This is a genomic window from Methyloglobulus morosus KoM1, assembly GCF_000496735.2.
Taxonomy (GTDB): Bacteria; Pseudomonadota; Gammaproteobacteria; order Methylococcales; family Methylomonadaceae; genus Methyloglobulus; species Methyloglobulus morosus.
The window spans coordinates 1-48,191 of record NZ_AYLO01000055.1; the positions used below are offsets into that span (position 1 = coordinate 1).

At 45.0% G+C, this 48,191-nt stretch carries 41 protein-coding genes and 2 pseudogenes; 29 read left to right on the forward strand and 14 right to left on the reverse strand.

Translation table 11 applies throughout. The annotated features are described in order from the left end of the window. The 5 genes from MGMO_RS07890 to MGMO_RS07905 all read right to left on the reverse strand — a co-directional run. Positions 1–528 (reverse strand): hypothetical protein (locus tag MGMO_RS07890; RefSeq protein ID WP_036307286.1); only part of this gene is annotated, 528 nt, incomplete at its 3' end. Between the two features lie 110 nt (positions 529–638). After that, positions 639–1,889: a diaminopimelate decarboxylase gene (lysA, locus tag MGMO_RS07895; RefSeq protein ID WP_023494521.1), complete on the reverse strand. Its 1,251-nt coding sequence runs from the start codon at positions 1,887–1,889 to the stop codon at positions 639–641. Continuing rightward, positions 1,889–2,098, reverse strand: coding sequence for an LPS translocon maturation chaperone LptM (lptM, locus tag MGMO_RS07900; protein WP_023494522.1), 210 nt, complete (start codon positions 2,096–2,098; stop codon positions 1,889–1,891). Before lptM ends, lysA begins: the two co-directional genes overlap by 1 nt. Before the next feature lie 22 nt (positions 2,099–2,120). Beyond that, positions 2,121–2,267 (reverse strand): hypothetical protein, encoded by a 147-nt coding sequence (locus MGMO_RS19940; RefSeq protein ID WP_161808475.1) that lies wholly within the window; start codon positions 2,265–2,267, stop codon positions 2,121–2,123. Further along, complete coding sequence (locus MGMO_RS07905) at positions 2,264–3,181, reverse strand: CysB family HTH-type transcriptional regulator (RefSeq protein ID WP_023494523.1); 918 nt, start codon at positions 3,179–3,181, stop codon at positions 2,264–2,266. Before MGMO_RS07905 ends, MGMO_RS19940 begins: the two co-directional genes overlap by 4 nt. Before the next feature lie 286 nt (positions 3,182–3,467). Here MGMO_RS07905 and MGMO_RS07910 point away from each other — a divergent pair, with 286 nt between their 5' ends. Continuing rightward, positions 3,468–4,280, forward strand: coding sequence for a sulfite exporter TauE/SafE family protein (locus MGMO_RS07910; protein WP_023494524.1), 813 nt, complete (start codon positions 3,468–3,470; stop codon positions 4,278–4,280). A gap of 69 nt (positions 4,281–4,349) precedes the next feature. Here MGMO_RS07910 and MGMO_RS07915 read toward each other — a convergent pair whose 3' ends face one another. Continuing rightward, positions 4,350–5,822: a RimK family protein gene (locus MGMO_RS07915; RefSeq protein ID WP_023494525.1), complete on the reverse strand. Its 1,473-nt coding sequence runs from the start codon at positions 5,820–5,822 to the stop codon at positions 4,350–4,352. Between the two features lie 284 nt (positions 5,823–6,106). Between MGMO_RS07915 and MGMO_RS07920 the strand changes: the two genes are divergently transcribed. Next, entirely contained in the window at positions 6,107–7,207 is a 1,101-nt protein-coding gene (locus tag MGMO_RS07920; protein WP_023494526.1) for a DUF2817 domain-containing protein, read from the forward strand. Next, the gene (locus tag MGMO_RS07925; RefSeq protein ID WP_023494527.1) at positions 7,207–8,325 is read left to right on the forward strand and encodes a GNAT family N-acetyltransferase/peptidase C39 family protein; all 1,119 of its coding nucleotides are present in this window, start codon (positions 7,207–7,209) and stop codon (positions 8,323–8,325) included. Before MGMO_RS07920 ends, MGMO_RS07925 begins: the two co-directional genes overlap by 1 nt. A 376-nt stretch (positions 8,326–8,701) precedes the next feature. Here the strand turns inward: MGMO_RS07925 and MGMO_RS07930 are convergent, their stop codons facing one another. After that, a complete protein-coding gene (locus MGMO_RS07930; RefSeq protein ID WP_023494528.1) occupies positions 8,702–8,935 on the reverse strand; it encodes a hypothetical protein in 234 nt (77 codons plus the stop codon). 427 nt (positions 8,936–9,362) lie between these two features. Between MGMO_RS07930 and MGMO_RS07935 the strand changes: the two genes are divergently transcribed. The 3 genes from MGMO_RS07935 (at position 9,363) to MGMO_RS07945 (ending at position 13,323) form a co-directional block, all read left to right on the forward strand. Then, entirely contained in the window at positions 9,363–10,382 is a 1,020-nt protein-coding gene (locus tag MGMO_RS07935) for a M14 family zinc carboxypeptidase (RefSeq protein ID WP_023494529.1), read from the forward strand. Beyond that, a complete protein-coding gene (locus tag MGMO_RS07940; protein WP_023494530.1) occupies positions 10,375–11,148 on the forward strand; it encodes an alpha/beta fold hydrolase in 774 nt (257 codons plus the stop codon). Before MGMO_RS07935 ends, MGMO_RS07940 begins: the two co-directional genes overlap by 8 nt. Before the next feature lie 450 nt (positions 11,149–11,598). Further along, positions 11,599–13,323: a PQQ-binding-like beta-propeller repeat protein gene (locus MGMO_RS07945; RefSeq protein ID WP_023494531.1), complete on the forward strand. Its 1,725-nt coding sequence runs from the start codon at positions 11,599–11,601 to the stop codon at positions 13,321–13,323. Between the two features lie 297 nt (positions 13,324–13,620). Here MGMO_RS07945 and MGMO_RS07950 read toward each other — a convergent pair whose 3' ends face one another. Next, positions 13,621–14,412 carry a lysophospholipid acyltransferase family protein gene (locus MGMO_RS07950; protein ID WP_023494532.1) on the reverse strand — a complete coding sequence of 264 codons (792 nt, stop codon included), beginning with the start codon at positions 14,410–14,412 and terminating at the stop codon, positions 13,621–13,623. After that, positions 14,384–15,172 (reverse strand): GNAT family N-acetyltransferase, encoded by a 789-nt coding sequence (locus MGMO_RS07955; protein WP_036307290.1) that lies wholly within the window; start codon positions 15,170–15,172, stop codon positions 14,384–14,386. The genes MGMO_RS07950 and MGMO_RS07955 overlap by 29 nt, the downstream gene beginning before the upstream one ends. A 204-nt stretch (positions 15,173–15,376) precedes the next feature. Here MGMO_RS07955 and MGMO_RS07960 point away from each other — a divergent pair, with 204 nt between their 5' ends. From MGMO_RS07960 to MGMO_RS07970, 3 genes are all read left to right on the forward strand, one after another. Further along, on the forward strand, positions 15,377–16,168 hold the full coding sequence (locus MGMO_RS07960; protein ID WP_023494534.1) for a UDP-2,3-diacylglucosamine diphosphatase: 792 nt from the start codon (positions 15,377–15,379) through the stop codon (positions 16,166–16,168). A gap of 16 nt (positions 16,169–16,184) precedes the next feature. Continuing rightward, entirely contained in the window at positions 16,185–17,444 is a 1,260-nt protein-coding gene (gene lplT, locus MGMO_RS07965; RefSeq protein WP_023494535.1) for a lysophospholipid transporter LplT, read from the forward strand. 70 nt (positions 17,445–17,514) lie between these two features. After that, positions 17,515–17,967, forward strand: coding sequence for an NUDIX domain-containing protein (locus tag MGMO_RS07970; RefSeq protein ID WP_023494536.1), 453 nt, complete (start codon positions 17,515–17,517; stop codon positions 17,965–17,967). A 345-nt stretch (positions 17,968–18,312) separates the two neighbouring features. Here MGMO_RS07970 and MGMO_RS20535 read toward each other — a convergent pair whose 3' ends face one another. After that, positions 18,313–19,230, reverse strand: coding sequence for a LamG-like jellyroll fold domain-containing protein (locus MGMO_RS20535; protein WP_407656506.1), 918 nt, complete (start codon positions 19,228–19,230; stop codon positions 18,313–18,315). Between MGMO_RS20535 and MGMO_RS20540 the strand changes: the two genes are divergently transcribed. Beyond that, positions 19,151–19,324, forward strand: coding sequence for a hypothetical protein (locus MGMO_RS20540; RefSeq protein ID WP_235557251.1), 174 nt, complete (start codon positions 19,151–19,153; stop codon positions 19,322–19,324). The two genes, MGMO_RS20535 and MGMO_RS20540, sit on opposite strands and share 80 nt — an antisense overlap. A 29-nt stretch (positions 19,325–19,353) precedes the next feature. Here the strand turns inward: MGMO_RS20540 and MGMO_RS20545 are convergent. Together MGMO_RS20545 and MGMO_RS20965 are read right to left on the reverse strand one after the other, a co-directional pair. Beyond that, positions 19,354–19,626, reverse strand: a pseudogene (locus MGMO_RS20545) (fibronectin type III domain-containing protein); the annotation flags it as partial. A 535-nt stretch (positions 19,627–20,161) separates the two neighbouring features. Then, on the reverse strand, positions 20,162–22,141 hold the full coding sequence (locus tag MGMO_RS20965) for a LamG-like jellyroll fold domain-containing protein (RefSeq protein ID WP_023494538.1): 1,980 nt from the start codon (positions 22,139–22,141) through the stop codon (positions 20,162–20,164). A gap of 1,673 nt (positions 22,142–23,814) precedes the next feature. On the opposite strand from MGMO_RS20965, the gene MGMO_RS07985 reads away from it, so the two are divergent. From MGMO_RS07985 to MGMO_RS21085, 15 genes are all read left to right on the forward strand, one after another. Continuing rightward, a complete protein-coding gene (locus MGMO_RS07985) occupies positions 23,815–24,876 on the forward strand; it encodes an IS701 family transposase (RefSeq protein ID WP_023494541.1) in 1,062 nt (353 codons plus the stop codon). Between the two features lie 491 nt (positions 24,877–25,367). Further along, entirely contained in the window at positions 25,368–26,495 is a 1,128-nt protein-coding gene (locus MGMO_RS07990) for a sugar transferase (protein ID WP_082458320.1), read from the forward strand. Positions 26,496–26,804: 309 nt separating this feature from the next. After that, positions 26,805–27,281 carry an acyltransferase gene (locus MGMO_RS07995; protein WP_023494543.1) on the forward strand — a complete coding sequence of 159 codons (477 nt, stop codon included), beginning with the start codon at positions 26,805–26,807 and terminating at the stop codon, positions 27,279–27,281. Between the two features lie 117 nt (positions 27,282–27,398). Further along, complete coding sequence (locus tag MGMO_RS08000) at positions 27,399–28,442, forward strand: Gfo/Idh/MocA family protein (protein WP_023494544.1); 1,044 nt, start codon at positions 27,399–27,401, stop codon at positions 28,440–28,442. After that, positions 28,439–29,539 (forward strand): DegT/DnrJ/EryC1/StrS family aminotransferase, encoded by a 1,101-nt coding sequence (locus MGMO_RS08005; RefSeq protein WP_023494545.1) that lies wholly within the window; start codon positions 28,439–28,441, stop codon positions 29,537–29,539. Before MGMO_RS08000 ends, MGMO_RS08005 begins: the two co-directional genes overlap by 4 nt. Positions 29,540–30,018: 479 nt before the next feature. Further along, positions 30,019–31,737, forward strand: a complete 1,719-nt coding sequence (locus tag MGMO_RS08010; protein ID WP_023494546.1) for a GumC family protein — start codon at positions 30,019–30,021, stop codon at positions 31,735–31,737. Between the two features lie 65 nt (positions 31,738–31,802). Further along, a complete protein-coding gene (locus MGMO_RS08015; RefSeq protein WP_023494547.1) occupies positions 31,803–32,573 on the forward strand; it encodes a CpsD/CapB family tyrosine-protein kinase in 771 nt (256 codons plus the stop codon). 141 nt (positions 32,574–32,714) lie between these two features. After that, positions 32,715–34,004 (forward strand): polysaccharide pyruvyl transferase family protein, encoded by a 1,290-nt coding sequence (locus MGMO_RS08020; RefSeq protein ID WP_023494548.1) that lies wholly within the window; start codon positions 32,715–32,717, stop codon positions 34,002–34,004. A 21-nt stretch (positions 34,005–34,025) separates the two neighbouring features. Then, positions 34,026–35,270 carry a Coenzyme F420 hydrogenase/dehydrogenase, beta subunit C-terminal domain gene (locus MGMO_RS08025; protein ID WP_023494549.1) on the forward strand — a complete coding sequence of 415 codons (1,245 nt, stop codon included), beginning with the start codon at positions 34,026–34,028 and terminating at the stop codon, positions 35,268–35,270. A gap of 41 nt (positions 35,271–35,311) precedes the next feature. Further along, entirely contained in the window at positions 35,312–36,523 is a 1,212-nt protein-coding gene (locus MGMO_RS08030) for a glycosyltransferase family 4 protein (protein ID WP_023494550.1), read from the forward strand. A gap of 182 nt (positions 36,524–36,705) precedes the next feature. Next, the gene (locus tag MGMO_RS08035; protein WP_161808476.1) at positions 36,706–37,437 is read left to right on the forward strand and encodes a polysaccharide deacetylase family protein; all 732 of its coding nucleotides are present in this window, start codon (positions 36,706–36,708) and stop codon (positions 37,435–37,437) included. Positions 37,438–37,463: 26 nt separating this feature from the next. Then, on the forward strand, positions 37,464–39,341 hold the full coding sequence (asnB, locus tag MGMO_RS08040; RefSeq protein ID WP_023494552.1) for an asparagine synthase (glutamine-hydrolyzing): 1,878 nt from the start codon (positions 37,464–37,466) through the stop codon (positions 39,339–39,341). A 32-nt stretch (positions 39,342–39,373) separates the two neighbouring features. Then, the gene (locus tag MGMO_RS08045; RefSeq protein WP_023494553.1) at positions 39,374–40,315 is read left to right on the forward strand and encodes a glycosyltransferase family 2 protein; all 942 of its coding nucleotides are present in this window, start codon (positions 39,374–39,376) and stop codon (positions 40,313–40,315) included. 81 nt (positions 40,316–40,396) lie between these two features. Continuing rightward, entirely contained in the window at positions 40,397–41,293 is an 897-nt protein-coding gene (locus MGMO_RS08050) for a glycosyltransferase (protein ID WP_036307287.1), read from the forward strand. Positions 41,294–41,488: 195 nt separating this feature from the next. Continuing rightward, positions 41,489–41,557 carry a hypothetical protein gene (locus tag MGMO_RS21085; protein ID WP_407656507.1) on the forward strand — a complete coding sequence of 23 codons (69 nt, stop codon included), beginning with the start codon at positions 41,489–41,491 and terminating at the stop codon, positions 41,555–41,557. 778 nt (positions 41,558–42,335) lie between these two features. Here the strand turns inward: MGMO_RS21085 and MGMO_RS21090 are convergent. Then, positions 42,336–42,467, reverse strand: a complete 132-nt coding sequence (locus MGMO_RS21090) for a hypothetical protein (RefSeq protein ID WP_407656505.1) — start codon at positions 42,465–42,467, stop codon at positions 42,336–42,338. A gap of 703 nt (positions 42,468–43,170) precedes the next feature. On the opposite strand from MGMO_RS21090, the pseudogene MGMO_RS21255 reads away from it, so the two are divergent. The 4 genes and pseudogenes from MGMO_RS21255 to MGMO_RS08070 all read left to right on the forward strand — a co-directional run. Continuing rightward, positions 43,171–43,284 (forward strand): annotated as a pseudogene (locus MGMO_RS21255) (IS701 family transposase); the annotation flags it as partial. A gap of 280 nt (positions 43,285–43,564) precedes the next feature. Further along, entirely contained in the window at positions 43,565–44,365 is an 801-nt protein-coding gene (locus MGMO_RS08060; RefSeq protein WP_161808477.1) for a class I SAM-dependent methyltransferase, read from the forward strand. A gap of 39 nt (positions 44,366–44,404) precedes the next feature. Then, entirely contained in the window at positions 44,405–45,736 is a 1,332-nt protein-coding gene (locus tag MGMO_RS08065; protein ID WP_152976320.1) for a hypothetical protein, read from the forward strand. A gap of 12 nt (positions 45,737–45,748) precedes the next feature. Beyond that, positions 45,749–46,570, forward strand: coding sequence for a glycosyltransferase (locus MGMO_RS08070; protein WP_023494558.1), 822 nt, complete (start codon positions 45,749–45,751; stop codon positions 46,568–46,570). 195 nt (positions 46,571–46,765) lie between these two features. Here MGMO_RS08070 and MGMO_RS08075 read toward each other — a convergent pair. Then, a protein-coding gene (locus tag MGMO_RS08075) for an IS3 family transposase (RefSeq protein ID WP_152976321.1) occupies positions 46,766–47,928 on the reverse strand; the annotation gives its coding sequence in 2 pieces (ribosomal slippage) (positions 46,766–47,664 and positions 47,664–47,928; 1,164 coding nt in all). Positions 47,929–48,191: the final 263 nt, after the last annotated feature.

A 48,191-nucleotide genomic window follows, 5' to 3' on the forward strand; every position in this document is an offset into this window, starting at 1 on the left:
TCCAGGCACTGGCAATGTAGGGTCTGTATTTATTAGAGGAATCCCGTGTTTGGCTGCATACAAGAGTGCATTGCATTGGTAAAAATAATTACCTGGATAGTCTATGTACGCGTCATTATTAAGTCCTTTATGGTAACCAGGAGTATACATGGGGGAAAATCCAGGTTTGGGCGAGCCATGTATCAGTTGTTCTAGTGCCGCTACTAAATCTTTTACTTTATCAATTTCCTCGCCCCCAAATATTTGCCCACGTTCTCCCGTAAAGTGACAAAATTCGCGAAGTTCAGGGTTAAGGGCATACTTCATCAGATTTATGAGTAGCCAAGTTTCGTAATCTCTCAGTCCAAAATTCTCGATACGCTTTATTTCATTAATTACTTCATCTCGATCAAATCCATCTATTGGCAAATAAACATTTGGAAAATGAACGCGATCAAAAACAAAACCAATAAAAGTAAGGATACCCAAATTATGTGGAATTGGGCTTGTGTAAAACACAGCTTCTAATTTTTCGACATCCTTAATCATGCTTTTATTTGCTGGAATTCATGTGTATGTCTTTGTAGTTCAGTCGAGGGTGTATTTCATGCACCAGTTTTGGTGAGTAAAACGCACCCTACAGAGTCGGATATTAATTTTCACAACGCCAACAAATGCTCACCCGCCCAAAGGTGCGAAATCCGTTCCCTATCACGGATTACCCTAACTTTTGTCCCATCGACCATAATTTCGGCACAGCGCGGCCTGGAATTGTAGTTGGAACTCATGCTGAAACCGTACGCACCAGAGGAGCGGATGGCCAGCAAATCGCCTTGCCCGATCTTTAATGGCCGGTCTTTGCCCAAGAAATCGCCTGTCTCGCAAACGGGGCCGACGATATCCCAGTGCTTTTCGTCTACGCCGCCTCGTTTGGTCACCGGAATAATTTCCTGCCATGCACCATATAAGGATGGCCGGATCAAGTCATTCATCGCCGCATCGACGATGGCAAAGTTTTTGTACGGGGTGGTTTTTAGGTATTCGACTTGGGTTACTAATATGCCCGCATTCCCGGCAATAGCGCGACCAGGCTCAAGCAGGATTTCATACTTTTGATGGCTTAACCTCGCCAGAATTGCCTTTATGTATTCGGCGGGTTCTGGCGGGTGTTCATCTTTATAACAAATGCCTAAGCCTCCGCCTAAATCAATATGATGGAGCGCAATCCCTTCATTCTCAAGGGCGTTGACCAGTGCCAACACCCTATCGAGCGCGTCCAAAAATGGCCTGGATTCGGTCAATTGCGAGCCGATGTGGCAATCTATGCCCACAACTTGGACATTGGGCATCGCCGCCGCACGGCGGTATTCAGACAAAGCCTGGTCGAAATCAATTCCGAACTTGTTTTCTTTTAATCCGGTGGCGATATAAGGATGGGTAAGGGCATCCACATCCGGGTTTACCCGAAATGAGACGGGGGCAATCACGCCCAACTGCTCGGCAAGAATATCTATCCGGTCGAGTTCACCGCTAACTTCAATATTGAAACAGCGTATGCCCATTTTTAAAGCCGCTAGGATTTCGTCTTCGCGCTTGCCGACCCCGGAGAAAACGATTTTCTTCGGATCGCCGCCCGCCGCAACGACCCGCTCCAATTCACCCAAGGAGACAATATCGAAACCCGAACCCAATCGCGCCAGCAAGTTTAAGATGGCGATATTGGAATTGGCCTTTACCGCGTAACAAATAAGGTGCGGCTGTTCGCCGAAAGCATCATCGAAAGCCTTCCAGTGCCGTTCCAATGTCGCCCGCGAATAGATGTAGCAAGGGCTGCCGTGTTGATAGACGATGTCCTGCACGGAGACGTCTTCAACGTATAATTCATCTGCTTGGTAATTAAAATAATCCATTATTGTGGGTCTATAATATTAGGTTGCTGGATTTCCGGTTGCGGTGGTGATTCGGTTTTGTCTGGTGTCTTTTTTTCTGCGTCTGCTTCCGACACTCCAGGCTTGGCCTGGATCGGCGGCTTATCGGTAGGCAAATACAAAGGGCCAGGCTGGCCGCATCCGGTTAATATTAAACCCATCAACAAAAATGTAAGAGGATTGTCTTTCATGACATTGATTAATCATTTAGCCTTAAATGGCGGCATGATAAGCTGAAATGCAAGAAAAGGCATCAGAAAACAGCAACACCTGTCGAGAAAAATCGCAGCAAAACGGTATTTCTTTCAATCTTTTCTCCATTTGGTCGAGCGAAATATTCAGGGAGGTAGCCCTGCTCATTTTAGTGCTTGCATGACTACTTTGCGGTTGAGTGATGGCACCAGGATATGGATAAAATCGTACACATAATCCCTTAAATAAGCATCACGGCGCAATCCGAGGTAGGTGGTGCTGGCGGGAAAGAGATGGCTGGCATCCAGTAGCCGTAAATTGGAGTCGCGCTCTGGATCGTATGCCATGGTTGCCAATAGTCCGATACCCAATCCGAGGTTCACGTAGGTCTTGATGACGTCGGCATCAATGGCGGTCAGCACCACATTAGGCTCGAGTCCGGCTTGGTTGAATATGTGCTTGACCAGCGAGCCGCCAGTAACGGTGAAGTCGTAGGTAATCAATGGGTATTGGACGATTTTTTCCAGGGTGAGCGGCAAATCATCCAGCAATGGGTGGCCTTCCGGTGCGACAATACAGCGGTTCCATTGGTAGCATGGCAGGCACGACAACTTTTCGTAGGTGTTGATGGCTTCTGTGGCGATGCCCAAATCAGCCTCGCCGTCAGCCACCTGTTCCGCCACCTGGGTGGGATTGCCCTGGTGGATGGTTAAGGTGACGCCTGGGTAATCGTGCATAAATTGCTTGACGGCCACGGGCAAGAAATAACGTGCCTGAGTGTGGGTTGCCGCTATCGTTAGCGTCCCCTTATCCTTCTGGGTAAATTCCTTACTAACTTTTTTGATGTTTTCCAGTTCACGCAATACCCGTTCAGCCAGGTTGACGATAATCTTCCCCGGTTCGGTAATGCCGATTAGCCGCTTGCCGTTGCGCTGAAAAACCAGTAGATTAAGTTCTTCCTCAAACAATTGAACTTGCCTGCTTACCCCGGATTGCGAGGTATGTAAGGCTTCGGAAGTATTTGAAATACTCAGGTTTTGTCGGACTATCTCACGGATGTAACGTAATTGGATCAGGTTCATGGGTTATCTAATGAAAAGCCGGTAGGATTGGAATGCGGATTTAGGCAGATAACCCCTGATTTGTAGGGATAAATAATGGTGAGGACTAAAATTTCTTTTGGATGGCATAACAAAACAGCAGTTAACAAGAAAATAAAATCCGTTTACATCCGTGTTCCATTGCAGTAGCCCAGAATTCTTTATGACTAAATAGCATAAAATTAGCATAACATATTATTAAAAGATGCAATAGATTGCTGGTATAGTGCACCAATTTCAACAATCCTATCCAAACGCAAGATAAATAATGAACATAATGTACTCGGTTTCCGGTTTTGCCGTGGGCCTATTGGTCGGCATTACGGGTGTAGGCGGCGGCTCGCTGATGACCCCTTTGCTGGTTTTTCTGTTCGGTTTTAAAGCCTCTGTTGCAGTAGGGACCGACCTTTTATATGCTGCCATCACCAAAACGGGCGGGGTATTTGTACACCATGGCAAGCATCGCTCAGTAGACTGGCCGATTGTCGCTTGGTTGGCTTTAGGTAGCTTGCCATTTGCCGTTTTAACCTTGTTTGCCATTAAGCATTATATGGAGATTGGCAAAGAAACGACGGGGCTGATTACTTATTCCCTTGGAATTGCGCTCATCTTGACGGCCTGTGCCTTGCTGGTTCGTGCCGTCATCTTACGTAAATCCAAAGCGTTGGGGCAACTCGATGATGATTACAGCAATATGATGAATGCCGGACGCTTCTCGCCGCGCTGGCAGATACCTGCAACGATACTTACCGGCGCCGTCTTGGGCGTATTGGTCACTTTATCGTCCGTGGGTGCCGGTGCACTGGGAACGGTCGCCTTGCTGTTCCTTTTCCCGCGCGAGAGTACCTTGAAGATTGTCGGTACCGACCTCGCCCACGCTATTCCGCTCACCGCCGTAGCAGGCTTGGGACATTTAAGCCTGGGTAATGTTGACCTGATGTTGTTGGGCAGTTTGCTGATTGGTTCGTTGCCCGGAATCTGGATCGGCAGCCACTTAAGTGCAAAAATTCCAGAACATTACCTGCGGCCCGTGTTGGCTTCGGTCTTGTTTTTGATTGGGCTTAAGTTTGTCATGCAATAATGCGGCCCCAGGCGATGCGCTTCGTCCTCCAGCGCATCGCCTGGGTATTATTTCCGAAACAACGAATCCTCATACCCCCTTGCTGCTATTCTCCATCCGCCGCAAAAATTCCGCCATAATCTGACGATACAACTCATCGCCCAAATATTTATCCTCAATGCCGCGGTCGATATTCGGGTTGTCATTGACCTCTATCACATAGCCCTTGCCATCTTTTTCCTTGACATCCACGCCGTAAAGGCCATTTCCTATGGCTTGAGTGGCTTTTAAGGCGGCATCCAGCACAGATTTGGGTGCTTCAAACGTCGGCATGGTTTCAAAATGGCCGCTGTCGGTGCGCTTTTCGCCATGTCTATAAATTTGCCAATGGTTTTTGACCATGTAATAGCGGCAAGCATATAAGGCCTTGTTATTGAACACGCCTATCCGCCAGTCGAAATCGGTATATAGGAACTCTTGCGCCAATAACAAGGCAGATTTCTGGAACAATTCGGCGACTTTCTCATCGAGCTCTTGCCGGTTATTGACTTTGACAATGCCTTTGGAAAAGGAGCCGTCTGGAATCTTGATAACCACCGGAAATCCCGCCTTGCTTTCTAGTTGATCGAGATGTCTGCTATTGCCTTTGTGCAATATCCAGGTTTTGGGTGATGGCACTTTATGGGTACGGAATAAATCGGCCAAATAAACCTTATTGGTACAGCGCAGGATGGAAGTCGGGTCATCTATGACCACCAGCCCTTCCGCTTCGGCCTTTTTGGCAAAGCGGTACGTATAATTGTCAATAGCGGTTGTTTCACGGATAAATAAAGCATCAAATTCCGGCAAGCGTCCGTAATGTTGCTGGGTAATCAGCTCAATTTCGATACCCAATTCCCTGCCTATGCCGATAAACTTTTTTAACGCTCCGCGATTGCTGGGCGGCAATGTTTCCGATGGGTTGACTAGGATGGCAAGATCATAGCGGGCGGCCTTACGTGCGCGACCTTTACGCCAGACCTTTTTGCTGAATTTATCCAGTGCCGTGGCAAACAAGGTTTCATTCGCATCATCAAGGGCACGGTGCGATATGGCTTTTAAGTCGGTAATTTCCCACTGTTGCGCATAACCCAAGGTGACTTCCATAATAGGGCAGGAAAACCGTTCAAACAACAATCTCGCCAGATCCTGGAACGCAGGGTCTTCCGTCATGCCGAAAAAACTCAGCACCTTGATTTCATCCCGTTTGTCTCGACCTTTAAAGACCCGTTCCAAGGTTTGCGACAAATCTTCCAGTTGGAGCTGGTAAAGTGCTTTCTTTTCTATGTCATTTAAAGCCTTAACAGAAGGGATGACGTGATGCCCACGGGCTTCCGCCAACAAGGAACAATAGTAACCGTCGGACAAATAGGAATAACTGCTGCAAAGGTTGATAATACGCACCCGGTGTTCGGAGTCTTCCTTTTCCGTGGCAAGGTAGTCCTCAAACGTGATGACTTGATCGCTGGGGTAATAAGGATTCCAGTCGGATAATGAATCGACAACCAAAAGGGTTCGCGCCATGGGTTAAGTTTTGCTCCTTAGTGTGAGAAAGTGCGTAGTTAGCGAATGTTCCGATTATTGTAGCTCTGCCGTTCGTCGAATGGGCCGGACATTGTTCGCATCGTGATTTGTTTTTTGTGCTTGGCTTGGTTAAGGTAAGATAGCCACATTGTCCTGAATGGATTGTGAATGGCGAGTTAAAGGTTCCCTTTTCGATTATTTTGTAACTAGACTTGTTTTTTTACAAAGAGTTTCTGCAACAGTTTATTTATACTGCGGACTAACAGTAAGCAATTTAATACCTGATGTCATCCTATTTAACTTTTACGCCGATAAGTATCGAAATTTTTTCAGACTATTACGTTGCCGCAAGGGAACGCTTGCTGACGCTGGTAGGATTGTCCACTTTCGCGCAAATCCTGCATAAGACTTATCCGTGTCCAGGCAAAACACCCGACGGAGCGCCGCTTTATACCGACACTTTGTGGTTGGGCGATGAAAATGCCGGCAAGGTGTTGGCTTTGCTGGCCGGAACCCACGGCGTTGAGGGCTTCGTCGGCAGCGCGATTGAGCTTGACCACCTCAGCTTGATTGCCAGCGGACAGCTTTCTATCCCAACCGATACCGCCGTATTGGTCGTCCATGCCTTGACTCCCTGGGGCTACGCCTGGCTACGCCGGTGCGATGAGGACGGTGTAGACCTAAACCGTAATGCGGTGGATTTTGCTAAACCCTTACCCGAAAACCCAGGCTACCAATCGTTGAGGAATGCCCTATTCTCAGCCAACCAAACACAGAGAAAAGCGGCTTTTGCCGAGTATGAAAACCAACAAGGGCGAAATGCGCTGGAAATGGCGATCAGCGGTGGTCAGTATAGCGACCCAGCAGGGCCTTTCTTTGGGGGTAAGAAACCGGCACATGGTAGGCTGGTGACCGAAGATCTGATGCGGCAATACAGCCTGCATGAACGTGATTTGGCTGTTATCGACCTGCATAGCGGTCTTGGGCCTTATGGCTATGGGGAAATTATATGCGACCATCACCCAACAAGTCGCGGCGCAAGGGTTGCTCAACATTGGTATGGCGATTCCGTGACACTGCCTGCATTGGGCACATCAAGTTCCGTCCCTAAAATGGGCTTAATGGATTATGCCTGGCATGACATCATGAACGGGCGCAGTTGCCATGTCACGTTGGAATTTGGCACTTACCCCACCGACCAACTGTTTGAAGTGTTATTACGAGACCATCAATTATGGGCACAATCGGATAATGCCGCAGAACGCTTGGAACACAGTAAACACATGCGGCAACATTTTTGTCCAGATGATGATGCCTGGAAAGCGATGGTTTTGTTCCGTGCCCGTCAGGTCATTGCCCAAGCCTTACAGGGGTTGTCCGGTTAATGCCTACAGAAGGGAACATCCCCATTCGCCCCGCCCAACTAAGCGACTTGGAAGATTTGGTCACGTTGGAAAATGCCAGCTTTGACACTGACAAATTAAGTCGCCGCAGTTTCCGGCATTGGATCAGCACCGAAAACCGTTCATTGCTGGTTGCAGACTCTGCTAATGCAGTCGTCGCGTACATTCTTATTATTTACCATCCGGGGACGCGGTTGGCGCGCATCTATTCACTGGCCGTTGCCCAGCAACACCGAGGTACTGGCATAGCCAAGCAGCTTATCATGGCAGGCGAGCAAGCCGCGCATGATGACGGCAGGTTGTATCTGCGGCTTGAAGTCAGCGTCGATAACACGCCAGCAATCAAGCTATATGAATCGCTTGGCTACCAAAAATTCGGTATCTACCGTGATTATTACCAAGACCATAAGGATGCACTCCGTTACCAGAAACGCATCCGCCACTACAGTGACACCTTGCAACATCGTTCTGTTCATTGGTTAAAGCAAACCACCCACTTTACCTGTGGCCCCGCCGCACTGATGATGGCAATGCACGGGCTTAACCGCGCTTACCAGCCTTCACAGGAAGAAGAAATCAATATCTGGCGGGAAGCCACGACCATCTTCATGACTTCGGGACACGGGGGTTGCCATCCGTTAGGCTTGGCGTTGGCGGCAAAACGGCGCAACTTCGGCGTGGAAGTCTGGATCAGCCAAATCGGCACCTTATTCATAGACGGCGTACGCAATGAAGACAAAAAGCAGATTGTTGAGTTGGTGGATAACGGCTTCAAGCGTCAGGCAACCGAGCAAGCTATCCAGATTCACACTGCCAACATCACCCAAGATGAACTTATCAGTGCATTCAAGGCCGGTGCCATACCCCTAATTTTGATCAGCACCTTCCTCATGGATCGGAAAAAAGCCCCGCACTGGGTCGTGATGAGCGGTTTTGACGACGATTGCCTCTACATGCACGATTCCGACCCCGACGAACGCCGCCAAAGCGAACTCGATTGCCAGTTTATTCCCATTGCGAGAGAGGATTTTGACCGGATGTCTTGCTTTGGCAAAAACCGGTTACGTACAGCCGTGATTATTTGGCCGGGTTCGACATAAACCGCATTTCTAGCCAGCCCGAATATATGAAAGGTCACCTGCTTTTCAAATGTATTATTTCGCAGGCAGTTGAAAAAACTTTAATAGGAAAAGAACAAATGACAATCAACCTTACTATTCAACAAGTCCCGCTTCCCGCCCCCTAATGCGTGGCAAGCTGTTCCTGATTGCTAAAACAATGGTTCGATGTGTTGGAGGTTTGGGGATATATCTACAAAGGGCAGTATCGGATGCGATTTATCTAAGCTCGACTACCGAATGAATGCGTACTGATGGGTCAAGAAATTTTGGAATATGCCAGCTTGTGAATAAAAATTAGCCTCCTAAGCAATAGAAGGCATCATTTAAAATATTCCTTTTGCAAAAAATACCTGCCTTATCGTCTGGGATAGTCTTTTGTCTTCGTTTCGCTAGTGACGAAGAGAGAGTGTTTCATGCGGTCGAAAAAATAGCCGACAAAACCGATCATGACCACAGCGAAAAGCACCCTGCTAATAACCAAGACATCGGCTAACGGCAGTTCGGCACTATCTCCAGTGGCTACTTTAAAGGAATCTACAACGCGGCTAAAGCCGGTTATGTTATACAAGCTAATCAAAGGGTTGTTCATTTTGGCAATCCTCAATATGAATCAACAAAAAATTTTCCACCTCCCTAACTAAAAAAATGTGCATCCTTGCACTTCACAATTCCATTTTCTAGGAGGTTCACGCACAATGTAGAAGAGTTGGTTAATTTATACTGTGAACCAGTCGCGATTTCTATGAAGTATTACCTGTTAGTACGGTAAAAGCCCACTTTTTAGGTTTTTAAAGAGGAGTTGTCACATTTTTTAGGGTAGCGTAGGTGATAAAGGGTCATTGTCTTATCTAAACCGACAGGGTTTTTCAACATCCTGCAATATAATGGCTTTAAGATATTCTTGAATCGCTTTATTTGAAAAAACAAGACCGTATAAAGAGAATTATAGCCACAACACGTTCACGGAAACGAAGTAATAGTTGTGTTATCTAGGCCATACCAGTAAAAGTGGAGCTATGACTGACTTTAAATTTCCAGAGCTCCTGCAACTTGAACGCCTCATAGAGCGGTTTGGGGATCGGGCGCAATCTCAGGTTGTAGAACGAATCCAATATAAGGGCCACGAATTCCCGATCCATTGCATTACGTTGGGCTCCACTGAACCGAATGTCCCCGTGCTGGCTTTTATTGGCGGCGTACATGGATTGGAGAAAATCGGTTCGGAAGTGATTTTGTCCTATATGCAAACCCTTTGCGAATTGTTGGACTGGGACACAGAGTTTTTGGCCAGATTAGAAAAATCCAGGCTGGTTTTTGTGCCCATCGTCAATCCGGTAGGCGTTTATCTAGGCAGGCGTTCCAATGGTAACAGTGTCGACCTGATGCGTAACTCCCCGGTGGAAGGCATCGGTGCGACTAAGCTTTACGGTGGTCACCGTATCTCGCCCCTCCTGCCGTGGTATCGCGGTGATGCGTTGAATATGGAAAAAGAATCCCTTGCCTTATGCAAGGTGGTCAGGCAGCAGGTGTTCAATTCGCCTTTGTCGATTGTCCTGGATTTGCATTCGGGCTTTGGCATAAAGGATCGCCTGTGGTTCTCATACGCTTCGCGCAAAACGCCTTATCCATTTATTGCCGAAACTTTAGCCTTAAAAGAATTATTGGACCGCTGTTATCGTTATCATGTCTATAAAATAGAGCCCATGTGCCAAGAGTACATCATCAATGGTGATTTGTGGGATTACCTGCTGGAAGATTTTGTCCAGCGGTATGCGGACGAAGAACGCTTATTCCTGCCGCTTACCCTGGAAATGGGTTCTTGGCTTTGGCTACGTAAAAACCCACGACACTTGTTTTCACGGCATGGCTTGTTCCATCCGCTATTGCCGCATCGGTTGCAACGGGTGTTCCGCCGGCATTTTATGTTGTTTGATTTCCTGCACCGATCCCTGTTATCTCCAGACAAGTGGACTAAGCTGGACAACAACCAGAAATCTTATTTTGAAAAAAAGGCATTGGGGTTATGGTATGAATAAGGGACTCGGGGAAAACTGGATATTGCTTCGGGGATTAGCGCGGGAATCGGCGCATTGGGGTGATTTTGTGCCACTGCTGCAGGCGACTTTTCCTGATGCAAAAATGACGACATTGGATTTACCGGGTGCAGGCCGTTTTTATCAAGACGAAAGCCCCAAAACTATCACGGCAATCGCGGACAATGTCCGAAACCATGCCCTTGAACTGGGCTTGCTCCAACAACCCGTTACACTTCTGGCCCTTTCTTTGGGCGGCATGGTGGCCTGGGAGTGGCTGCATAACTATCCCGATGATATCTGTGGCGCAAGCTTAATCAGCACCAGCTTTGCGGGCTTGAATCCGTTTTATGAACGCTTGCGTTGGCAAATTTACGGTAAGTTTTTTGGGCTGCTGATGCAGCAAGGCACTTATAAAAGGGAACTGGCAATTATCCAATTGGTTAACAATAACCGGGAGCGAGATGGGCAAATAGCTAAAGATTGGGAGCAAATACAAAAATTACGCCCAGTCAGCCCTAAAAATATGTACCGCCAGATGTTAGCGGCTGCAACTTATCAACCTAGCCCCGAAAAACCGACGCAGCCTGTCTTGCTGTTGAATGCAAAGGGCGACCGTTTAGTGTCTCCAAGCTGTTCAGAGGCCATACAAAATAAATGGCATCTTGAGCTTCGCACCCATCCTTGGGCGGGCCATGATATGACGGTTGATGATGGCGACTGGGTAGCTACACGGTTAAAGGACTGGATAGCGTCCAGTCGAATGTAACTTCGAAATGTGTCGCTTCAGTTAGGCTATGGATAGTTTGGTATATTTTTGCCATTTCCAAGCCTCATGCTCCCCATCGCTTGATGACAAAGAAATGATGCTTTTTGAAGCGTTTAGCTACTTTCGATTGACCGTCACAAAATCTTCACGAAACTGTCACTAGGTTTTAATAAGCAAGCACTAAAGTGCCGAGCGTGAGACAGGGATCTTGCAATGGGGTTGCCAATCTACGCCAGCCATTGTGACGTACTGTGAAACCTAGAAAATCTTACCAGTCCCTCAAGGCATTACTCAAGGCCGCCAGTTTATAGCGTTGATGGCGGCCTTTTTTTTGCCCTTAGTTTCGGGATTACATGAAAACGGCACGTTTCCCGTCGAAGGTTATAAATCTGCATCAGTCCAGTTATAATACCCAGCCCACTTGGAATTGAGTACTTGGACGTAACCCTCATGAAAACTTCAGAAAGCCATTTCCCTCTCGGTTTCGTTAAGGTGGGAATCCTTGTATGTGCAAGTTTTTTCATTGTCGCTTGCCAAGTCCAGCCCGTAAAAACGGAGCACTTCAGGCTAACAAAGCTTTTTCCCACCACTGCCAGTTCTGGCGTTACCTTTGATGAGAACATAATCGCGTCACCGCTGATTGACTTGTCACAGGGGCATCCATTAGTGATTGCACCAAGTTCTAACGGTGTGATTGCGGCTTTGGATAGCGAAACAGGGAAACTGGCATGGGAGGTTAAAGCGCCCGTCCCGGACGGACAGGTAGCCCAGCTAATAGCCACTCCCTTTATTTTTGGCGACAGGCTTTTTTTCCTTTTTCAGTGTAGCGAAAAAGGGGTGCGCACCAGCCATCGATTGGCGGTGGTCGACTTAACCAACAAAAAGTTGGACGAAACTTTTCCTGTTTTGGTGTTGTCTGCGGAAAAACCTGCAGTTGATGGCGTATCAACCGTCAAATTTAACCCGCCCACCGCTTATTCCCATTCTGCCCTCAAACATGCGGCGAAGCCGGGGTCAAAATGGGGCAGGCTCTATGCGTCTTTTGGCAACGCCGGCGACACCCAGCCTTTTCATGGTTGGATGTTTGAAATTGATATGGATGCTTGGCAAAAACTCGGCACAAAACAAGCCGTCAGCAGTATTCTTTTGACTACCCCCGAAGCCAAATGCCCTGTCGCTATGGAATATGGCACCCAAGAATTGATTTGCGGAGGCGGAATATGGACGCCCGGCGGGGCATTGCTTAATCCGGTTGAACAGGGCTTTGAATTGCTGATACCTACCGGAAACGGGCAAATCGATATTCCTCGGCATGACTATGCCAATACCATCATGCGTGTGCAGCCGGACTTGAAATTTGACGATGGTTGCGATAAGGCATTATGCAAGAATTTTGATCCCAAACAACCCGACAGGGCTTGTTTAGCTTCCTGCAAAAACCTGTTCGTTCCACGCCCGCCCGAAAACGACCTTAACTTAAAGCCGTCCAACCGCGAATGCGAGGACAAGACTTTTGGAGAATGCCTTGCCTGGATGGATTATGATTTAGGTGCGAACTCCCCGGTCATCGCCACCCTAAAGGACGGATCTTCATTGGTGATCCAGCCGGGTAAGGAAGGTGCTGTCTATTTGATCGATGCCAATCATTTAGGCACTCAGTATGATCGGCTCCAAATTGTCGAAATTTGCGGAGCGCCGACTGATATGTGTAAAGGCAGTTGGATGGGCATGATCGTTACCCAGCCTGTCGTCGCTTATATCGACGATGATCCCGTGGTCGTTATACCCACGTTTATGCCGGACAATACCCATCCAGCGGGAATGGTTGCGCTAAAGATTATAAGGGAAGCGGGCAAGCCTAAATTGCAGAAATTTTGGCAATTTCCAAATCCCAAGAGCGCTAAGGCATTGGAGAAATTCCGTAGTCACCCTTCACTACCGGTCATTTCCATGGTGGCTGATGAGACGATTGTCTGGACAGTTGACATCGGCAACCCAGGCGTCTTATATGGCATCCGAGTGAAAGACGGGACTGTGGCGTTTGAACAACCTTTATTGGGTACCGGACGGCAGCTTGCTGCTCCCTTGCTGTATGAAAACACCCTGTACATGGCATCCAAGCTACTCAGTACCGGTAAGGTTATTATCGAAGCCTATCGGATCGAAGCGCAATAATCTTGCGTTACCTACCAGTGCTTGTGTTTCCAGCTTAGTAAGTGATGTTACGCACCGTCCACGAGAAGTATTAAAAACCGTAACTATTCAGCAAGAGACGCGTTAAGCCCTCTCCAAAGGGAGAGGGTTGGGTGAGGGGAATAAAACAAGGCATCTCTCCTTATTTAAATTCTCCTCACCCTGGCCCTCTCCATCAGGAGAGGGGATGGAACGCCCTAAGCTTGCGATAAACTTAGCCTTTGCAATACGCTGGATAGTTACGAAATGTTTTTTAAAACAGTTACTCGTTTTTACTTATTACAGTTGCCGCCGTACTGTTGATATGCTGGCAGTGGCTTTTTCATCTGTCATGCTATCCATAATCAGCGCCCTTGCTTCGCCGCTAACCGATTGGCGGGTTTTTCCTGCCGTGTTAATCATGGGGTGAAATACGACACGCACTTCAACTTTATCTAGCGACAGTATCCTAAGTAGGTGTGGGACAAATGCGTCGTCGCCAACAAATGGCGCTTGCTCTTTAGATTCACCCAAATACTCAAGGGCAATCGGCTGGACATTGGCCTTGACCAACAAGGCAGGCTGAAATAAGGAGGCATGAAAAGGTAAAACCACATCGCCTTTAGTCGTCGTGCCTTCGGGAAAAGCGATAACCGTGCTGTTTTGCTTCAACAGCCATAGCATTTCCTCGGCAATCGCTTTGGCTTGTTGCTTTTCGCCGCGACGGACAAAGACGGTACCACCTTGTTTCGCTAGATAACCAATGATGGGCCAGGACAATATGTCGCTTTTGGCCACAAAATGGGCAGGGGAAACTCCCCCTAGGACGATAATGTCCAACCAGGAAATATGGTTGCTGACAATAAGGCAAGGCTTATTGGGGGCTTCCCCCTCAAAACTGATGGACAAACCAACTATGGCGCCAAACCAATGTAACCAAGCCAGTTTCAGGGCATCGCGGTTACGTTTGGCATTAGCGGGTTTGCATAAAACAGCGAGTGCCGGAAAAATTAGGGCGGCTATCGCCAAACCGCTGACAAAAAGCAGGCTTATAAGGAAAGCTTTATAGTACAACCGAGGTTTCAACTTCATTACCCTGACGCCCTCTCATATAGTGTTTGCTGTAGCGTTCTTGTATTTGGTCTAGGGGCAGCAGGATGAACAAATCCATGCAGTTGAAGTCTTCATCCCAATAAGGTTCGCCACAAACGAGCGCACCAAACCGGAGGTAGGCCTTGAGTAACGGGGGAATGCCCGACTCGTCACGCTGGCACCGTAACGCCTGGGGCACTGGGATCAAGGGCTTTACTTGTAATTCGGGTGCTGCAATATTTTTGGCGTCGATATTTCGGTAAACCGCATCGACGGCATAGCCGCTAACGCCTGGGGTAATACTGGCGCAACCGAGCAGATAATTGAACTGGCCTTCCAAGGCATATTGCACCAATGCTGACCAAAGTGTAGTCAACACCGCGCCGCCGCGACAGTCGGGGTCGACACAAGTCCTGCCCACTTCGAGAAACCGTCCTGGCAATGCCAATATTCGGTCCAGATTGAATTCGCTTTGGGAATAAAACCGTCCCAACCGTTTAGCTTGGTCTTGGTTGAGCAACCGTGTATAACCCACGATTTTAGCGCTGTCATTGTCATAGACAATCAAATGGTCACAGTACGAATCTACCTCGTCACAATCCAACCCTTCCGACCCAGATTTAAGCGTGGCCCCCATTTCTTGGGCAAACACGCGATAACGCAAGGTTTGTGCCTCCCTTATCAAAGCCTCAGTATCGGCGATAAGGCACGTTAATTTTTTTTCTGTTTTGGCTGATTGCTCGGTGTTTAGTATTTTCATGGACATTTTGATACCAAATTTTGATAAGCGATCAGTCTAATAAATTAAAATGTCAGTTTTATGTCGAAATTGTGAAATTCTTGTTACAAGAAAGTGAGTTATTGAGAGTTTTTCTGGATTGTCATATAACTTTCATGCACGATGTCTACAATCCGTCGTATACAAGGATCATGGCGCTAATCAGTCATTCAAAAGTGGGAGTACATGAATATCAATTCTTATCGGACCATTTGGATTTCCGACCTGCACCTGGGCTCAACCCAATGTCAGGCCGATGTTTTGCTCGATTTTCTTAAATTTAACGACAGCGACAAGCTTTACTTGGTCGGCGATATTATCGATTTCTGGGCACTCTCCAAAAAAATGTATTGGCCGCGAGACCATAATACGGTCATTCAGAAATTACTTCGTAAAGCGAGGCATGACACCCAGATTATTTACATACCCGGCAATCATGACGAAAACGTAAGGGACTATGACAGTTATGTCTTTGGCGATATTACCGTCAAAAACTCCGATATTCATACGACTGCCTCCGGCAAGCGATTCTTGATCGTCCACGGTGATGAATATGACACGATAGCCAAGTATCATCGTTGGATTGCTAAATTGGGCAGTGAAGGTTACGATTTGTTGCTTGAGTTCAACCGTTATCTGCGGATGATCCGCCGCTTGTTGGGCATACAATCGCAATTTTCATTAGCGGCATTTGTCAAATTCAAAGTTAAAAATGCCGTGCAGTTTATTTCCGATTATGAAGAAAGTATCGTCAACACGCTAAGAGATGAAGGTGTAGACGGGGTCATCTGTGGGCACATCCATCACGCAGAAATGAAGGACATCGGCGGCTTTCAGTACATCAACACAGGCGATTTCGTGGAAAGTTGCACGGCAATCGTTGAACACCATAATGGCTCATTGGAACTGGTTAACTGGCATAAAACGGAGACCGCTTTGGACTATGAGCCGTTGAAGGTTAATCTGCATAATCCTTAAAAATAATATAATCCTCATGACTCCTTCCTCATTCAATCCAGTCATAACACGGCCTGAAAGTGATTTGAACCGTGGTTTTTACATTATCCTGGCGGCTCAATTTTTTTCGGCATTGGGGGATAATTCCCTGCTGTTTGCTGCAATCGAACTGCTCAAGGACCGTGCGGCACCGACATGGGAAATCCCCGTATTGCAACAGTTTTTTGTGTTGTCTTTTATCCTGCTGGCGCCTTTTGTTGGTCCCTATGCCGACTCGCTCCCCAAGGGCAAAATCATGTTTATCAGTAATGCCGTTAAGATAGTCGGGTGTTTTGCCTTGTCTATGGGTGTCCATCCTTTGTTCGCTTATGGTTTTGTGGGTACCGGATCGGCGTTATATTCACCCGCTAAATATGGCATTTTGACCGAATACCTGCCCGCCAACCGGTTAGTGTGGGCAAACGGTTGGATGGAAGGATTGACCGTTGCGGCGATCATATTGGGCGCTATCATTGGCGGAATATTGATTGGTCACAGCTTTGAATCCGTGGTTGCCAGGAATGCTTGGTTAGGCATCGACACCGCGCCTGAATTTGCGATACTCGTGGTATTAGGTTTTTATCTTCTTGCCGCCTTGTTTAACTTATACATCCCCAAACTCCCCATAGAGCATGAACTTCGCACTATCGACATAAGGTTCTTATGGAATGATTTTTGGCGGAACTTTTTTTTGTTATGGCGTGACCCGTTGGGACAGGTATCGCTCGCAGTAACCTCATTATTTTGGGGCGCGGGTACGACATTGCGGTTCATCATCCTCATTTGGGCCACTTCGTTGCTGGATTTGGATTTGCCACAAGCCACTCAATTGACGGCGGTCGTTGCTGTTGGGCTGGCTATCGGCTCTGTCATTGCGGCCAAGCTAGTGCCACTGGAGCATGCAGTCAATGTATTGCCGCTGGGTATTGCGATGGGTGGCGTTATTGTCATCATGGCATGGATTTCGGATTGGCGATTGGCAATCCTGATGCTGATAATTGTCGGCACTTTAGCCGGTAGTTTTTTAATTCCAATGAATGCCTTGCTCCAGCACAGGGGGCATAAACTGATGGGGTCCGGGCATTCGATCGCCCTACAAAACTTCAACGAGAACGGTAGTATCTTGTTGATGTTAGGGGCCTACGCGCTCATGATCCAGGCCGAATTGCCGGTAAAAACCATCGTTATCATTTTCGGGCTGTTCATAGCGCTTACGATGGGGTGGTTAACCCATAAACACAGGCATTCCCAGGATTAGCTTGCGTTACACTGAACGCTTTTTCCCTGTATGATAGTGTTATAATCCCGTCTATCGTTCGGAGACTGCTATGCCCAGACCTGTTACCCCAGCGCTCGCCGCTGACACCATTATCGAGCTCATTGATTATCCCGGTCGTCCAATAGTACTGATTGAACGGGCTAATCCGCCCTATGGCTGGGCGATTCCCGGCGGCTTTGTCGATGTCGGTGAGCGGGTTGAATACGCTGCCATAAGGGAAGCCCAGGAGGAAGTCGGACTGGATGTGCAGTTGATCGCCTTGCTTGGTATCTATTCTGATCCCAATCGCGACCACCGTGGACATACGGTCACTGCCTGTTATGTTGCTGAAGCGACAGGTACCCCGATAGCCGCCGATGACGCTAAAAATTGCCAGCTATTCAAGCTGGATGAATTGCCTGAACCCTTAGCTTTCGACCACGCCGAAGTGCTTGCCCATTATAAGCTGTTTAGGGAAAACGGACAGGTTGCGCCCTTGCCGGATAAGCTTGATAATCGTTAATGGGGGCATTGACTTTACTCAATATTTGTTGAGACCATTTAGTCTGAGTTCTACGAGATGAGCGCAAGAAAGCCTTACCGATGTCAACATGCCTTTAGGCAAGGCTAAGTCGAAATCAATTGGGAACTGTCGAGGTCAATAGCCATGATCTTGGCATACCCATCTAGAATCCACTTGGCTGAGGTTCCGCAGCTTCATTAGCGATTGCTGAACGTTTTATTGACAATCTATCGATTTAAGCTGCCAACCTTGTGTTGGTCGATTTATGCCCAAACCCAATGACATCCGGTTTAAATGGGGTCATGGTAACTGCCGAGCATTAGACAGTTTAAGAACCTTGTCTAATTAATGTGGACTGACTTTTGTTTGTAAGTCTTTTAGGATTTCGTCATTGGACAGGGAGCGATTATAAATCCTTACTTCGTCAATATAACCGCGGAAATAATCGCCCCAAACGCTATTGCCCCCGATCCGCAATACGTCGTAGGACTGTTTGACCAAGCCAGACTGTACTTGGATTGAACCCACTTCAACGCCGTTTATATACAACTTTTGGGTGACCCCATCAAAGGTTGATGCCAAGTGTACCCATTGTCTTACTGGCAACTGTTGAAGGCCTGAAACCGTATTATAGCCTTGGCCATCATTGAACGATGAAATGGGTAAATCGCGGTCTTCATAGGAATAGAGGTCATAAACCGTTCCGTTAGGTTCTTGCTTCACGATAATACTGCCTCTACGGATAGATATAGGTTTAATCCATGCCTCAAGCGTGAATGCGCTTGTAATCCCCAATGATTCGCTATTTTTGACAGTAACCCAATCATTTACGCCATCAAATTTCAATGCTTTTCCAAATCGCCCCTTGGTCCTGACGGCTTCTTTAATTTTTCCGTGGTTACCATTGCCTGAAGCATCTAATACTCTTGTCCCTTGCGCTTCTTCAAAGCCATAGGCGGCCATTAAGCCAAAATTGCCAGCAGTTGGAGAGCTGGTAACAGCTGAGCGAATGGCCGCAGGGGGTGGTGTTGCCACTGGTTGTTGGGTAGCTACCGCTGGAGTTGCGATTACGGTTATCTGCTTAACAACGTTGACGCTTCCTTTAGCTCCTGTTGCTGTCAGAGCCACATTATATGTTCCGGGATTCGAATAAGTGACTGTAGGGACGGTTGGGGTTGTGTTTATGACGACCGGGGTAAATGAACCTGGGAAATCCCATCTCCAAGTCGTTATTGACCCTGTAGTGTTGGGCGTAAACCTTATGGTCAAAGGAGCGGTGCCAGAAGTCGTGCTCGGCGTGAAGTCCGCTGTCAAAGCGGTAGTGGCGGAGATTGTCGCGCTGGCTTCATTTGAGTAGCTGCTTTCGATGCTTCGCGCTATGTTATATGCTTTTAATGCAAAAAAATAGGTACTGCCAGTTGTTAAACCCGTCAACTGGTAGGTTGTCGTATTGCCTACATCAACGCTTGATGTGTAGCTTTTGCTGGCTTGGCCATAGTAAAGCTTATAGCCACCAACACCAGATGACGTACTGGCATCCCAGGCGAGGTTTAAACTTCCAGCAAATACAACGTCGCTGAATAGGAGAAACAGAAAAACAAACGTAGCAAGGATTTTGAGTCCATGATTTTTATTTGTTTTTAAAACGACGGTGCTCATACATTTAGCGTCTAAATTCTATAATTCGTATAAGAAAAAATGCATATGCTTGCGGTAATAACTCAAAAATAGTGATCAATTCAAGTATATAAAATCCAGAACCCAGTTCCTGCTAAAAAGCAAAAATTTTATGTCGGACAATAGCATGCAATTATTACAACCTGTTTAAAGTAGAAATATTTTCGTTAATGATGGCGAGTCCCTAAATGAAAAGGCCATTTGCACGGTCACCACTTTTCTTAAATTTTGGGCAATTGTTCTCAGTATAAATAACCAAGCATTCCTTATATTATTTCAATGGGCAAAATTTAACGTGGCTATATACTTTACACAGGTTGGTCGCTATCGGGTTCTGTAATTTCAATGGGTTAACCAAAACAACTACCTTTTAACCTGCGGTTTGTTAATAGCCATGAAATTTAATTTTCTCACATGATGCGCTTAGTCTGTCAGCCAACATCTATAAATTGGCAACTGGTACAAATTTATGTAGCCAGTTGCCAAGATTAGCGGATTATTCCATCAAAATGTCAATTCAATTACCCATCCCATAGATTGACATTGTTGCATTGGTTATATAGCCAGATGTAGAACCTGTCCAGGTAGTGGGCAAATTGGTCAGCCTGTTAGATGAACTCTTTTCGAGCAAACCAGTGCCTGAGACCGAGTTATAACGGTATCCGAATTGCCCTGCAGTTGTCAGGATCGCAAGCCAATAGGGTTTGCCGGCGGTAACGGTAAAAGGGGTGGACAATGGGGAGATTGGGACTGAATTCCATCCAGCCTTAAGCGTTCCTAATGTCCCTTGAGCAAGAAGGGTCCCAGCATGATGAATATTGGACGAATCGACCCTATCTGTATAAACCCCCACTTTGATGCTCGTAGCGGTGGTTAAGCTGGAATCCAAATAAACCGACACTTGGGTTGGACTCCCTGAAATTGTTGGCACCACTTGGTGAGCCAATGCCACACCTTGAGTTTTGTAATTAGCAAAGGATTCTACTTTCGTATCGCCCATGAGAACCTTTGAAGTAACTGCACCGATTGCTCTATCTTTGTCGGCCGCAATCTCAGTCTGTGCCAAGGCACGATTATAGACCCTTACCTCATCGATATAGCCATTGAAATACTGCCCATAGATACTATCTCCGCCGATCTGCAATGGGCCTGTAGAGGTCGCAATATTGCCAGTCCGTGCAATGCTAGATACCTGCGCGCCATTTACGAATAGCCGTTGAGTTACTCCGTCATAAGTCACCGCCAAGTGGGTCCAGGTGTTTACTGGCAGAGCTGATGTGCCGTTAATTTCTCCAAACGTACCTCCACCCACAGGTACACTACTCCGGTTTGATGTTGCCATCAGGAAGTAGTTGTCATCCCCCTTTTCAATCACATCCTTCCATAAGTTGTTTATAGCGGAAGGCATTACCCATGCTTCGAGGGTCATACCGGTTGTAAGCTTCAGTGAAGCACTGTCATTGATCTTTACTAAGGCATTCGTTCCATTAAACTGTAATGCATTTCCAAATTTGCCGGGGGCAACCCTGACTGCATTCGTCATCACGCCATTGTTACCGTTGCCCGAGGCATCTACGACAGTAGTTCCACTAGCTTCCTCAAAGCCATAGGCTGCCACCAAGCCAGTATTGGTATTCGTCACAGACGGGGTTGCGGATACAGTTATAGCGCTTGTTTTGGTATTGCTACCGCCTGAGCCTGTAGCCGTTAAGCTGACTGTATACGTCCCAACTGCACTATAGGCGTGTGTCGGATTTTGGAGCGAACTTGTTGTCCCGTCACCAAAATTCCACGATCTGCTTGTGATGCTACCAGTTGAAGTGTCAGCAAAACTTACGGAGACACCAACTGTTGTAGAAGTGGGGCTAGCCGAAAAATTCGCGACCGGTGGTGCTGCAGCCAATGTCACCGTAATCGCCTTAGATTTGGCAGCACTGGTTGTGCCTGCTGTAACATTTAAATTTACAGTATAAGTTCCAGCGGCTGCATAAGTTTTAGTCGGATTTGAAGCTGTACTTGTTGTGTTATCTCCAAAGTTCCAGGCGTAGCTGGGGACTGTTCCGGACGGTATTCCTGTTACGGTGGAAGTAAAACTCTCTATTGTTGAGCTAGTGCTGCTTTGGCTTGCTGTAAAGTCCGCAGTCAGTGTCGTAGTAGCCGAAATGGTCGCGCTGGCCTCATTTGAAAAGCTGCTTTCGATGCTTTTAGCCGCATTATAAGCTTTCAATGCAAAAAAATATGTGCTACCCGCTGTTAACCCTGTCATCTGGTAACTTGTCGTATTGCCTACATCAACACTGGATGTGTAATTTTTGCTGGCTTGGCCGTAGTACAGCTTATACCCCGCAACACCCGTTGAAGTGCTGGGGTCCCAAGCGAGATTTAAAGCTCCAGCAAAAACATAGCTACTGACTAAAAAAAGGAAAAGTCCTAGCAGTATTGATTGATTCAGCCCCCTAAAATGGGGATTAGGTTTATCTAAAAAAACAGTATTCATGTGCGTTCCCGTTATAAAATGTACCGTGTTACAATGGTAAAAATTTAGGCAAAAGCCTCCCCGTCCACCTCGATACTAGGGCTTTAATCCTGAAGTAGGGTGGTTAAATAATGCGCGTGGTCTTTATTGAGAAATTTGGTTTGCTATATCTTCAATTAACTAGGGGGATCGCAAGATGATTCTTGAAATGCCAAGCTAAAAAAAACCTGAAATATTTCAATGTACACAAATCTACCCCCACTTTTTTTACATCTGACAGTTCTGTCAAAAATATCCATCGTCTTTGGCATTGAACGCATGCACCGTTCTTAGCTGGTTTAAGTAAAGTTGATAAATAGAGTATTTTCTGTGAGGCAATTCACGCTTTATTAAATGAAAGAATTTTTTTAAAAAAATTATAAGTGAAATCCTTATTTAAGAAATATTTTGGAATAAACCTACTTAATTTAAGTTTTTATCTTTATTGTTATTATATTTCATAAGGTTATGTTGAATTTACAGGCCGAACGAAAAACATTCAATGCCAATTAAGGAGCTAACCTTAGGTCGATGCTAACGATAAATCCTTAATGCTTACTTAAATTTAAGTTAAATTTTGGCCACATTAATGTATCTTGATCAGCTTGATACCTCACCTATATGCTCGTGAAAGCCGTAAATTTAATACTAAATTCAATCAGTTGAGGGGCTTGTCATGTCAATAAATCGTATTCAGTTTCAACCGGTGTTCTTGTCGATGCCTAGTTTTCTTAAACAGTTTGGTATCGAAGCACGATATGAGACCGTGTTAAAACAAGCACGATGGGCTTAAGGTTTTTCTGTCCTTGTTTAGCCGCACGGATTACGGTTTTTTAAAAGTGGGATTGCATCCAAAGTTTCAATGCCAAGGGTGTTACCATCAAATGTCGATCGTCGTCGGTACACTCTTTCAAATCAGCCAGTCCAAACCGAATTGTCTGCTCAGGCATTCAAACAGTTCCTGTGCGGTCAGTTATTCCACAACATAACTGGTTCGGCACAAGCTAATGCAGGGCAAAGTAGCGTGCGAAGCACATTATGCGCTGTCAGGCCATGCCAAAGTCGATGACGCATATTGGGTGGTGAAATAAGCGGCGGTAAATCTGAGGTGGTTCTGAAAACAGAGGGCCTTTATAGCGGCATTGTCGTTTGATGATGAAGGGCATCCTTTGCGGATAAGTTAACCGCCGTATCGGCATTTGCCAATAGATCTATTCCCGATTGGGCTAAAACCAATCAGGTTTCCGGATAGTTCGTGATTTCTGATGGTATAGCGTTTTTCGCTTCAGTGACTGAGTCAAGTTGTCAACACCAAGCGGACATCGTTCGTGGCCGCAAACCAAAAGACCTGCCGTAATTCTTTCGAGTTAATGCCGTCCTGGGTATTCACTAAACCAGTCTGGGCGGTACTTATCATGCTTTAGGTTTCTCAAAATATGTTTCGTGCTATCTGTCGGTATTCGCCCATCACTTAAATCGACGATCCCAGTTCACAACTTCCCGATGTGTCTTCATGTTCCCGCAGCCGCCATCGGCTCGATTTTGACTGTCAACTCAGCTTATGAAATCGCTGATTAAACTGTACTGGCTTTAAAATTTGGTGATATGAATGATTAACTCATGTTACGCACTTATAGTTGAAGTAAACTATAAGGATGAATGCAGAACTATTAGAAATATATAGCGATTACTTGTTAAGTTCCTTTGGTCAAACGACGGCGACGGGGTTATCCAACCTGCTGGACGGAGAGTTAAGCCACGACCAAGTGACACGTTTTTTAAACCGGGACGACTATGATTCAAAAACCTTATGGCAGCACGTCAAAAAGGCGGTGCGGGAAGTTGAGCGGGAGGATGGAGTGTTGGTCTTTGACGACACCATCCAGGAAAAGCCGTATACCGACGAGAACGAGTTAGTGTGCTGGCATTTTGATCACAGCCAGGGGCGGTCGGTGAAAGGCATCAATATCCTCAATTGCCTTTACCATGCGGGCGGCGTGTCGTTGCCGGTCACGTTTGAACTGGTGCGTAAACCCCATCTTTATAGCGATTTGGCGACCCGGAAGGTTAAACGCAAAAGCGACGGGACCAAGAACGACATGCTGCGGCAGATGCTCAAGGCCTGCCGCCAGAACCAGTTGAAATACCGCTATGTGCTGGCGGACAGTTGGTTTTCCGCACAGGAGAACTTGACTTTTGTGCGCCAAGAACTCGGCAAGCACTTCGTCGTCGCCCTGAAATGCAACCGGACGCTGGCGTTGACCTTGGCAGACAAAAAGCAAGGCCGCTTTGTGCGGATCGACCAGCTTTCCTGGACAGGACAAGCACCCATCAAGGCTTGGCTCAAGGGGCTGGACTTCCCCGTGCAGCTAAGCCGCCAAGTCTTTACGAACAAGGACGGCAGCACTGGGGTCTTGTATTTGGCCTGCAGCGACCTCGACTGCGACCAAGCGGCGATTGAGACAATCTACCAAAAACGGTGGAAAGTGGAAGTCTTCCATAAGACGCTCAAATCCAATGCGGCTTTGGCAAAGTCGCCGACCCGACGGGTCAGGGCGCAAGGAAACCATGTCTTCCTGTCGATCTATGCCGCCTTCCGCCTGGAATGCCTTTCAATCAAGCACAAACTCAACCATTTCGCGCTCAGGGCCAAGTTGTACCTGAAAGCCGTCCGACTGGCTTTCGATGAGCTTCAGATGCTTAAGTGCGTAAGGTGAGTGATTAATTATGAAACAGATAAGCTTGGTTTCGTTAGCGCATGACAACATAAAGAAACGCACCAAACGCGAGAAATTCCTGAACGAAATGGAATAGGTGGCAGCGTGGGATCGTATGTTAAAATTAGTCGATCCGCGTTCCCCGAAAGATGGGGGAGGCCGCCAACCGACAGGGCTGCAGGGTAACTGCTCTAGAAACCAGGGTTAAGCCAAGCCAACCGTGTTTAACTAAAATAATGATGCAAGATACGAGGAATAGCGGCTGCAGGKATTCAAATGCTAAATGCTGACGGAGGATTCAGGGTTTCCTTAGAAAATTAAGCGACGATTAAATAATGGTGTAATAATACGCATAAATAATACCTTACACCATAAGGAATAGGTATTTTTACTTATAGACGCAACCAAGATAAAGGATTATTTTTGTTGTCCAAAACAATATCGGCGCAGAGGTGAAAATCATGAGGTCTAAAATAAAGGAGGCCGACGAAATGTTAGTTAATGCCCCCGTGAAATTAAAGGTGGTTGATAATACTTTAAACCGCAGGCAGACTGGTCGTAGGAAGGCTGATGTCGAAAAAGTTTTTGACACGCCTCATTTTATCAAGCAGTTGAATTTTGAACAACGTCGGGCACAAAGGTCTGGAGTCCCTTTGTCAATTATGTTGTTAACACATGACCTAGCTAATGCAGAAAACTCAAATGTTCGTACGCTGTTAAAAAAAGTCCAGGCAAAAATACGCGAAACTGACATTCTTGGTTATGTAGACCAACATACCTTGGGCGTACTCCTTCCTTATACTTCTGAGGAAGGGGCAAGAAAATCCCTAAAAAAAATAATGGATGCTTTTGAGGAAACACCGTTACGCATTGCAGTTGCAACTTACCCAGATCACATATTTGAAAGCCTGGCAAAAAACGGTAGTGTTCCGCCTGAACTATTTGAGATCCTACTTGATGATTCAATCGATTATTCCGAAATTAGATTTAAGGTAAAAAGGGCAATAGATGTAATAGGCTCAATTGTGCTAATGCTGGCTTTGTCGCCAGTCATGATTGTGACTGCAATGCTTGTCAAATATAGCTCGCCAGGGCCAGTGATCTTTACCCAAACCCGCTTGGGCAGGAAAGGTGCCCCGATTACGTTCTATAAATTTCGATCCATGCGTATGGATACCAATGACCAAATTCATAGGGACTATGTCCAAGAATTGATCAAGGGCAATCATTCCGCAATTAATAATGGGGATGCAGTAAAACCAATCTATAAAATTAAGTCTGATCCTAGGATTACAAAAGTAGGAAAAGTTATCCGAAAAACCAGTATTGATGAACTGCCGCAACTTTTTAATGTCTTGAAAGGAGACATGAGTTTAGTCGGGCCGCGTCCGCCGCTTGCTTATGAAGCTGAGAAGTATCAACCCTGGCATCTAAGGAGAATATTGGAGATGAAACCCGGGATTACGGGGCTTTGGCAGGTAGAAGGAAGAAGTAGGACTGGATTTGATGACGCAGTTAGGCTGGATCTTAAGTATATCCAGACTTGGTCGCTTGCCCTCGACCTAAAAATTTTGTTAAAAACAGTAAAAGAAGTGCTACATAGTAGCGGTGCATTTTAATGGCAATTTTGCCTTTATGATTGGCGGATAGGAATGCTTTAGTTAAGCCTTTCGATTAAGATCGAGAATTACGTTAATATAATGCAAAGGGTGTTAAAAAAACCAACAGTTGAACCAACCGGTTCAAAGATCCCGAAATTATGCAAATATATTTAGTGCTGTGTGGTATTTTTATCATATCCCAATTTTCTCCCATTTTTTGGTCGCAATAGGATTAAGAGAGTTGTATTGCTTTTTGGCTGAAATTTGCATTTAGGGGTGATAGGATATGCTCACTATTTAGAATAATGTTTAAAAGGCGCTTAATAAATGATCAAAAGTGATGTTCAGTTAGGGGAAGGCGTAGCGATCTACCATCCCGATCTCGTAAATTTGTATGGCTGCAAAATTGGAGCTAACACAAAGATTGGGACATTTGTTGAGATTCAGAAAGGGGCATCTATTGGAGCTAGATGCAAAATTTCTAGCCATACATTTATCTGCGAAGGCGTTGATATTGAAGACGGTGTGTTCATAGGCCATGGTGTCATGTTTACAAACGACATTTATCCAAAGGCAGTGGATGCGGAAGGTAACTTGCAAACAGAGGCAGATTGGGAAGTGGTTCGCACTTTGGTTAAAACTCGTGCCTCAATCGGGAGCAATGCTGCTATTCTATGCGGCATCACGATTGGAGAGGGCGCATTAGTGGGCGCTGGGGCGGTAGTTACCAAGGATGTTCCTGATTATGCAATCGTTTCAGGGGTGCCGGCGCGCATTACGGGAGATGTGCGCGCAAAAGCGTAAGCACACTGCTCTGGTTAGGGTGCAAAACTTAAAATTAAAAATTAATTGTATGGTCAAGATTGTTGACGGAACACAATATGAACAAAGTAAGTCATTTTACCAAAAATAAGGCTCACCATGATTAAGATAGGCGTTATCGGATATGGATACTGGGGGCCTAACCTAGTAAGGAATTTTGCAGAAATCCCTGGCCTTATGGTTGCCTGCGTGGCGGATTTAGATACCAAAAAGCTTGAGATTGTCCAAAAACGTTACCCTGGGGTAAAAACGACGACACGTTTTGAAGATATGATCAATGATCCGACCATTGATGCCATTGCCATAGCAACTCCAGTCAGCACTCATTTCGATCTTGGTATGGCGGCGCTCAAGGCAGATAAACATTTATGGCTTGAAAAGCCCATAACTCAAACGGTGGCGCAGGCGCGTCAGTTAGTAGACGAAGCTGAGAAGCGTAAACGGGTGTTGCTCGTTGACCATACCTTCATTTATACGGGCGCAGTCCGCAAAATGAGGGAATTGATTAAATCAGAAGATCTCGGAAGCATTTATTACTATGATTCAATACGGGTCAATCTAGGTTTGTTTCAACACGATGTCAGTGTCATTTCGGATCTGGCCGTGCATGATTTCTCTATTCTTGACTATCTATTGGAAGAGCAGCCTATAGCCGTGTCTGCTGTCGGTATCAATCACTTTCCTGGTACCCCAGAAAACTTGGCGTTCATTACACTGTTTTACGATTCTGGAATCATTGCCCATGTCAACGTAAATTGGTTAGCGCCCGTAAAGGTACGGCAAATTCTTATCGGGGGCAGCAAAAAAATGATTACCTACAATGACCTGGAACCCAGCGAGAAAATTAAGGTTTACGACAAAGGCATTAGTTTTACTGATGATCCCCGAAAAATTTACGAAATGAGAGTAGGTTATCGTACAGGGGATATGTGGGCACCCCAAATAGATGGCAGTGAAGCGTTAAAAATTGAAGGCGGACACTTTGTAGATTGCATTGTGAACGGCAAAGTTCCGATTACTGATGGTTTGCTTGGGATGCGTGTTGTTCAGTTAATCGAAGCGGCAACTCGTTCAATGAACGAGCATGGGCGGTCAGTTAAACTCAAAGGGATGCCAATGCGTCATGGGAGTGTTATAGAATGATTCCGTTTGTCGACCTAAAGGCCCAATACAAGGGCATTAAAGATGAAGTTAACGCAGCAATCCAAAATGTTCTGGAGACTTGTCAATTTACTTTGGGCAGCGAGGTTGCGGCATTTGAGCAAGAGTTTTCTGCTTACTGTAATGCTCAACATGGAATTGGCGTAAATACGGGTACAAGTGCATTGCACCTTGCATTGCTTGCAGCCGGAATCGGTCCTGGTGATGAAGTCATTACGGTGCCTTTCACTTTTGTTGCGACAGTGGCGTCTATTTATTATACCGGTGCCAAAACTGTGTTTGTTGATATAGACCCACAAACTTTTACAATGGATGTTAAGGCGATAGAAGGTGTTATTACGGAACGCACAAAAGCCATTATTCCGGTACACCTATATGGTCAATCGGCAGATATGGATCCGATTCTTGAAATCGCCAAACGCCATAACTTGGTTGTTATTGAAGATGCCTGTCAAGCCCACGGCGCAGAGTACAAAGGAAAGCGGGTCGGTAGCCTGGGCGATATGGGCTGCTTTAGTTTTTATCCCGGCAAAAACTTAGGGGCTTATGGCGAAGGTGGGATGGTAACAACCAACAACCCTGAATACACGCGCACTATTCGAATGCTGCGTGATTGGGGCGCAGAAAAGAAATATCACCACGTACTCAAAGGTTATAATTTCCGCTTGGAAGGGATTCAGGGCGCGGTGCTAAGGGTTAAGTTAAAATATCTGGAAGAATGGACAGAGGGGCGCAGAAAGGCGGCGGGGCATTATAACGAGCTATTGGCCGATACCGGAGTGCCTACACCGAAAGAAATGGACTATGCGCGCCATGTGTACCATGTTTATGCTATTCGCACTAAGAGTCGAAGTGAATGGCAAGAAGCATTGAATGCCAAGGGGATACAAACTGGAATCCATTATCCTATCCCTGTACATCTGTTACCCGCTTATTCTGATTTAGGCTATGCAAAGGGGTGCTTTCCCCATGCAGAACAAGCGGCTAATGAAGTATTATCCCTGCCCATGTTTGCTGAGTTAGGTCGAATGCAATGTGAAGAAGTCAGTGCGGCTCTCACTATGCTTGCTAACCAGTGATAGGTTATAGTGTTTTGTCAGCCGAAACTGTGTTCGGCTTAATCACTGTTTAGCAATTTTGCTTTTATAAGGATGCTATCAGCATAGGGCATTCTAAAAATAGCAGTAAGCTATAATAAGGATATCAAATAGTATCTGATATAAGATAATTTATTTCGATAATCATTCGCACCTAATGATTATTCTTAAAACTTATTGTTATAACAATAAACGCTAACGATTCTAGGAAGGGATTAGATTATCCGAAATGATTTGATCATTGCCATGTATTTTATATGAGTCTGTGCTGAACGATCTGACCAGAATAGAAATTGCAGTGATACGCCGGATAAGTTGAAGTCAGAGAAATCCGTAAATTCAATATTAAGATATCAGGTAAATTGTTTGCATTCATTATTTCTGAAGATAAGTTTTGATGGGTTAGATTCTGTTAATAGGGCATCAGTGATACCACAAAAAAATAGGAACTGCTTTTAGTCATGGCACTAAACATCAAAACATTTTCAGATTGCCTTGATCTTGCAAAGCGTCATAAGTATTACATCGTGATACCATGGTTGCTAACTAGTGTCATATCCGTAATTGTTGCCTTAAATCTACCAAAAATTTATCGTTCAAAAGCAACGATATTGATTGAGACTCCAATTCCAACAAACCTTTTCGAATCTTCAATGTCTCATTTTGCTGAAGAGCAGATACAATCGCTCTATCAAAGAGTGATGACAACGGACAATGTAATTTCAATAATAGAATCAAATGGACTTTACAATGACGTTAAGAAAGACCTTTCAAAATACGAACTAGCAGATTCTTTCAAAGGTAACACTGAAGTGACTTTGACAACCTCTTCTTTAACCCCGAATAGCAAATCAGTAATGACAGCGTTTGCTTTTGATATTGCATTTAGCCACCGAGAACCAACAAAGGCAAAAGAAATAGCGAGTGCTTTAGCCAAATTATTCATCTCGCAAAATGATAAAACTCGAACCGAGCGAGCAATTAAAGCGACTGACTTTTTAATGGAAGAGTCAGAAAAGCTAAATCGTGAACTACAAGAAGTGGACAACAATATAGCCATATACAAGGAACAAAATAGCTATAGCTTACCGGATCAAGCGCAAGGGAATTTAGCAGCTATAGACCGGACAGAAAATGAACTTAGGGACACTGAAAATCAGATAAGGACAACTAAAGAAAGGATTGCTTTTTTGGCGGCTGAGTTGGCAAGGGCGCAAGAAGTGATGCCAAGTAAGTCCGATGACAAGACTCCCCAAACTAAAGATGAAGCCTTACGTAGCTTAAGGGCAGAGTATCTTAGGCTGACAAGTATTTATTCTCCTGCACATCCTACTCTAATTCGTCTTAAACGAGAAATAAAGGCACTGGATCCTGGATTTGAAGAACAGCCAGCGGTGGGAGAAGTGCTCAAGCAATTGAAAGAAGCACAGGGCAATCTTAAGGCGCTTGAAGAAACGTATTCTGAGAATCATCCAGACATAGCAAGGCAGAAAATTCAAATCGAAAGATTAGAGCAAAAACTAAAAAGTAATCCTTTGCGAAACCAGTCGGAATCAAAGGGCGCAAGCGTAGATAGTGTTACTAATCCAGCTTACCTGGGTGTTGAGGCCCAATATAAATCAAGTCAATCAGAACTACAGTTATTGATTGAAACGCGGAATTTTTTAAAAACAAAGCTCGACAATATGCATCAGGTTGTTTCGGTTGCCCCCCAAGTAGAAAAAGGGTATAACGACCTAATAAGAGAAAGGGACAATACAGTAAAAAAATATAATCAGCTTAAAGAAAAGTGGCTCGATGCCAAGCTTTTTCAAACTCAAGTTGAACAGCAGCAGGGGCAAACACTCACTATCATCGAGCAACCTGTAATTCCTACGCATCCTGAAAAAGCAATTAGAAGAAAAGTTGCTATTGGCGGATTTATTGCGGGCTTGCTTATGGGTATTGGGCTTGCGTTTCTAGTCGAACTTTTAGATCCGAAGTTAAGGGGGTTTCGTGCCATAGCGGAGGTAACTGGACTAATGCCAATAGTTGTCATTCCATATATCGAGACTGTGTCTGAAGTAGAGGCTAAATTAGCAAAACAACGAAAAGAAAAAAAAATTATAGTTTGGGTAGTTGTTTCGGGAATCATTTTGATTGCCTTGTCTATATTTTTGTTTTTAAGTTTTAGCGCCTAACTTAAGCGGACTTGTGCCGGAGTTTGCATTGTTTTGCTGCTTTAATAATTATGGGATACATCAATATGGTTGATAGTTCAGAAAGTGATTCACTCGATAAGATCAGGTATTCAAAAACTCGAATAACGCCTCTCGATGCTGAAGTTTTGCAAGACAACCGGATTATTATGGGGCTTTATAATGATCAGCGAGCTGATTTATTCCGGGTGCTTCGAACAAATATCCTGAAGCAACTTAGGGAAAATAATTGGAATAGTTTTTTTATTACAAGTGCAACACCCGGTGCGGGTAAGTCATGGGTAGCTACAAATCTTGCGATTGCGATTGCATTGGAGGGCAACCAGACTGTGCTTTTGGTAGACGCTGATCTTAGGCATCCGAGTATCTGTCACCATTTAGGTTTAAACTGTAAATTTGGATTGATTGATTACTTGTCTGGGGTCACCTCATTGGAACATATCTTGATACATCCAAAAATAGAAAATTTAGTTTTATTGCCGGGGAAAGAATCAAAGGTAAATTATTCGGAATTGATTTCGTCCCCTAAAATGGTCGAGTTCATCAAAGATACAAAATCGCGTTACGAATCCAGAATCATTATTTTCGATATCCCTCCGCTTTTTATAGCCGATGATGCCATGTTATATATGTCATATTGCGATGCTGCACTTTTAGTTGTAGAGGATGATAAGAATACGACTGATGAACTCCAGCAATCAATGCAAATTCTAGAAGAGACAAACTTATTGGGAACAGTCCTCAACAAGTCAAGGCAGCAGTTACCATCATATAAATACGGATACGGATACGGATATAGTGCCAAAGTATCTGGATAACGGGCACTAATATTACATTAAGCCATAGGCTGACATGATGTGAGGCATGCTTTATTAGATTCAAATTAGGTCATAAAAGATTACAACAAACTGCGCTTGTATAAAATGAAGGTATTGTTCAATTTTGCAAATCAAGAATAAATGAAAATAAGAAAAATTCTTTTGCTCGGTGCTACTTTTAATACTGACAATATGGGCGTTAGTGCTTTGGCGGCAGGAGCACTTACGGTCTTAAAAAAACAATACCCTGCTGCGGATATTTTCTTCTTAGACTATGGTAGGGAAGCGATCACGTCTAAACTCGAAATCGAAGGCAAAACTGTATTTGTACCGTTGATTAATATGAGGTTTTCGTGGAAGGTTTTTATACCAAATAATATTGCATACTTATGTTTACTGGCAATTTTAACCAAATGTATTGGACGAAATTTAGGCAAAGGGATATTCGAAAGAAATAGATGGTTAAGTAATATATTTGAAGCCGATATTGCGTTCGCTGTATCAGGTGGCGATAGTTTTAGTGATATTTATGGCATTGGTAGGTTCTTTTATGTCACCTTGCCGCAAATTTTACTCACTATCATGGATAAGCGGCTTATTTTCCTGCCCCAGACGATAGGCCCGCTAAACAGCCGACTATCGAGATTGATAGCAAAATTCTTGATGCGCCATGCTGAAATTATTTATTCCCGTGATAACGAAGGCATCAGCGAAGCCTTGACATTGCTGAACCTTAAAGAAAACGAGACCCAAAAAATACGGTTTTGCCATGACATGGGGTTTGTAATGGAACCCCATCAACCCAAATGTATCGAATTAATCGGTGCCACAGAAGCAGAACTGACGAACAGGACTAGGCCATTAATTGGTTTGAATGTAAGCGGTCTATTACTTCTTGGCGGCTACAACAAGAACAATATGTTCAATCTTAAGGTCGATTACCAAGAATTGATTGATAGCATCATCCGCTTTTTAATTGAGGAAAAGCAAGCGGACATGTTCCTTATTCCTCACGTCTTTGGTAGTCACGAAGAAAGTGACAGTCATGCCGTTAATTCAGTTTATGAACGGTTAAAAGACAAATACCCTAACCGACTATTTTGTGTGTCAGGCCAGTACGACCAAAATGAAATCAAATACGTCATAGGCCTTTGTGATTTTTTTATAGGCTCGCGTATGCATGCTTGCATTGCCGCCCTGTCACAAGCAATCCCTGCCATTGGGATCAGTTATAGCCAAAAATTTATCGGCGTATTTGAAAGCGTCGGTGTTGGCACTCTTATCGCTGATCCTAAGCAATTAACAATCGAAGAAATTCTCACCACTGTTGACAAGTCTTTGGCTGCAAGGGAAGAAATCAAGAACCACCTACAAAAGACCATGCCTGAAATAAAGGAAAATATTCTGGGGCTACTTAATGGAATCGAATAGCTTTGCAGCGGGTGAAAGTGCGTGGACATAAATAAATTTAAAGACGTTTCTGATGTCGTAAACTGGCGCCTTTGCCTTGGCTGCGGCGCTTGCGAATACGTCTGTCCCGAACAAAAAATTCATCTAATCGACATCGTAGACCAAGGTATTAGGCCAGCGCTATCCTCTGGCGATTGTAGTGGTTGCAATGATTGTGTCACTGTTTGTCCGGGTGTGGGCGTATCGCATGAACCTTCGATGGCATCGGCAAAAGGGCAAATCAGCGCGCTTACCGAAGGTTGGGGGCCCGTACTGGAGGTATGGGAAGGCCATGCGACGGACAAAGCCATGCGCTTTGATGGCTCATCTGGAGGGCTGGCAAGCGCTTTGGCGCTTTATTGCATAGAACATGAAGACATGCGCGGGGCCGTTCACGCTGGTTTCGATCAAGCCAAGAAATACAAAAACAAGACCGTATTTAGCAAAACAAAAGCTGAAATATTGGCGACAACAGGTTCTCGTTATTCACCAGCTTCCCCCTGTGATAATTTTCAGGCAATCGAAGACGAAACGGGTGAATGCGTATTCATTGGCAAACCTTGTGATGTTGAAGCTTTGCGTAAAACCCAGGCGATTCGTCCCAATTTGAGTAAGAATGTCGGGGCTGCAATCGGCATTTTTTGTGCGGGGACACCCAGCACTCAAGGGACGATAGACCTGCTAAGTAAGCATGGCATCAACCATGACGATGTCCAAGAAATAAGGTATCGCGGAAGAGGTTGGCCCGGTAACTTTGCAGTACGCTTAAATAACGAAACGGAATGGCGGGAACTCGCCACTTATGAAGAAGCTTGGGGATTTCTGCAAGCGTACCGACCTTACCGATGCCATACATGTCCAGACGGTACCAGCGAGTTTGCCGATATTTCATGCGGTGATCCTTGGTATCGGAGTATCGAACTGGGCGAACCAGGAAAATCACTCGTGTTGGTAAGGACTGAAACAGGCCGTGAAGTTGTGAAAGGAGCGATACAAGCGGGTTATGTTGAGCTTAAATCGGTTGATCCCGTAGTGCTAGAGCTATCGCAAAAAGAGTTATTGCGTAAGCGGGGATCGATATGGGGAAGGGTCATGACGATGAAGTTTCTGGGTATCCCTGCGCCTCGTTTTATAGGTTTTTCATTATTCCAAAATTGGTTGAAATTGTCTTTAGAACATAAGTTGCGTTCCACTTATGGGACAGCAAAACGCATGATTATGCGGAATTACTTTAAGCCTTTAAAATAAAACGACATCACCGATCTCTTTGATTTCTAAATGGCGGTTAAATGGATAACATTGCATTGACTTCTGGGAATAAGTCGTCGCTGAAAGCCTGTATGCTCGCCTACACCTTTTACGAAACGGATGGGCGGGTAATGCGATATGCTGAGACTTTGGCGCAACAAGGTTTATCCGTTGAAGCGATTGTGCTCAGAAGAGAGATTCAGCCGGAAGAGGAAATCATAAATGGCGTTAAGGTCATACGAATTCAGCGGCGTATAAAAAACGAGAGCGGAAAACTTAGCTACCTTGCCCGCATAGTAAAGTTCTTTTTCCGTTCAATGATCGAAATCACAAAACGGCATCTCAAAGAACCCTATGATCTGATCCATGTGCATTCTGTTCCTGACTTCGAGGTTTTTGCAGCCTTTGTTCCTAAGCTCAAAGGGGCGAAAATTATCCTCGATATACACGACATTGTGCCTGAATTTTATGCCGCCAAATTCAAAGTGGCACAGGATTCAATGGTATTTGCCGCCTTAAAATTTGTGGAGAAGCTATCGGCAACGTTTGCCGATCATGTCATTATTGCCAACGACCTCTGGCTTGAAAAAATTACCGCAAGGTCAATTGCAAAAGAAAAATGCTCTTCTTACATCAACTACCCTGATCTTACTGTCTTTAACCCCAGTCTTAAAACGGCAAGAAAAGACGATAAGTTTATTATGATATATCCCGGCACCCTAAATTGGCACCAGGGCTTGGATATCGCTGTGAATGCTTTTAATCTCATAAAACACAAGGCAGAAAACATCGAATTACATATTTATGGCGAGGGCAGTGCAAAGGAAGAATTGCGTAAACAGATTTCTGACTTAAAGTTACAAAACCAAGTGTTTCTAAATTCTCCCCTGCCGCTTAGGGAAATCGCAAGCATTATGGCAAATGCCGACCTCGGCATAGTGCCCAAGCGGAATGATTCCTTTGGCGGCGATGCTTTCAGCACCAAAATATTCGAGTTTATGGCACTTGGCGTTCCGGTTGTGGTGGCGGATACGCGGATTGACAAATACTACTTCAATGAATCCCTGGTAAGGTTTTTTAATGCTGGCGATTTTAATGATTTGGCTCGCGTGATGCTTGAAGCTTATCACAACCGGGAAAAGAATGATCAACTCGCATTCCAAGCGCTTAAGTTTGCCCAACAACATAGCTGGGGAACAAAGCAAGGCGATTACCTTGCTTTAGTAAACCGGTTGGTTCAGGTTGTTAAGTAGCTGCCATGAGAATCGATAGGCTTCTTACCCTCTCTTTTTTTTACCCGGCAACCAAATTACTGTGCAGAAAGAGTGACCTACAAATTCCCATCTTGATGTATCACAGTATTTCTGGCCAATTAGACGACCATCTACATCCGTATTTCCGAACTGTAACCAGCCCAGAATGCTTCGAACAACAGATGCGTTTTTTAAGTGAGAGAGGTTATCAAGCGCTTACCCTTTCCGAAGCCGTTCATGTCTTACAAAACCAAGAAATACCCACACCTGCCAATACGTCGGCGGCTTCTGGGCAGCAACACGCTAAGGTAGTCATTACCTTTGACGATGGCTTACGTGATTTCTATAGTGCCGCTTTTCCGATACTTGAGAAATTTGGATTTAAAGCGACTGTATTTCTTACCAGCGGAATGATTGACAACACTTTTCTGACGGGAAACGAATGCCTGAGAGAAACTGAAATTAGGGAACTTGCCGCTAAAGGTATTGAATTTGGTTCGCACACCGTCAGTCATCCGCAGCTTCATGACCTGTCCTGCGATGAAATTGTCCACGAGTTGGCAAATTCAAAGAAACAAATAGAAGACGTTTTAGGGCATACTATGACTCTATTCTCCTATCCTTATCGCTTCCCTGAAGGAGATATAAATTTCACTAAAATGCTTAGAAATCTTCTGCTCGAACAAGGCTATTTAATGGGAGTGACAACAATTATTGGACGTACAAAGTCAAGTGATAACCCCCTATTTTTGAAGCGCTTGCCGGTTAACGATTGTGACGATATGCCCTTGTTTCAAGCCAAATTAGAGGGTGGCTATGATTGGTTACACGGATTTCAACTGGCATCAAAAAAGATCAGGGCACTCATCTTTAGGCTAAAAGCAGATGCGTATAATGTGCAATCTAATTATTAAGAACAACGGATCATCAATAAAACTATATGTGTGGCATTTGCGGGATCTTTGATTTTAAGGGGAATTCAATCGATCAAGCGATTGTTCAACAGATGAAATCGGCGATATTGCATCGCGGGCCTGATGGCGAAGGTGAATTCTTCGACAAAGAAGTCGGATTGGGGCATCGACGGCTCAGTATTATTGATGTTGGTGGCGGCGGACAGCCGATTGGTAATGAGGACGGTAGCATCCAGGTTGTATTCAATGGCGAGATTTATAATTTCATAGAGTTACGTGAGGAACTGCAAAAATACGGCCATCAATTCAGGACACATTCCGATACAGAAGTGATCGTTCATGCCTACGAACAATGGGGTATCCAGTGTGTTAAGCGTTTTAATGGCATGTTTGCATTTGCGCTTTGGGACGGAAACAAGCGGGAACTGTTTCTCGCCAGGGACCATTTGGGGATTAAGCCGCTTTATTACGTGATTTTAGGCAGCCAGCTTTTATTTGCCTCCGAAATCAAGTCATTGCTCCAACACAAAAATTGCCCTCGAGAAGTCGATATCGATGCGCTCGCAGAATTGTTCAGCTTCCGTTATGTGCCTTCGCCGAAAACCCTGTTCAAGAATATTATGAAATTGCCGCCTGCACACACTTTAGTGGTGTCGCAGGCTGGCATAAGAATTGAAAGATTCTGGGAGTGGGGGCCAACCGAACGAAAGACGTATAAAGAAGCGGATCTTATCGAAGAGTATCAGGATTTACTGGAAGATGCGGTCAGGCTTCAGTTGCGGAGCGATGTCCCGCTCGGTCTTTTTCTCAGTTCGGGTGTCGATTCTGGAATGCTGCTAGCGATAATGAGCAAACATACCAGTAAAGCGGTTCAAACCTTTACGATTGGTTTCGAGGACGGCGAAAAAACAAATGAAGTAGAGGATGCCAAGATTTTGGCGCAAATGTTTGGGGCTGATCATTACCATCAGATATTAGGGCCAAGTGATTATTTAAATTACTATGAGCGCTACATGTGGGATTTAGAAGAGCCGGTCGGCAACGAAACTGCTGCCGCATTTTATTTTGTCGCCAAACTCACCAGCCAACATGTAAAAGTTGCGCTTACAGGGCAGGGCGCAGATGAGCCTTGGGCAGGCTATGACCGTCATAAAGGAGCAAAACTTTCAGGCCTATACAGCCAGCTACCGGGCTTGGTCACAAATAATTTGGCGAGCTTGATAATTTCGATGCCAGGGCGTATGGAACGGCTAAAGCGGGGAGTGGTGTCGCTTGCTGAACCCGACATGCTGACGCGTCTTACAAAAATTTATTCTTTTTTTAGCGCAGATATGAAAGGGCATCTTTACACGGGCGCTTTGAAACAAGCTTTTGACAACGATTATTATGGCACACGCCATGCGCTCAGCCGACTGCAAAACGATGTAAAGCATCTCGATCCGCTAACACAAATTCTTTATCTTGATACTCGCGCCAATTTGCCCGACGATTTGCTAATGGTGGGCGACAAAACATCAATGGCGAATTCGCTAGAAGCGCGCGTTCCATTTTTGGATTACCGACTTGTACAGTTTATTGAAAGTTTGCCCCCTAACCTGAAGCTGAAGGGCTTTAATGGCAAATATCTCCATAAAAAATCGGCAGAGAAATGGTTGCCAAAAGAAATTGTCCATCGCAAGAAAAAAGGATTTGCCAACCCCATTGAAAATTGGTTTCGGGTTGGAATGAAAAGCTACGTTGAAGAATGTTTGTTAAGCAGTGATTCGGCTATGGCCCGCTATTTTGACCAAGGGTATATTCGAAAAATACTTGAGTTGGATCGCTCGGGTAAAGAACAATATCGTAGGCAGATTTACCTCCTTGTGTCACTGGAATTATGGCATCGCAAATTCATGTCCAACTAAGTATTGGGAACTAGTCAAAACAGGTCTATCTGGTGGAATTATCTATCATTATTGTCAACTGGAATTCCGTTGGGTTCCTCAAAAAATGCCTGGACTCAGTTATAGCTGGGACGCATACAATCAACTATGAAATTATTGTTATCGATTCCGCTTCCTTTGATGGTTGCGAGGAAATGTTGCGTAACAACTATCCGGCGGTTGTTTTTATTCAATGTCAAGAAAATGTTGGGTTTGCCCGAGCAAACAATCTTGCTTTTGAAAAATCTTGCGGGAAAAATGTCTTGTTCTTGAACCCCGACACAGAAATAGACGGATCGGCCATCAACATAATCTACGGCTATTTGCAGAAATTGCCTAAAGCGGGTGCGATAGGTTGTAAATTATTGAACACGGATCGAACTGTCCAAACAAGCTGTATCCAATCCTTCCCAACCATACTAAACCAAATATTAGATTCTGAATTCTTGCGGGAAAAAATGCCGAAGTCTTCATTGTGGGGCATGGCGGCTCTTTTCGAGACAAAAATAGAACCTTCCCTCGTTGATGCCATATCGGGGGCATGCATTATGATGGAACGCAAAATATTCGAACAAATTGGCAAATTCAGCGAAGAGTATTTTATGTATACTGAAGATATTGATCTTTGTTATAAGGCCAAACAAGCAGGTTATTTGAATTATTACCTTCCTGAAGCAACTATCGTCCATCATGGTGGCGGCAGTTCACAAGAAGCTAAAAGTAATTTCGCTGTCGTCATGATGCGCGATACGATGTATAAATTTTTTATTAAGTCTAAAGGACAGCCTTATGCGTGGTTTTACCGAATTTCAATGTTATTGACTGCGCTACTTCGGCTTACTGCATTGCTAATAAGTAATATTCTTTTTAAACGACAAAATAGCAACTCAGTTAAAAAATGGCGAGCAGTCTTGCAATGGGCGTTCAACAGAAATGAAATGATAAAAGATTACTGATAACAAACCAATTGCTAAATCAGTAAGTTAACGTGGCGKTCTGTGGAACGCCTTCTTGATAGCCTAGAAATTTTACCGAATATGATTTCAACAAATGAATCTGGTGGAAGCCCGACGTTACCTAACCCAAGCTATCTGGTCGTCACGCCCGTTAAAGACGAAGATGCACATATTGGGAGCATGATTAAATCGGTGTTAGCCCAGACCAAACGGCCTGATAAATGGGTCATTGTTGACGACGGTTCAACAGATCAAACACCCGAAATCATCGCCGCCAACACTGCCGGGATCGCTTGGATTACCGTGTTAAACACGAAGTCCACCCAACGGAATCTAGGTAGTGCTGAGGTCATCGCTTTTGACAAGGGGCTCGGAACGATTCAAATTGATGATTTTGATTACATTGTAAAACTCGACGGCGACGTTAACTTGGAACCCAATTACTTTCAAGAAATTCTGGCTAGAATGGAGAGTGAGAAAAGCTATGGCATCGCATCCGGAGTTTATCGTGAAATGCACGACGGCAATTGGGTGACCACCAAAATGCCGCCGTATCATGCTGCCGGTGCGTCGAAGGTTGTAAGGCGGGAATGCTTCAAGGCTATTGAAGGTTTTGTTCCCAAAAAAGGCTGGGATACTTTAGATGAAATCAGGGCAGGTTTAAAAGGCTGGAAAACAGGGCACTTTGAAGACATAGTATTTACTCACTTAAAGCCCGAAGGGATTGCAATGGGCAAATTAAGTACCCATTTCTTCCACGGCGAAATCTACTATCAAACCGGAGGCGGTTTCCTTTTTTTGGTGGTCAAGGCGGTGCATAGAGTGTTTTTTGCAAAACCCTTTATGATTGGGGGTGTTGCCTTGATCCTTGGTTATCTTGTGCCATTAATCACAAGAAAACCAAGGCTTGTCAATGATGAAGAAGCGTCTTTCTATAACAAAATGCTAAACGCTAGGTTATTTAAATTTCTCGGATAACGCTATCCGGAAAATGTTACAGTGCCAACTTAGTATCATGATTCGTCGGGATGACTATCTAAGATATGGGTTGGTTACTGCTATGTAAAAACTTACTGGGTGATAGTACGTAAGGTTGGGGGTAACATGGTGGCTGATTGCGTACCACCAAATTCAAATGCACCTCTATCCCATGTGCCGTCAGAACCTCGGGTTATGCTATCGGGATCAGTGTTGTATGGAGCGGTAAGCGCTGTACCTGTTGCAGTTGCAGTATTTAGGTGAAAATCCCTATTCGCTGGGTTGACAAAAATGCTGCAGTTTGAAGTGCATACTGCCTTGCTTGCGCTAGTATCCCCATCTGCTATGGTGTTAATGTACAAATTGCCACCTGCTGTACCAGCAGTAGAACCTGTTCTAACGGAGTTATACCAGATATTATTTTGGGTGCTATTGCCCGTTCCTTGCTGAATAGTAACCCCAGACCAAGTTCCTTGAATGTTTACAACCGTATTATTATAGACCAAAAAATTATTACAGGTATTATTGTTACTGCTGTCATTTGCACAGAAGACAATTCCCGCAATCCCATCGTTATGATTAGATTGCCTTCCTGTATCGGCAATATAAGCGGCCGTATGTAAAAAAGAATTCCCGAAAATTTTCCAATTCGATGCAATGCCGTCGTTCAAACCCGCAAATACGGCTGTACCTTCTATGTCCTCAATGGCGTTATTGCTAAAGGTAACGCCATTGCTATCAGTCATAGATAATAACTCTCCATGGATTGCAGGAGTGCTGGTGTTGCGTGCAAGATAACTATGATCAACCACTAGGTTTTGCCAGTTGCCGCGCATTAGGAATATGGTGCGGTCGGAATCGCGAAGTGCACAATACTGAAAGGTAATGTTGCTATTTCCAGTCAAGCCATAAATCACATCGTCTCCATCGCCAGTATCGCGCCCCCCTCCGTGGATGTCGATATATCGGAAAGTTAAATTATCACCGCCTGTACCACTGCCATTATCAAGCCGCGTATTTCCAGTTGTTATGCCGTATTGGTTTACCCCGCCAGTCCGCCAATCAGCATTTCTGACTTGCCCATCAAAGACATAGTAATCTGTATAAACGTACCAATTAAAAAATACGGCTTGTCCGTCACCATAAGTGCTTGCCCACCCGGTATCGCTGCCATGATCTGATGCGGTAGCTTTTTTGATAGTTATAACACTTGTTCCGTTATTCGCGTCGTCGAAAGTGTAACCGCTATAACTTCCATCGGCCAAATAGTAAGTATTCCCTCGCACTAACGAAGAAGGTAGCGTTGCGTAAGCGTTGTTCCAATCGCTACCATTGTTAGCCCCAGTCGCCCCGGCTCTTACATAATTTAAGGCTGCTTCTGATACGGCTGGCATAATACCTATGGCGGCAATTAACATATAAAACAAAGGTGTTTTTTGCATATTCATAATTTTCTCCTAATTTTTCAGTGGCTTTTTGTTTGCTATCAATAAAATAGCCGGGAATAATGATTAACCATTAGTTAACATAGTATAACCTGTTGTTTCAATCTCAAATTAGCTAGTAAACAGGCATAAATCCTTGCGCTTTGTGCTTCGCCTAAAGTAATGCCAATTACTTTTTTAAATTTGGGGTATGGCTACGCCAAAGAATTTCTCAAAAATAATAAACTTAAAATATGATCTTATAATTAGGTTCTTTTAGAACGCTTAAAAATAAAAAATAAAAAATAAAATTTAGTAATTTTTGATTTTGTTTATACTAACGGGGCGTAAGCATAGTAAATCAAGGAATAAAATTTGTGAACTGGTTTGCAAATTGACGTAATATTAATTATGACTGATGTTACATGCTCATCTTCAAAAAAGTGTATCATTATGAAATGCTGGTTGTTTACAAATTATCTGATTTGCAACAGTGGGTATGCGATGCTGACCGGATTGTCGGCGATGTTGGACGGGGACATGAGCCATAACCAAATGATCTCATTCTAAAATAGCGGACACTCGGCTAAAAGAGCAATCTCTAATACCGAAGTTAAGAATGAAAACCAAAAAAGCTCTGTACATAACAAAATTCGAGATAGTTGGCATAGTTCATTGAAAATTAAAAAATATGGCTGTATTTTTGTCGGACATGGACAACAGCGAACCTCAATACGCCGAACTTGAGGTCACCCTGAACGGATACTCTGTATGTGTTAAAAAACCAATCTCCCCTTAATTTTTTATAAGAACAAACATGGTGTCCAAATATAAAAGATGTTCTAGTTTGGAGGAAGCCGCCGGATTGCTTGCTGACTTAGTAAAAGAGCAAGATGGTGGTGACGAAAATTATTTCAATAGCCAATTAAGACGCTACTTGTATTCTATACGACGAATTAATCAACTTTGTCCGACACCTTGTCGTGTACTCGATATTGGAAGTCACTACTTACACCAATCAACTCTACTAAGTCTCTTAGGTTATGATGTGTATGGACTCGATGTTCCGCTATTTACTAAGGCTCCCTTTATTCAGGAACGCTCCAGACTAATGAATATCCAAAACATCAGCTCCGGTTCGCACCAGTTAGGGGATTTTCTAGGAGGTCAGGATAATTCCTTCAATCTCGTGGTGTGCACGGAGATGCTGGAACACATCACTTTCAATCCGGTAGTCTTTTGGCGGAGGGTTTGGGAGTTGCTTTCAACAGGGGGTATTCTCTATGTGACCACCCCTAATGTTTTTCGGATTCGCGCGCTGGTTAAGAACTTGATTCGATTTGCGACGTTTGAAGGGGTGGGTATTCCAATCGACGAAATTCTAACTGTAATTACCTACGGGCATCACTGGAAGGAATACAGTTCGAGAGAAATACGAAAATATTTTAAGCGCTTGTCTCCCGATTTTAGCGTGGAAATCCAGACATATCCTGATGCTGATAGTGACAAAAACTTGCTTTCGAAAGCACTGGAAATAGTGCCGGCTTTCCGCACTAATATCGAGGTTATAATTAGGCTTCGTGATAAAACGACTTTTTTAGTGCCGCCTGCTCTTCCTATGGAGTCAAAATCTTTAGGGCATGATTGATTTATGAACGCAATCGGGGGAAGCATTTTAGTTTCAGTCATGCTTGTCGTAATCTTTGGTTCGGATCGATGGGCAGTGATTGGAGTGATGGCAGGGATGCTGTACCTCCCGTTGGGACAGGTTATCCCAGTGTTCGGAATAAATTTGTTTGCAATGCGGTTCGTTGAGATTGCCGTATTTGTCAGGATAGTTTTCAGGCGAGAATTCTTGTCGTTTGTCTGGAACGGTATTGACCGGGTATTCTTTGCCTTATACACCTTCACGACGCTGGTTTTTCTTGCGCGTTCTAACGAAGGGCAGGCAAACGTAATTGGCATAGCGGTAGACGCATTTATATGCTATTTCTCATTTCGGATGTTGCTAGAAGATGTTGAGGATTTCAAATGGTTCTTAAAGGTGTTTTTGCTTTTCCTGGGCCCATACACTGCGTTGGTGCTGACCGAGAGCCTGATGGGGTATCATCTCTTTACTTTTTTGGGTTATGTGCAGGACGTTTGGAGGGAAGGGCGAATACGTAGCGTCGGCAGTTTTGATCATCCCGCCCTGCTAGGCACATTAGGGGCAAGTTTCGTGCAGCTTTATATTGGCTTGTGGTTTTCGAGAAAGGATCGAATGTTCGCCCTTGCAGGAATAGTGTTCTGCTTGGCAATTGTGTGGGCTTCAAATTCCGGTGGCCCAATCAGCTGTGTAATATACGGCTTATTGGGCTGGATGTTATGGGTCTGCCGCAAAAGGATGCAGTGGTTTCGGCGCAGTCTTGTTGCCGCTCTCTGTTTGCTGGCTCTGGTGATGAAAGCGCCAATTTGGTTTCTGATAGCTAAGCTTGGCGCAATCACCGGCGGTGACAGTTGGCATCGCTCCCAAATCATTGACGTTTTTGTTCGGCACATTGATGAGTGGTGGCTGGCTGGCATTCCCATAGGAGCTACAAAATATTGGCTTCCAACTTACAACCATGTTACGGGCGGAGTTGACTTGACCAATAATTATCTGTGTTTTGGTGCTCAGGCTGGCCTTGGAGCAACCGCCTTGTCCATTCTCCTGCTAGTTCGAGGTTTCAGTTACGTGGGGAATGCGCTTGAAATTATCCGGAATAGTAGCGAAAGCGATAGCAGCTTAGAGTTCTTGTTTTGGGGGTTTGGTGTCGTACTCGCAGTTCATGCGTTTAATTGGCTGGGAATTCCGTATTACGATCAAACTTATGTACTTTGGTTTATGCAATTAGCCGTACTAGCGACATTGTCGGATAAAGTTATCCGGTCTGGATCGAATATCGTTGAATTATCGCTTCCCAAACAAGAGCTTAAGGCTATGCAGCGCCATCGCTATCGGTCAACCATTACCATGTCTAAATTTCAAACACTAGCTTAGCCTTAATCTGCCATGAATTGCAGTGTAATCGTCGTCAGCAACAGCAATGAAGTCCTTGAATCTACACTACTCGTTTCTCCCGACCTGAAGGGCGACATCGAGATTATAATCGAAAGAGATGCCGTTTCCGCAGCAGCTGGGTATAATACTGGTATAAAAAAATCCAGCGGAGATATTCTCGTTTTTGTTCATCAGGATGTCTACTTGCCGGAAGGATGGTTCGACCAGTTATTCCAGGCTATTGATTATCTCAATGAAGAAGAACCTCTCTGGGCCGTACTAGGAGTTTACGGTAACGAACCTGACGGTATTGGCCATGGCCACCTATACTCTACTGGATTAGGATGCCTGATTGGATACCCTCTCACACATCCCATTCGAATCCAAACGCTCGATGAAGTTGTCTTGGTGCTCCGTCGCTCCACTGGATTATGTTTTGATGAACAGTTGCCGGGTTTTCATCTTTATGGTGCGGACATCTGCTTGGAAGCGCAACGGCGTGGGCTAACGTGCCATGTAATTGAAGCATTTTGTATACACAACAGTAGGGGAGTGGCGCTATTGCCCTGGGCATACTGGCTAGCGTGGCTATATATACGCCACAAATGGTGGCATCGCCTACCTGTGGTGACTCCTACACTCCAAGTCACCTGTTGGGGAGGGTCGGCCTTACGTTATCTGGTTCAGCGGATGATAATCCGCCCCTTCTGGCTTGCCAAACATCAACGTCGCATAGGGCAACGTACAGCAGATTCTGAGTCCCTTTGGAAACAATTGTGCTTGGAAGCTCGAGTTTCCCCCTCTCTGCCGAGTAACACGCACAATGAAACTTAGTGTTCGGTCTAGCAGGCTGTTAAAAAAGACCGAATTAAAAAATTATTTATCAATATGTAGTGCAGTATTAATAAATAAGTCGCAATATATTGTGCAATAATAACTCTCAGTTTGTGTTTTTCAACAGCCTGCTAGGTTTGCGTTGCAACTTTTCAGTAAGCTAAGTGATCTTGCCCGGATTTCACAGACACCCTACTAAGCGACTTTTTTAGCTTCAAAAGCTTCCGGGCTAAGATAGCCCAGTTTTGAATGAAGCCGTTTGCGATTGTAATATACTTCAATATATTCGAACACCTGGAACTTGGCCTCGGAACGGGCCTTGAAGCATTCGCCATGCACTGCTTCGACCTTGAAGCTATGGTTCCAACTTTCCATAGCGGCGTTATCATAACAGTCGCCCTTCTTGCTCATGCTGCAAATCAGCTGATGTTTTCTGAACAGCTTCTGGTAAACGGCTGAACAATATTGGCTACCCCGGTCAGAATGGACTATCACGCCCTTTGGCATCTTTCTGTTCCATAACGCCATGATGAGGGCATCACACACCAGCGCTGCTGTCATCCGTTCTGAGATTGCCCAGCCTATGACCCGCCTCGAATAAAGCTCAAGCACGACCGCCAGGTACAGCCAGCCTTCCTCCGTCCAGATATAAGTGATATCCGACACCCACTTTTGGTCAGGCTTGTCTGCGCTGAAATCCTGTTCTAATAAGTTAGGGGCTACTGGCAATGAGTGCTTGCTGTGGGTGGTCGCCTTGTATTTCCTGGCCGCCTTCGCCCGCCAGCCGTTGTCCTTCATGATCCTGGCTATACGGTGGCGGCCGGCTGGCTTGCCTTCGTCCTGCAATCGCCGGGCGATCCTGGGTGCGCCAGCCCGTCCTTTTTCGTCATCAAACACCCGCTTGATTTCAATTTTCAGCAACCGGTTCGATTGCTCCCTCACTGAAGGAGGCCTGCGTTTCCAGGCATAATAACCGCTACGGGAAACCAACAGCAGGCGGCACATCATGCCTACCGGGAAGTGCATTTCATTCGTTTTAATCATGGCGTACTTCACTTGGGCAGTTTCGCGAAGTACGCCGCCGCCTTTTTTAGGTAGGCCACTTCCTCTTCCAATCGCGCATTCTCACGCTTAAGCCTTGCCAGTTCGGCTTGTTGGAGCTTTTGGTCTTCAAACGGCTGCCCGGTTTGTCGACGCTTCGCCTTCCAGGCATACAAGGTCGCCTCCGCCACCCCTAAATCTTGCGCCACCTTGGGGACACCATCCCGATCAGTGCGTTCTAACGCTTGCTCTTTAAACTGCGACGTATACCTCTTGTAGGCAGACCGTGCCGTTATTTCTTCTTTTTTGGTTTTCATTGTTGACCTCGGGCTTAAAGATTACTCTATTAGCCGAGTGTCCGAAAGAACGGGGTAAGATCAAAGGTTTAAAAATGAACTCATAAAATGGAGTTACTACCTGCCCTATCATCAAATTGCCCTTTTATTATGATATTTATTCTGTAACACAATTAAGAATTTGTTAAGTGCTACTTTCGGATTATGCATCTCTTCTATAATCTCATCGACAGCTCCTTTTATCACTTTTCTCCATGGTATAGGATATCCAAGCTCCCTGAGTC

Coding starts and splice junctions, on each gene's coding strand:
- MGMO_RS08035 (WP_161808476.1), top strand. CDS start 36,706: ATGCGTTTTTTAAGTGAGAGAGGTTATCAAGCGCTTACCCTTTCCGAA.
- MGMO_RS07920 (WP_023494526.1), top strand. CDS start 6,107: ATGTCATCCTATTTAACTTTTACGCCGATAAGTATCGAAATTTTTTCA.
- MGMO_RS07960 (WP_023494534.1), top strand. CDS start 15,377: ATGAATATCAATTCTTATCGGACCATTTGGATTTCCGACCTGCACCTG.
- MGMO_RS19940 (WP_161808475.1), bottom strand. CDS start 2,267: ATGAGCAGGGCTACCTCCCTGAATATTTCGCTCGACCAAATGGAGAAA.
- lptM (WP_023494522.1), bottom strand. CDS start 2,098: ATGAAAGACAATCCTCTTACATTTTTGTTGATGGGTTTAATATTAACC.
- MGMO_RS20965 (WP_023494538.1), bottom strand. CDS start 22,141: ATGAATACTGTTTTTTTAGATAAACCTAATCCCCATTTTAGGGGGCTG.
- MGMO_RS07970 (WP_023494536.1), top strand. CDS start 17,515: ATGCCCAGACCTGTTACCCCAGCGCTCGCCGCTGACACCATTATCGAG.
- MGMO_RS08065 (WP_152976320.1), top strand. CDS start 44,405: ATGCTTGTCGTAATCTTTGGTTCGGATCGATGGGCAGTGATTGGAGTG.
- lplT (WP_023494535.1), top strand. CDS start 16,185: ATGACTCCTTCCTCATTCAATCCAGTCATAACACGGCCTGAAAGTGAT.
- MGMO_RS21090 (WP_407656505.1), bottom strand. CDS start 42,467: ATGGCAGCGATACCGGGTGGGCAAGCACTTATGGTGACGGACAAGCCG.
- MGMO_RS07930 (WP_023494528.1), bottom strand. CDS start 8,935: ATGAACAACCCTTTGATTAGCTTGTATAACATAACCGGCTTTAGCCGC.
- MGMO_RS08070 (WP_023494558.1), top strand. CDS start 45,749: ATGAATTGCAGTGTAATCGTCGTCAGCAACAGCAATGAAGTCCTTGAA.
- MGMO_RS07925 (WP_023494527.1), top strand. CDS start 7,207: ATGCCTACAGAAGGGAACATCCCCATTCGCCCCGCCCAACTAAGCGAC.
- lysA (WP_023494521.1), bottom strand. CDS start 1,889: ATGGATTATTTTAATTACCAAGCAGATGAATTATACGTTGAAGACGTC.
- MGMO_RS07945 (WP_023494531.1), top strand. CDS start 11,599: ATGAAAACTTCAGAAAGCCATTTCCCTCTCGGTTTCGTTAAGGTGGGA.
- MGMO_RS08005 (WP_023494545.1), top strand. CDS start 28,439: ATGATTCCGTTTGTCGACCTAAAGGCCCAATACAAGGGCATTAAAGAT.
- MGMO_RS20540 (WP_235557251.1), top strand. CDS start 19,151: ATGACGACCGGGGTAAATGAACCTGGGAAATCCCATCTCCAAGTCGTT.
- MGMO_RS07910 (WP_023494524.1), top strand. CDS start 3,468: ATGAACATAATGTACTCGGTTTCCGGTTTTGCCGTGGGCCTATTGGTC.
- MGMO_RS08000 (WP_023494544.1), top strand. CDS start 27,399: ATGATTAAGATAGGCGTTATCGGATATGGATACTGGGGGCCTAACCTA.
- MGMO_RS07905 (WP_023494523.1), bottom strand. CDS start 3,181: ATGAACCTGATCCAATTACGTTACATCCGTGAGATAGTCCGACAAAAC.
- MGMO_RS08030 (WP_023494550.1), top strand. CDS start 35,312: ATGGATAACATTGCATTGACTTCTGGGAATAAGTCGTCGCTGAAAGCC.
- MGMO_RS07950 (WP_023494532.1), bottom strand. CDS start 14,412: ATGAAGTTGAAACCTCGGTTGTACTATAAAGCTTTCCTTATAAGCCTG.
- MGMO_RS08015 (WP_023494547.1), top strand. CDS start 31,803: ATGGTTGATAGTTCAGAAAGTGATTCACTCGATAAGATCAGGTATTCA.
- MGMO_RS07995 (WP_023494543.1), top strand. CDS start 26,805: ATGATCAAAAGTGATGTTCAGTTAGGGGAAGGCGTAGCGATCTACCAT.
- asnB (WP_023494552.1), top strand. CDS start 37,464: ATGTGTGGCATTTGCGGGATCTTTGATTTTAAGGGGAATTCAATCGAT.
- MGMO_RS07940 (WP_023494530.1), top strand. CDS start 10,375: ATGAATAAGGGACTCGGGGAAAACTGGATATTGCTTCGGGGATTAGCG.
- MGMO_RS08010 (WP_023494546.1), top strand. CDS start 30,019: ATGGCACTAAACATCAAAACATTTTCAGATTGCCTTGATCTTGCAAAG.
- MGMO_RS07985 (WP_023494541.1), top strand. CDS start 23,815: ATGAATGCAGAACTATTAGAAATATATAGCGATTACTTGTTAAGTTCC.
- MGMO_RS07955 (WP_036307290.1), bottom strand. CDS start 15,172: ATGAAAATACTAAACACCGAGCAATCAGCCAAAACAGAAAAAAAATTA.
- MGMO_RS08020 (WP_023494548.1), top strand. CDS start 32,715: ATGAAAATAAGAAAAATTCTTTTGCTCGGTGCTACTTTTAATACTGAC.
- MGMO_RS07990 (WP_082458320.1), top strand. CDS start 25,368: ATGTTAGTTAATGCCCCCGTGAAATTAAAGGTGGTTGATAATACTTTA.
- MGMO_RS08050 (WP_036307287.1), top strand. CDS start 40,397: ATGATTTCAACAAATGAATCTGGTGGAAGCCCGACGTTACCTAACCCA.
- MGMO_RS07935 (WP_023494529.1), top strand. CDS start 9,363: ATGACTGACTTTAAATTTCCAGAGCTCCTGCAACTTGAACGCCTCATA.
- MGMO_RS07915 (WP_023494525.1), bottom strand. CDS start 5,822: ATGGCGCGAACCCTTTTGGTTGTCGATTCATTATCCGACTGGAATCCT.